This window comes from Mesorhizobium sp. M0185 (assembly GCF_040322175.1).
Taxonomy (GTDB): Bacteria; Pseudomonadota; Alphaproteobacteria; order Rhizobiales; family Rhizobiaceae; genus Mesorhizobium.
In genome coordinates this window covers 114,803-169,916 of the sequence record NZ_JAMYSY010000003.1, presented here as the reverse complement: position 1 = coordinate 169,916, position 55,114 = coordinate 114,803, and the positions used below count along the sequence as shown (strand labels likewise).

The following is a 55,114-nucleotide window of genomic DNA, read 5'->3' as shown; positions in this document are numbered from 1 at the left end:
CCTCGCCGCCTTTGTCGGCATCATCGAAATAGGCGATGTCGACCGGCCAGTATTTGTCGGTGGCGAGCTTGGCCAGCGCCGGCGCTTCCGGATCGGCATTGTCGGCATCGGCTTGCTTGCCGACGACGACGGTGGTGGTCACCACCTTGTTGGCATCCTCAGAGCCGTCGAACAGGTTGGTTTCGTAGAAACGCTCGCCCTTTTCCGCCTTGCCGATCATTTCGACCATTTGCTGGGTCGGGAACTGGGTCGGCGCGAGTTCCAGGCTGTTCTTCTCGGGCTTGTCGATATCGACCTTGAGACCGTTGGCTTCCTTCGTTGCGGTACCCTTGACCTCCTTGTCGAGGTTCTGGTCGACAAAGGATTTGTTCACGAAGGAGAAGGTCTTGCCCTCGGCATCCTCGAAGGTGGTCATCTGCTGGTCGGTCAGCCTGGTGTTGTCGCTGGTTACGATCTGGGTCACCAAACGAAACTTTACCGTATAGCCCTCGCAAGGCGAGCCGTTGAACTCGTAGACCATGCGGCCGGTGATGCCGGTAATGCCGGAACGGTCTGAAGCCTTGTCGAGTGAAATGTCGTAAACAGCACGATGCGCCTGCAGCGCAGGCACCGCAAAAGCGGGAGCCGCCCAGGAAGCCGCTGTCAAGAGAACGGCGTTGAATGCGAGGCGCGTTGCGCGCATGGGGTGCTCCGATCATCGCGGCTAATGGCAAGCCGCATGGAAAGATGGTCCAGCTTAAAAAAAGTCGTGGCGGAAGCGAGGCAAAAATAGCAATTTCGGCCCGGCCTGCGCGGCACCTTCAAGCAATAGGGAAATTGCATGAGCGAAACAATCGAAAAGCGGCTAAGCGATCTCGGCGTGACGCTGCCGGCCGCCGCCGCGCCCGCCGCCAATTACGTGCCCTATTGCCGGACCGGCAATCTGCTGTTCACCGCCGGGCAGTTGCCGCTCAAGGAGGGCAAGCTCCAGGCGAGCGGACTGCTTGGCCGCGATGTCGACACCGCGACCGGCAAGGAAGCCGCAAAATACTGTGCGATCAACATATTGGCCCAGGCTCAGGCGGCACTTGGCGATCTCGAGAAAATCCGTCGCTTGGTGAAGATCACCGTCTTCGTCGCCTCGGCACCGGATTTTGTCGAACAGCATCTGGTTGCCAACGGCGCCTCGGATTTTCTCGCCGCCGTGCTCGGCGATCGCGGCAAGCACGCTCGCTCCGCCGTCGGCACCGCCTCCCTGCCGCTTAATGCCGCAGTGGAAATCGAAGCGATCTTCGAAGTCGAATGACCGGGACTGCAACCATGACCGATCTTTCCTGGCTGACCGCCCGGCCCGTCGCCCATCGCGGCCTCCACGACATGAACAAGACGCGCTGGGAGAACACCCTTTCCGCCTTCGCTGCGGCGGCCGAGCGCGGCTACGCGATCGAATGCGACGTGCACCTATCATCCGACGGCGTCCCCGTCATCATCCACGATGGCGATCTGCGGCGGCTGACCGGCGAGGACGGCTTCGTCTGGCAGCGTACGGCTGCCGAGATCACGGCGCTGAAGGTCGGCGGCACCGCCGACCATTTGCCGACGCTGCAGCAGGCGCTTGATCTGGTCGACGGCCGTGTGCCGATGGTTGTCGAGCTGAAAGGTGCTGCCGGGCACGACGAAGGCCTGGTCGAAAGCGTCGGCAAGATGCTCAAGCATTACAAGGGCAAGACCGCGATCATGTCGTTCGACCATTGGCTGATCCGCGACTTCCCGAAATATGCACCCGGCATACCCGGCGGGTTGACCGCCTACGGCAACGACAACCACCTGATCGAGGCGCATTTCGCCATGCTGGCGCATGACATCGCCTTCACCTCCTACGCTGCCGGCGACCTGCCGAACCGGTTCGTCTCCTTCGTGCGAGAGAGACTCGGCATGCCGGTGATCACCTGGACCGTGCACGACCAGCCTGCCGTCGACCTGACCTTCAAATATGCCGACCAGATGACGTTCGAAGGATTCGAGCCCGATCTGGTACGGCTCGCCTGAGCGGGCTTGTATGGGTCCGCAGCGAGCTTAAGTAAGCCTCATGGATCAAGGGGACGACTGCGAAAGACAAACGGCGAATGCGGAGCTGTCGATCCGCATCGCCGCAGGCATCGGCGCCTTTACCAGCGCTGAATGGGACAGCCTCGGCGGCACTACACGCGGCGATGCAGAATACGGCTACAACCCACTTGTTTCATTCGCTTTTTTGAGCGCGCTGGAAGATTCCGGCTGCGCTGTTCGGCGCACCGGCTGGCAAGGCCATCACCTCAGGCTGGAAACCGCGCGAGGCAAGCTGCTCGGGGCGGTCCCCTGCTATCTGAAGTCGCACAGCCAGGGCGAATATGTCTTCGACCATGGCTGGTCGGACGCGTTCGAACGCGCCGGCGGGCGCTACTATCCGAAGCTGCAATGCGCGGTGCCGTTCACACCCGTCACCGGCCCTCGCCTGCTGGTCGGCAGGGGCGAGGACAGCCCCACCGTCAAGGCCGGTCTTGCGACCGGCCTGAAGGCGGTGACGGATAAGCTCGGCGTGTCTTCCGCGCATGTTACTTTCGCGCCGGAGGACGACGTCCAGATATTGGCGGCGGCCGGCTTCCTTCATCGCACCGACCAGCAGTTTCACTTCTTCAACGAAGGCTTTTCGAGCTACGACGATTTTCTCGCAACGTTAGCCTCGCGCAAGCGCAAGGCAATGAAGAAAGAGCGGCGCGAGGCCCTCGCCGACGGCATCTCGATCGACTGGCTGACCGGCAAGGATCTGACCGAAAAGGCCTGGGACGACTTTTTCGCGTTCTACATGGATACCGGCAGCAGGAAATGGGGCCGGCCCTACCTCAACCGGGATTTCTTCTCGCTGATCGGCGAACGCATGGCCGACGACATCCTGCTGGTCATGGCCAAACGCAACGGGCGCTACATTGCAGGTGCCATCAACTTCATCGGTTCAGACGCGCTCTACGGCCGCAATTGGGGCTGCATCGAGGACCACCCGTTCCTGCATTTCGAGGTCTGCTACCATCAGGCGATCGATTTCGCCATCTCGCGCAGCCTGAAGGTGGTGGAAGCCGGTGCGCAGGGCGAGCACAAGCTGGCGCGCGGCTACCGGCCCGTGACGATGCATTCGGCGCACTACATCGCCCATCCAGGTCTGCGCAATGCAGTGGCCGACTACCTCCAACGCGAGCGGCGCGAAGTCGAGCGGATGAGCGAATATCTGGAAGAGCACACCCCGTTCCGCAAGGACATGGCGGAGTAGAGTAGCGAGCCCCAATCGCTCAGCCGAGCGGGCCGGCACGGCCGATGTCGACCGATCGTCTTGCCCGCCCGGAACAGCTTCGCTACACGAGACAGCGAGCCAAGAACCGGAGCGCGCGCCATGGCCGAAGCAACCTACGACAGCAGCAACATCTTCGCCAAAATCCTGCGCGGAGAAATCCCTTCGCACCGCGTCTACGAGGATGACGCGGTCATCGTCTTCATGGATGTGATGCCGCAAGGACAGGGTCACACGCTGGTGGTGCCGAAAGCGCCGTCGCGCAACCTGCTTGACGCGGATCCGGCGGTGCTTGGCCCGCTCTTCGCTCACGTCCAGAAAGTTGCGCGGGCCGTAAAGAAGGCCTTCGATGCCGATGGCGTCACGGTTATGCAGTTCAACGAACCAGCTTCGGGGCAGACTATCTTTCACCTTCACGTCCATGTCATTCCGCGCTTCGAGGGCATTCCCCTGAAACCGCACAGCGGACAGATGGAAAAGCCTGAAGTCCTGGCCGAAAACGCCGGCAAGATACGGATGGCGCTGGCAAGCTGAACCGGCGCAAACCGCTCCGGCAGGCGCCGAGTGCTTAACCGGAAGGTGTCACAAAAAAAGCCCCGTTTCCGGGGCTTTTTTACTGGCTGGTTCGTCAGTTCTTACGCGGCAGTTGCGGCACAAGGCTGCGCTTGCCGCCGTCCTTACCCTTGGGCTCCGGCTTCTGCGCCACCGCCTTTTTCGCGGCGGGCTTCTTCGCCACCGCCTTCTTGGCCTTCGGCGCGTCGTCCGGCTCTTCCTTCTTCGGCTTCACCGGCGCCTCGTCGGCGAGCGATTCGAGCTTCAGGCCGGTCTCGCCGGTTTCCTTCTTCTCGACGGTGACACGTACTGTGCCGCCCTTCTTGAGCTTGCCGAACAGCACCTCGTCGGCCAGCGGCTTCTTGATGTGCTCCTGGATGACACGGCCAAGCGGCCGGGCGCCCATGCGCTCGTCATAGCCCTTGTCGGCCAGCCATGCGATCGCCTCCTGCGACAGGTCGAAGGTCACGCCGCGCTCGGAAAGCTGTGCTTCCAGCTGCATGACGAACTTCTGCACCACCTGATGGATGACCGGCACCGGCAGCGAGCCGAACGGAATGATCGCATCGAGACGGTTGCGGAACTCCGGCGTGAACAGCCGGTTGATCGCCTCGACATCGTCGCCTTCGCGCTTGGTCGAACCGAAACCAATGGCCGCGCGCTGCGCGTCGGACGCGCCCGCATTGGTGGTCATGATCAGGATGACATTGCGGAAGTCGATCTGCTTGCCGTTGTGGTCGGTCAGCTTGCCGTGATCCATGACCTGCAACAGGATGTTGAACAGATCCGGATGCGCCTTCTCCACTTCGTCCAGCAACAGCACGCAATGCGGATGCTGGTCGACGCCGTCGGTCAGAAGGCCGCCCTGGTCGAAGCCGACATAGCCGGGAGGCGCGCCGATCAGCCGTGAAACGGTGTGGCGTTCCATATATTCCGACATGTCGAAGCGGATCAGCTCCACGCCGAGCGAGGCGGCGAGCTGCTTGGCCACTTCCGTCTTGCCGACACCGGTCGGACCCGAGAACAGGTACGAGCCGATCGGCTTTTCCGGTTCGCGCAGGCCGGCCCGCGCCAGCTTGATGGCCGAGGTCAGCGCGGTGATCGCGGTGTCCTGGCCGTAGACGACGCGCTTCAACTCGATGTCGAGGCCTTGCAGCACCTTCTCGTCGTCGGCGGAAACTGTCTTCGGCGGGATGCGCGCCATCGTGGCGATCGTCGCTTCGATCTCCTTGATGCCGATGGTCTTCTTGCGCTTGGCTTCCGGCACCAGCATCTGCGAGGCGCCGGTCTCGTCGATCACGTCGATCGCCTTGTCCGGCAGCTTGCGGTCGTTGATGTAACGCGCCGAGAGTTCGACCGAAGCCTTGATCGCCTCGCTCGTGTAGCGGACCTTGTGGAACTCCTCGAAATAGGGCTTGAGGCCCTTCATGATCTCGATGGCGTCCTCGACGGTCGGCTCGTTGACGTCGATCTTCTGGAAGCGCCGCACCAGCGCGCGGTCCTTCTCGAAGAACTGCCGGAACTCCTTGTAGGTGGTCGAGCCGATGCAGCGGATCGCGCCCGAAGACAGCGCCGGCTTCAACAGGTTCGACGCATCCATGGCGCCGCCGGAGGTGGCCCCTGCCCCGATCACGGTGTGGATTTCGTCGATGAACAGCACGGCGCCGGGATAATCCTCGAGCTCCTTGACGACCTGCTTCAGCCGCTCCTCGAAATCGCCGCGATAGCGGGTGCCGGCCAGCAGCGTGCCCATGTCGAGCGCGAAGATGGTGGCATTGTGCAGCACTTCGGGAACGTCGCCCTCGACGATGCGCTTGGCGAGGCCTTCGGCGATTGCCGTCTTGCCGACGCCGGGATCACCGACATAGAGCGGGTTGTTCTTGGAGCGGCGGCACAGCACCTGGATGGTCCGGTTGATCTCGCTCTCGCGACCGATCAATGGATCGATTTTGCCGGCCTTGGCCTTGTTGTTCAGGTTGACGCAATAGGCAGTCAGCGCGTCCTGCTGCTGCTTCTTCTTGCCGCCTTCCTCTTGCGGCTCGGCCCCGCTCTGGCTGCCTTGCTCGTCGTCGGCGCCGCGCGGCGTCCGCGTCTCGGAAGCGCCGGGACGCTTGGCGATGCCATGCGAGATGTAGTTGACCGCGTCGTAGCGGGTCATCTGCTGTTCCTGCAGGAAGTAAGCGGCGTGGCTCTCGCGCTCAGCGAAGATGGCGACGAGCACGTTGGCGCCGGACACCTCCTCGCGGCCTGACGACTGCACATGGATCACCGCGCGCTGGATGACGCGCTGGAAACCGGCAGTCGGCTTGGAATCTTCATCGTAGCCGGTGACGAGGTTGTCGAGCTCGGTGTCGATATAGGTGAGGACCGTATGCTTCAACTCGTCGAGATCGACGTTGCAGGCACGCATGACGGCCGCCGCCTCGGTGTCGTCGATCAGGGCGAGCAGCAAATGTTCAAGGGTTGCATATTCATGGTGCCGCTCATTGGCGAGCGTCAGCGCTTGGTGAAGCGCCTTTTCCAGGCCTTGGGAGAAAGCCGGCATGTTACCTCACTTCTTCTCCATCACGCATTGCAGCGGATGCTGATTCTGTCGGGCGAAATCCATGACCTGAGCCACTTTGGTCTCGGCCACCTCGAATGTATAGACCCCGCACTCGCCCACCCCATGATTGTGAACATGAAGCATTATGCGTGTGGCGGCTTCGCGGTCCTTCTGGAAAAAGCGCTCCAGCACGTGGACCACGAATTCCATGGGTGTGTAGTCGTCGTTAAGAATGAGAACCCGATACAGACTGGGCTTCTTGGTCTTGGTTTTTGTGCGCGTGATGACGGCCGTGCCGCGACCGGCCTCATTGCCGTTGCTGCCGTTCTGCATTCGCACCACGTAGCTCGTGGCAGTCAAACCTGTAGTCACGTAGTCCTGCCTCTTTCGAATCCTCATGCATGCTCGACATGTAGGTGTTCGATGGACGATTTTAAGCCCTTCTGTTTAGCTGACAATATGGCTAGGTGGCCAAACTTGACCGATTTTTCAAATCGTGAAGACCGCAGGCCCCCGATTTCGAGCTGGCATGAAAAAACCCGGCCGCGCGTTCGCGACCGGGTCTGTCTTTGCGAGCCCAGGGGGCCGGCTCGGAATGTTCGTCGAATTTACTTCGCCTTGGCGACGATCGATTCGAACGGCTTGTAGGCTTCCTTGGCGAGTTCGGCATAGAGATCGCCAAGCTTGGTGGCTTCCGTGACGAAGCTCTCATAGGACTGCTTGGCATAGTCGGACTGGATCTCGATCGCCTTGTCCAGCGACTTGGCGGAAAAGAGCTTCTCGACAGCGGCGCTACCGGCTTCGAAGCTTTTCTTGGTGTACTCGCCCGCCTCGGCGGCGATAGCCTGCGCACCCTTGGACAGCGAGGCGAAGCTCTTCAATCCGGTGTCCGCAAATTCCTTGCCGTATTTGCTGAAATCTTCATAGGTCTGGGTCATTTCACGCATTCCTTGAACGGTTGCCTTGGACGATAGACGCGGCTTGTCCGGGCCGCGTTGTGCAATGCGTGTAAATATATTGTGCAGTGCACAAAAGTCAAGATTCCCGCGGCAATGCGCATCGTGAGCTGCCGGCAATCGCTAAGATTCGAATAAAGAGAAGCTCAATCACACAGAAAATGGTGAACGCGGCGGTTACCATAAACGGATTGGTAACGCTGCCCGCGTTAGCGTGGCCGGAGGTGAGGCAGGACCCTTTGCCGCCTCCAAGGCAACGGAAATTCAAAGGAACTATCAGTGCGTAAGGCGTTGTCGGGCTTCGTTTCCAAATCCGCGTCCCCCCTCAAAACGATCATGATCCTCGCTATGGCGATGAGCTTCGTCGTCGCGGACGCGGCCTCATCCATGGCGGCCAAGTCGGCGGCCATCGTCATCGATGCCAAGACCGGCAAGGTGCTTTATTCGTCGGACGCCGATGGCCGGCGCTATCCGGCGTCGCTTACCAAGATGATGACGCTCTATCTGACGTTCGAGGCGTTGGCGAAGGGCAGGATCAGCAAGAATTCCCCGGTCGTGTTCTCGGCCAATGCCGCTGCCGAACCGCCGACGAAGCTCGGCGTCAAGCGGGGCGGCTCGGTCACGGTCGAGACCGCGATCCTGTCGATGGTGACCAAATCGGCAAACGATTCCGCAACAGCGCTTGGCGAGATGCTCGGCGGCAACGAAGCCAATTTCGCCCGCATGATGACCGCCAAGGCGCGGGCGCTGGGCATGAGGGGAACCGTTTTCCGCAACGCCAACGGCTTGCCTGATCCCGGCCAGTTCACGACCGCGCGCGACATGGCGATGCTCGGCATCGCCCTGAGAGAGCATTTCCCGCAATACTACGGCTATTTCTCGCAGCGCTCCTTTCTTTACGGGCGGCAGCGCATCAACGGCCACAATCGTCTGCTCGGACGCATCAAGGGCGTCGACGGCATCAAGACCGGTTACACCCGCGCCTCCGGTTACAATCTGGTCTCCTCGGTCTCGGATGGCGATCGGCGCATCGTAGCGGTGGTCATGGGCGGCAGGTCCGGCGGCAGCCGCGACAGCCAGATGGCCGGGTTGATCAATGCCTACATGCCGCAGGCGTCGTCGCGCGGCGGCGGCGTGCTGATTGCCAAGGCCGGCGGCGGCAATCCGATTTCAGCCTTGGCCAAGGTGCTTCTACCGAAGCATGACGCGCCGACACCGGACGGTAAGCCGGACGACGATGCCGTTGCCTCTCTTGTCGAGGAAAATGCGCCCGTCGTTGAAGAGACCGCTCCGGTCGTCCAGGCCAAGAGGGTCAAGACGACGGCTGTGTCGACGGTGGACGACGTGGCGACAGCCCGGGTCGCCGCAGCCTATGCCGAACCGGCGGCAGAGGTCGATCCGGTCAGCACCGCGTCAGTGCCATCCGGCTGGGCAATACAGGTCGCCTCTTCCCCAAAACAGGCCGAAGCGAAGGCTTTCCTCGACAAGGCGACGAAGCAGGCGCCCTCCGTTCTGACCGATGCCTCCGGTTTCACCGTCGCCTTCGACAAGGACGGTGTCACCTACTACCGCGCCCGGTTCGGTGGTTTCGGTTCGAAGACCGCCGCCTGGAAGGCCTGTAACGCTTTGAAAAAGAAGAAGATCGAGTGCTACGCCGTCCAGCAGTAAGGGCGCGAAACGATATCTTTCCCGAAGGTTCTGCGTCGAAGGAGACTAGTTGTGATTGGAGAGCAAGACGTCCTTGGCTTCATTGATCCGCGCCGCCAGGAAAGACGTGCCACCGATATCGGGGTGCAGGCGCTGCATCAGGCGGCGGTGCGCCTTGCGGACATCCGCCGCGGCAGCCCCCGCTTCAAGACCAAGGATCTTGTAGGCCTCCTCCTTAGTCATGGCGCCAGAACCTGGCGCAACACCCAGCCCTTCGCCACCATTCGCATCAGCGTCTTTGCGCCAGATGGGAAATCTGCCGTCAAGATACGTCTCTAGCAATTGGCGGCTCTCCGGATCGCCGGAGAGTTCGCGATAGAGTTGCTGCAATTCGGCAAGCCCCATCGAGCCAAGCATCTTGCCTTCATGGCGCCCGGCCAGCACAAGGCCTTCGAGGCCGCCGGTATCGTGATCGAGTTCCATCTCAAGCGCCGCCGTACGAACTGTCGAACGCTTGCCTGTTGCCAGTTTGGCTGCCGGCCGATTCATGCGCATGGAGCCGTACCAGGCGAGCGCAGCCGACAGGATCAAGCCGCCGATGCCCTCGCGCCCGACCAGCAGCACGGCGACGCCGACCAGCCCGAGCAGCACAGGTCCAAGCGTCCTCATGCCGCCTGCAAGCTTCGCCGGATCGGCGCGCAGGAAGATGGTGAGCATGCCGAGAAACACCAGAAGCAATGCTACGAAAGCGATAATCGCGCCCATCAGTTTCCGCCGCCCCGCATATGCTCGATCATCAGCCGGTCCTCCGGCCTGCCCCGGGCCTCCAGTGCCTTCAGCCCGCCGGTCGCAAACACGGCGACGGACGAAAGCAGGCCGGCCAACGTCGCGGCAGCCCGCCGATCGAACCGGAACCAGGCCCCTTTCGACAGCCGCGCAATTTCCTTGAACGCCTTTTCCGCAGCGGCATCATGGCCCTCCTGAAAGACGAAGACAGGAACGCCGTGCAGACCGAGGCTGCCGGCCTTTTCGGCCAGATCATCTATGTTTTCTTCCATCGCGTCGCCGATATAGACCAGCGCGTTGACCTTGGCCGCCGCCGTCTGTTTCAGCGCGTGGGCGAGCACCTTGCCGATCTGGGTATGGCCGCTGCGGCAGTTGATGCGCGTCATCAGCTGTTTCAGAGCTGCGGTATCGGTGACGAATGCGGATGAGCGGCACTCGCCAAGGCCGCGAAAATAGACAAGTTGAACCTTGAGCGCCCCGGCCTTGCCGACGGCGTCGAACATCTCGGCCTGCAGCGCACAGGCGAGATCCCAGGTCGGCTGGCGGCTCATTGTCGCGTCGAGGGACAGGATCAGCCTGCCTGAACCGGTGGCGGATGCAGCGAGCGTCCTTGCCTGACGGAGAAACGCGTCGATCTCGCCGGTGCTCGATTGAGACTCGACCGGCGCAGGATTGGCCCTTGCAGGCACGGGCTGCTTCTTGTCGCTCATGACATTCAAGATGTGGCGTTGTTCCCCGGCTTGCAAGCCCAGATGAGGTGACCTGGAGGACCTGTGATGATGGCACCTGCGGACAACGCTTCGGCTGGTGGTCTTGGCGTTGCGTTTCTCGGCGTCAGAGCAGGCCGAGATCGGCAAGCTCACGCCTGAGCTTCGGCGGCATCTCGATCAGCCCGGCTTTGCCCTTGCCGAGATCGGCCGGCGCGTCCGCCGGCTTCAGGTAGCGCCACCCCTGGAATGCACGGCGCGGTTGCCAGTCTGTGCGCACGACCTCGGGATCGAGGATCAGATGGCAACGGCCGATGCCCTCGTCATCGGTGAAGGGCCGGATTTCGGTGATCAGCTGGCGGCATTGGACATTGCCCTTGATCACCCAGTAGAGCGAGCCGCCGTCGGTAATCTCGGCGCCACGCGTCGGCACCATGCGGGTGGTGTGGTAGTGCTCGGCCGGTTCGCCGGCGCGGCGCCGCTCGTCGAGACGGAAGGCAATCCACTCTTCCAGATCCTCGACGCTGTCACAGCCGACGCAAAGCTTTATGAGATTGAGAGACATCGTTTAAGGTTTAGTCCAGCACGCGAACGCGTCAACGGCCTGATCGACTTCTCCACAGTGGTGGTCCATGCCGCCAGATTGGCGCTCAGCACTCCACGACATTGACGGCCAATCCGCCAAGGCTGGTTTCCTTGTACTTTTCGTTCATGTCGAGGCCGGTCTGGCGCATCGTCTCGATCGCGGCATCGAGCGGCACGAAATGAACGCCGTCGCCCTTGATGGCCAGCGAAGCGGCGGTCACCGCCTTGACGGCACCAAGCGCGTTGCGCTCGATACACGGCACCTGCACCAGGCCGCCGACCGGATCGCAGGTCATGCCGAGATGATGTTCCAGCGCGATCTCGGCAGCATTCTCGACCTGCTCGGGCGTGCCGCCCATGACGGCGCACAATCCCGCCGCAGCCATTGCCGAAGCCGAACCGACCTCGCCTTGGCAGCCGACTTCCGCGCCCGAGATCGAAGCATTGGTTTTGATGATGCCGCCGACGGCCGCCGCCGTCAGCAGGAAATCGCGGATGCTGGGCTGGTCGGCTTCGGGATGGAAATGCAACCAGTAGCGCAGCACTGCGGGCAGAGTGCCGGCCGCCCCATTGGTTGGCGCGGTGACGACACGGCCGCCGGCAGCGTTCTCCTCATTGACCGCCATCGCATAGATCGACAGCCAGTCGTTGGCGAGCAGCGGGTTAGGCCGGTTCTGCTGCCATTGCTCCTGCAGCTTGTCGTGCAGCATCCGGGCACGGCGGCGCACCTTGAGTCCGCCCGGCATGATGCCGTCTTGCGACAGGCCGCGCTCGATGCAGCCCTTCATGGCGCTCCAGATGCCGTCGAGGCCGGCGTCGAGCTCCCCGCGCGACATCTGTGTCTCCTCGTTGACGCGCTTCATCTCGGCAATGGAAAGCCCGCTTTTCGCTGCCATGGACAGCATTTCGACGGCGTTCTTGAACGGATACGGAACCTTCTTGCGTTCGGTTGTCGCCGAGCCCCTTGCTTTCATCCGCTGCAGTTCTTCCTCGGACACTACGAAGCCGCCGCCGATCGAATAATAGACGCGCCTCAGCAGCAACCGGTCGCCGGCATCATGGGCAGAGAAGGCCATGCCGTTGGCGTGACCCGGCAGCGGCGTCCTGCGATCCAGCACAAGATCCGTTGCCGGGTCGAAACGGTAGGACGGATGGCCGGGCGGCGAAATCCGCTTCTCGGCGGCGATGCGAGCGACGATGCCGTCTGCTAGGTCGGGATCCACAGTCTGCGGCGTCTGGCCGGCGAGGCCGAGCACCACGGCACGATCGGAGCCATGGCCGATGCCGGTATAGGCGAGCGAGCCATGCAGGCTGGCCGCGATCCGGTCGACCTTGGCGCCGGCCGGGCGCGGCCAGTCGTCTCCCGCAATCTCGTCGAGAAACCGCCGCGCGGCCGTCATCGGCCCCATCGTGTGCGAACTCGATGGGCCGATGCCGATCTTGAACAAGTCGAAAACCGAAAGGAACACGTGGGCGTTTTCTCCTGGGACCCTGTTGAGATCTACATATAGGAATTCCCATGATGTTTTCCGCTGTTTTAAGGACCGCCGCGCTGCGCCTGCCGACCTCGTTTGCTCCGGCAGCGACATTCCAGCTTCGGCCATCGAAGCGTCCCCTCCGCCTGTGGTAAAAGCAACGCATGAGCGATTCCTTTCATCTATCGATGGCCGACCTTGCGGCGCTGGGGTTCTTCCTTGCCGCGTGGGTGCTGCATACGCTCGCCGCCGACGGAATGCTGGTCAGCCGCATGTCGCTGACGAGGGCTATGAACGCGCAGCGCGAGGCCTGGATGCGGACCATGGCCGAACGCGAGATCCGCATCGTCGACACCGCTATCATGAGCGGGCTACAACAGGGGACCGCCTTCTTTGCCTCCAGTTCGCTGATTGCGATCGGCGGCTGTTTTGCCCTGCTCGGCGCCTCCGATCAGGTTCTGACCGTGCTCAGCGACCTGCCGTTTGGCGCCACGTCCTCACGCGCGGCCTTCCAGACGAAGGTGTTCGGGCTGGTGCTGATCCTGGCCTTTTCCTTCTTCAAGTTCGGCTGGGCTTACCGGCTGTTCAACTATTGCTCGATCCTGATCGGCGCCGTGCCGATTCCACATGGCGAGGCGTCGCGCAATCCGGTCACCGAAACGGCGGTGTGGCGTGCCGCGCGCATGAACATGCTGGCCGGAAAGCATTTCAATTCGGGCCTGCGCGGCGTGTTCTTCTCGATCGGCTATCTCGGTTGGTTCGTCGATCCCACCGTCTTCGTGCTATCGACGCTGCTGCTTCTGGCGGTTCTGGTGCGCCGCCAGTTTTTCTCGGCGGCGCGGCAGGCGGTGCTCGGTCACCCGCCCGGTCCGGGGAAAGGCCGATCGATGCGGCCCGACAGCCAATAGGCGGTGAGCCCTATCCATTCGCGGATCGCAACAGTGGTGACCTCCAGCCAGTCGCCGGGATAAGGCAAGGTGCCGATGCTTTCCTTGCCGGAAGTGCGATAGTCGGCCGGCCACGGAACGGTCGAAAAGCCGGCTTTGTCGAACAGCGCCTTGGCGCGTGGCATATGGAAGGCCGAGGTCACCAGCAACCAGGTTTCGCCCGGTTTCGGCGTCACCAGTTCCCTGGTAAAGACAGCGTTCTCGTAGGTGCTGCGGGATTTGTTCTCGAGGATCAGCCGATCGGCCGCCACGCCGAAAGCGGCAAAAAGACGCGGCGCGGTATCTGCATCGCCTTCGCCGCCGCGGAACGTTTCGATGCTGCCACCGGAGATAACGACTTTCGCTGTCGGAAAGCGCCGCGCCAGCACGACCGCCTCGACCATCCGGTCGCCGCTGGAGTTCATTTCATAGCCGCCACGCACCAGATTGACGGCGCCATCCAGACTGCCGCCAAGCACTATGATACCGTCAACCTTTTCCGGCAGCGGCGGCCTGGGGAAGCGTTCCTCCAGCCGATTGAGCATCATGGGGCCGAGCGGGCTCCATGTCGAAACCGCCAGAATGAGGAAGGCAAGAGCGCTGCCGGCGGTCGCCAACCGTCGCCGCCCGAACATCGCCGCGACCAGCCCCGCCAGCAGCAGGAAGATCGCGAGATTCAACGGCTCGACGAAGAACCCGAGAACCTTGGAGACATAGAAGAACATCCCTCACCCCCCTCAGATGAGAAACGATCTTACCACCATTTTTCCGGCTGAAATGTGCCGGCCGCCTTTTCGATGACATGGGCAGTCTGGAACAGCGTTTCCTCGTCGAAGGGCCGGCCGATCAGCTGCAGGCCGAGCGGCAGCCCCTTGGCGTCGAGCCCAGCCGGAACCGCTATGCCGGGCAGGCCGGCCATGTTCACCGTCACCGTAAAAATGTCGTTGAGATACATCTTGACCGGGTCGGCGGCCATGTCCTCGTCGGCGATGCCGAAGGCGGCGGAAGGCGTTGCCGGCGTCAGGATGACGTCGACGCCTGCTGCAAACACATTTTCGAAGTCACGCTTGATCAGGGTTCGAACCTTCTGCGCCTGTAGATAGTAGGCATCGTAGTAGCCGGCGGAAAGCACATAGGTGCCGATCATGATGCGGCGCTTGACCTCCCGCCCGAAGCCGGCGGCGCGGGTCTTTTCATACATATCGACAATGTCCTTGCCGGGCACGCGCAAGCCATAGCGGACGCCGTCGTAACGGGCGAGGTTGGACGAGGCTTCGGCCGGCGCCACGATGTAATAGGCCGGCAGCGCGTATTTGGTATGCGGCAGCGAGATATCGACGATCTCGGCACCAGCATCCCGCAGCCAGGCAATGCCTTTCTGCCACAGCGCCTCAATCTCCGCGGGCATGTCGTCGACACGATATTCCTTGGGAATGCCGACCTTCATGCCCCTGATCGGGCGGCCGATCGCCGCCTCGTAGTCCGGCACCGGCAGGTCGACGGACGTCGTGTCCTTCGGGTCGACCGAAGCCATCGACTTCAACAGGATCGCGGCATCGCGCACGTCGCGCGCGATCGGCCCGGCCTGGTCGAGCGACGAGGCGAAGGCTACGATCCCCCAGCGCGAGCAGCGGCCATAGGTCGGCTTGATGCCGACTGTGCCAGTGAAGGCGGCGGGCTGGCGGATCGAGCCGCCGGTATCGGTGGCGGTGGCGCCGGCGCACAGGAAGGCCGAGACCGCTGATGCGGAGCCACCGGACGAACCGCCCGGCACCAGTTGGGCATTGTCCAACGTGCGCGCGGTCCTGGTGCCGCCCGCCGAAACGAAGCCGCCCTCGCCCTGATGCGTCGTCGGCATCACCACCGTGTCGAGGCGCGAACGCCGCCACGGGTTGATGACCGGCCCGTAATACGAGGTCTCGTTGGACGAGCCCATGGCGAACTCGTCCATGTTGAGCTTGCCGAGCATGACGGCGCCATCCGCCCACAGATTGGCGGTGACCGTCGATTCGTAGCGCGGCTTGAAGCCGTCCAGCACATGGCTGCAGGCCTGGGTGTGGACGCCTTCGGTGCCGAACAAATCCTTGATGCCGAGCGGGATACCCTCGAGCGACCCGCCCTCGCCCTTGGCCAGTTTCGCGTCGGAGGCCTTGGCCATGTCGCGCGCCTTGTCGTCGGTGACCACCACGTAGGCATTGAGCGCCGGATTGGCTCGCTCGACCGCCGATAGATAAGCCTCGGTGATTTCGGTGGCGGTGATCTCCCTGGAGCGCAATTTGGCGCGGGCCTGCGAAATCGTCAGCTGGGTAAGGTCGCTCATCAGGCAAGGCTCTTTTCGTAAAACACCGACCACTCGGAATCGGGATAATCCAGTACCGGGCCGCAGCGCGAAAAACCGGCGCGTTCGTAGACGGTCCAGGCGGCGGGATGACGGTCGCCCGTCTCCAGCACCAGACGCTTAAGCCCTTCTTGGCGCGCCAGCGCCTCGATACGCTCGACAATCTTCGCGCCGATCTTGTGGCCGCGATGCGAAGGTCGCGTATACATGCGCTTGACCTCGCCGACGACAGCATCGTGGCGCTTCAGTGCGCCGCAACCGATGGCAAGGCCGTTGTCGCGGGCGATGAAGACGGTCGTGTCGCGGTCCGCCATCTGCTCGACCGTCAAATGGTAGCAATGCTCCGGCGGCGTCAGCTCCAGCAATGTGGCGTTGAGCTCCTCGACCAGCCCACGCACATCGTCCTGCAGCGGCGTCTCAGCCGCGATGTCGATTGCCATCGGCCTGCTACTCCACGACCTTCGGCACAAGGAAGAAATTCTCTTCGGTCGCCGGCGCGTTGGCGACGATGTCGGCTGCCTTGCCGCCGTCGGTGACGACGTCCTGGCGCTTTTTCATTGCCATCGGCGTGACCGAGGTCATCGGCTCGACGCCGGAAACATCGACCTCGTTCAACTGCTCGACAAAGCCCAAAATGGCGTTCAATTCGCCGGTCATGCGCTCTGCATCCTCCTCGCTCACCGCAATACGGGCAAGATGCGCGACGCGCTTCACGGTTTTTATATCAACGGACATGTTTGTGCCTCGGGGAAAACCAGCGCTATAGCGGCGCGGCGCGTGCCGCGCAACATGCATCGTGCCTTCAACTGCCCTATGGCATCGCCACGCCGTCGCAGAGGAAATAACTGCCGCCGTTGCCGCTCTGCTCGCCTTCGTCGGCGGCAGGCCGAACCGATACCAGGTCGATCTGCTTCGGGCTCATCTGTGTCAGTGAGAGAACATCGGGAAAGACGTAGCCCGGCTCCTGGCATATAGCGGTCACCGCCCAGCTTGGTGAGCGTGTCGCTTTGGTGATCTGCAGGAATTCACAATTATATTCGATGCTTTCCAGGCCATTTGCCGACAGCACGATATTGCCGCCCTCGATCACCGTCTGCAGCGTATCCTTTTTGGCCTGCGCGCAGAGGTCCTCCGATTGCAGATAGACGCCCTCGATGAAATTTTCCGCGGCCAGCGTCGGCGACGCGGCAACCAGCATGGAAAGGCAAAGAGAATTTCTCAAGCGCATCGTATCGTTCCGGACCGGCTTTCTTTACAGCGTAATCGTCTCGCCGATCTTCGGCAACGCAACTTTCACACCCGATCCATCCAGCCCGGCCACGAATTTGTCGGCGGTCTGATCGATCATCGGAAATGTGCCGAAGTGAGCGGGAACGACCGTCTCGAACTTGAAGAAACGCTGGCAGGCAAGGGCTGCTACCGCGCCACCCATGGTGAAGCGGTCGCCGATCGGCACGATGCCGATCTTCGGTTCGTGCAACTCGTTGATCAGCGCCATGTCGGAAAAAATGTCGGTGTCGCCCATATGATAAAGCGTCTTGTCCTCGGGAAAGTGCAGGACGAGCCCACCCGGATTGCCGAGATAGGTATTCTGGCCACCCTCGCCCGGAAAGGACGATGAATGCAGAGCCTGAACGAAGGTTGTGGTGAAGCCGCCGCAATCGACTGTGCCGCCGATATTGCCGGGATTGATCTGCTTGTCACCGACGCCCTTGCCGACCAGGTACATGAAAATCTCGAAATTGGCGACCAGCATCGCGCCGCTCTTCTTGAGCACTTCGATGGCGCCGCTGATGTGGTCGCTGTGGCCATGGGTGAGCAACACGTGCGTGATCCCTTCGGCCGGCCCTTCCCAGCCGCCCGTCCATGACGGATTGCCGACCAGATAGGGGTCGATGAGGATTTTCGCGCCTTCGATTTCGATTCGGAATGCCGAATGTCCGTACCAGGTCAGTTTCATCAATGCTTTCCTCGATTTTTGCTTCGGTAGAGGATAGAACGCCGACGGCGAAATTAAAGTGCCGCGCACGCTTTGCGCGTATAGGACGTGCGGCGTCGCGGTCAAAGGAAAAGCCGTTGGGCATCATCACCACCGAGGAGTTGCCGGCCCGGCTCGGCGGCGGCAAGACCCTGGCCGGTCTCGACCTCGGCGACAAGACAATCGGCGTGGCGGTTTCCGACCGCGGCTTGTCGTTCGCGCACCCGCGCCCTGTCATCATGCGCAGGAAATTCTCGCTCGATGCCGCAGTGCTGCTCGCTCTGCTGCAGAAGGAAAATGCCGGCGCCGTGGTGATCGGCCTCCCCATCAACATGGACGGCTCCGAGGGCCCGCGCGCCCAAAAATCCCGCGCTTTCGTGCGCAACATGGCTGGATTGACCGATCTGCCCTTCCTCTTTTGGGACGAACGGCTGTCGACGGTGGCGGCCGAGCGGACGCTGATCGAGATGGATTTTTCCCGCAAGAAACGCGCCGGCAAGATCGATTCTGCGGCGGCCGCTTTTATCCTCCAAGGTGTTCTCGACCGGCTTCAGGCGCTCGGCGTCGATGCCTGGTCGAAATAGCGGTTGCGCATCGCCGTGATCCAGCCACCAATCGCCTTGCGGCGGCGAAATGCCCAGAACGCCACCAGCAGCAGCCCATCGAACACGCAAGCTTTCGCCACCATGCCCGGAATAAGCGCCGGATCAACGCCGAGCATCTGTCCATAGAGCTGGAAGACGAGATCGTGTAATTGGCGGCTCAGCATGACATAGCCGAAATTGATGTCGTTGAGCGACAGAAAGAACCAGCCCCAAAACAAGAGGAGCGGAGCCGCCCACAGCGCGAACAAGGTGCGCATCAGCGGTCATCCCTCGAATCCAGCCGGCCGGAAATGCGGGCAAGCGAGGAATTATGCGCCGCTGCCTTGGCCATCACATGCGCGGCCGCTCGGATTTCGCCGGTCCCTGGAACTGCCGCGGCAACGGTCGACCGCCGCTCCGCGAGCATCGCGACATAGGACGCCAGAAGTGCCGCCAATTGCACCGCGACAATCATGAACAGCCCATTGATGCCTTGCGCGGCGCCGCCGATGACGATCAGCGACAGCACGCCCAAGGCGGAAATGAAGGCGATTCGCATGACGCTATCGGCGGGATCCGGGTTGGTCCTGTCGCTGGTCAGTGCTTCAACAAAGGCCCAGCAGAACAGCACCGCGACGACAAGCAGTGCCACGGCGAGCGGCGCCACGACGACGGCGTTTTCGAGATCGGCAGATCGAGTGTTCTGGACGGGAACGCCCAGTACGCCAAGGGCCGTCGCCACGCCTCGATTCCCGTCGATGCAAATGAACGCCAGCAGGGCGAAAACGGCCGCCCAATGCAATGCCAGAAAAGAGCTCAGAATATGCCGCATGACGCTCCTGCTTCGCAGGGCAAAGCCGCTCAAGCTGAACAATCCTTGCCTTAACCATAACACTGGGCTTTGCCACCGGCCGCCGCAACGGAAACCATTCGTTAAGGTTAACGGCCATCCACAGGGTCGCGAGAGCGGCAGCGAATTGGGCGACGGCCCTTAGTTGATCGGCGGGTAGAGCGTATCGATGATCATGCGCGCATCATGGCGGGAATCGATCATGCCATAGGTATTGCGCCACTGGCCGGCGAGGCGCGTTTCGACGAAGGCGTCGGCGATCCGCCCTGCCCCCAGCCTGCGAAGCTCTGCTGCCGCCGCCGACAATGCCAATTGCTCGGTCAAGAGCCGCGCCGAGCCCTCGTCGGTTGCAGCGACCTGCATTGCCGCCTTGAGCACGCCGACGGTGCCGCGTCCGCCGGCGCCGAGATCGCGGTCGATGCCGGCCAGCACGTCATCGAACAGGCCGGGTGCACGCCCCAGCACACGTAGCACATCGAGCGCCATGACGTTGCCGGATCCCTCCCAGATCGCGTTGACCGGAGCTTCGCGATAGTAGCGGGCGAGCGGCCCCTCCTCGACATAGCCATTGCCGCCGAGGCACTCCATCGCTTCATAGAGCAGCGGCGGCGCAATCTTGCAGACCCAGTATTTGACGACCGGCGTCATGGCGCGCGCGAAGGCCGCCTCGCCGCGGTCGCCGGCCGCCTCGTCGAAGGAGCGCGCCAGCCGGAACGACAGCGCGGTAGCGGCGGCAACGTCGAGCGCCATATCGGCCAGCACACGCTGCATCAGCGGCTGCTCGATCAGATTGGTTCCAAACACCTTGCGGTGGCGCGTGTGGTGGACGGCCTCGGCCAGTCCGGCCCGCATGATCGCCGATGAGGCGACGGCACAGTCGAGCCGCGTCAGGGTCACCATGTCCATGATCGTCTTCACGCCCGCGCCCGGCTCGCCGACCATCTCGCCGATGGCGTTGACGAATTCCACCTCCGACGAGGCATTGGAGCGGTTGCCGAGCTTGTCCTTCAGCCGCTGAAAGCGGAAGCCGTTGCCGGATCCGTCGCCGAGCAGGCGGGGTACGAGAAAGCACGACAGTCCCTCCGGCGCCTGTCCGAGCACCAGGAAGGCATCCGACATCGGCGCCGACATGAACCATTTGTGGCCGGTCAGGCGATAAAACCTGCTGCCCGCGCGCTCCGCCCTGGTGACGTTGGCGCGGACATCGGTGCCGCCTTGCTTCTCGGTCATGCCCATGCCGAGTGTCAGCCCGGCTTTTTCGACCGGCGGCTTTTGGCTTTGATCGTATTTGCGCGTCGTCACCCGGGGCGCCCATTCGCGAAACAGCTTCGGGCTGGCCATCAGCGCCGCCAGCGAAGCGCTGGTCATGGTGATCGGGCAGAGATGCCCGGTCTCGAGCTCAGCCGTGAGGTAAAAGCGCGCGGCGCGCACCTGGTGGCGGCGGCCTATCTCGGCATCGCCATTCTCCCAGACCGACGAATGCAGCCCGTTGGCGACCGAGCGGCGCATCAGTGCGTGATAGGCGGGATGGAACTCGACCTGGTCGATGCGCCGACCCTGGCGGTCGTGGGTCCTGAGCTTCGGCGTCTCGACATTGGCAAGACGGGCCAGTTCCTGCGCCTCATGGGTCAGAACGAAACGGCCAAGCCCGTCGAGGTCCTTGCGCACCGGTTCGGAAAAGCGCTCGGCAAGCTGGATCAGCAACGGATCGCCCCGCCAGGCGTTGCCGCCGGCCAGCGGCGGCGGCTGGTTGGTCACGTCGTCAGTCACGCTTCGTCCTTATCACCTGAAGGCAGCGAATCCAAAGCCAAGGCGGTTTATAGCCTATGGCCAGCGGCGCGCGACGAAAATACCGGGGAGAACCAATCCAATCCCAAGCCGGTGCTTGCAGCCGCGGAGCCTCCCCCCTATAGCAGCGACTTGAGATGACCGACGTATCGTCCCTGCCGCTGTATCCCCACCGCCATCTTCTGGGCATCCGCGATCTTTCCCCTGCCGACATCGAGCTTCTGCTCGACCGGGCGGACAGGGCCGTTGCCATCTCGCGGCAGTCGGACAAGAAGACATCGACGCTGCGCGGCCGCACCCAGATCAATCTCTTCTACGAAGCCTCGACCCGTACGCAATCGTCATTCGAGCTGGCCGGCAAACGGCTCGGCGCCGACGTCATGAACATGTCCGTAGCGAGTTCGTCGGTGAAAAAGGGCGAGACGCTGATCGATACGGCGATGACGCTGAATGCCATGCGTCCCGACATATTGATCATCCGCCATCAATCGGCCGGCGCGGCAGCACTTCTTGCCCAAAAAGTCGGCTGTTCGGTGGTCAATGCCGGCGACGGCGCCCATGAGCACCCTACCCAGGCGCTGCTCGACGCACTGACCATCCGCCGCGTCAAGGGTCCGTTGTCGAAGCTGATCGTGGCGATCTGCGGCGACATCCTGCATTCGCGCGTGGCCCGCTCCAACATCATCCTGCTCAACGCGCTTGGTGCCCAGGTCAGGGTCGTCGCCCCTTCGACGCTTTTGCCCGCCGGCATCGAGAAAATGGGCGTCGTCGTCACCCGTTCCATGGCCGAGGGTCTGAAGGACGCCGACGTGGTGATGATGCTGCGCCTGCAGCGCGAACGCATGGAAGGCGCTTTCGTACCGTCGGTGCGCGAATATTTCCGCTATTTCGGCCTCGACGCGGAGAAGCTGAAGGCGGCCAAGGACGGTGCGCTGGTCATGCATCCCGGCCCGATGAACCGCGGCGTCGAGATCGCCTCCGAGATCGCCGACGGCCCGCAAAGCGTTATCCAGGAACAGGTTGAGATGGGCGTCGCCGTGCGCATGGCGGTAATGGAAGCGCTGCTCGACCCCCGTCGAAACCACGAGGGCCGCGCCTGATGAGCATAACGGTCTTCAGCCGGGCCCACATCGTCGACCCGTCGCGCGGCATCGATGAGGTCGGCACCGTCATCGTCGAAGGCCGCAAAATCGTTGCCGCCGGCAAGGCGGCTTTGAACCAGGGCGCGCCCGAAGGCGCCACCATCATCGACTGCGCCGGCAAGACTATCATCCCTGGATTGATCGACGCGCGCGTCTTCATCGGCGAACCCGGCGGCGAACACCGGGAGACCATTGCTTCGGCGAGCATCGCTGCGGCGGCCGGCGGCGTCACCTCAATCGTCATGATGCCCGATACCGACCCGGTGATCGACAATGTCGCACTGGTCGAGTTCGTGCTGCGCACCGCCAAGGACACCGCAATCGTCAACATCTTGCCGGCAGCAGCGATCACCAAGGGGCTGGAAGGCCGCGAGATGACCGAATTCGGCCTGCTGCGCGAGGCCGGCGCGGTCGCCTTCACCGATGGCCGGCATTCGATTGCCAGCGCGCTGGTGATGCGCCGCGCGCTGACCTATGCGCGCGATTTCGGTGGCGTCATCGCGCATGAAACCCAAGACGCCGACCTCGCTTCGGCCGGCGTGATGAACGAAGGCCTTTACGCAAGCTGGCTTGGCCTTGCCGGCATTCCGCGCGAAGCCGAATCGATCCCCCTGGAGCGCGATCTCGCGTTGGCTCGGCTGACCGGCGGCGCCTATCACGCTGCCAAGATTTCGACGGCTATGGCGGCAAGCGCGGTAGCACGCGCGAAAGCCGATGGCGCCAATGTCACATCAGGCGTGTCGATCCACAATCTGTCGCTCAACGAGAATGATGTAGGCGAGTACCGCACCTTCTTCCGGCTGACGCCGCCGCTGCGCGCGGAGGAAGACCGGCTGGCGATGATCGAAGCGATCAAGGACGGCACCATCGATCTCATCGTCTCCTCGCACGACCCGCAGGACGTCGACACCAAGCGCCTTCCCTTTGCCGATGCCGCGGCCGGCGCCATCGGCCTGGAAACGCTGCTAGGCGCAGCGCTGCGGCTCTATCACAATGGCGACGTGACGCTGCTCCGGCTGGTCGAGACACTGTCGACCGCGCCGGCAAGATTGTTCGGCCTGCCCGGCGGCACGCTGAAACCGGGGGCATTGGCCGACCTTTCGCTCGTCGATCTGGACGAGCCATGGGTCGTCAGCGAGAGCGGCATCCGCTCACGCTCGAAAAACACCTGTTTCGAAGGCGCTCGACTGCAAGGCAAGGTCTTGCAAACGATGGTGGCGGGCCGCACAGTGTTTTCGGCCTAGGACGAAAACAGGCGTCACGGCTTAAAATCCGCTCAGCCAAGGAAAGTTCGGGGGAACAATGGCTTACAGTCCCGTCTTGGCATTGGTGTTCGGCTATCTTCTCGGCTCGATCCCGTTTGGCCTGCTGATCACCCGTGCCGCCGGCCTCGGCGACGTGCGCAACATCGGCTCCGGCAACATCGGCGCCACCAATGTGCTACGCACCGGCAACAAGAGCTTGGCCGCGGCCACGCTTCTGCTCGACGCCCTTAAAGGCACCGCGGCGGTGCTGATCGCAGGCCGCTTTGCGCCCGAGCTCGGACTTTGGGCCGGCTTCGGCGCGTTTTTAGGTCATCTCTTTCCGGTCTGGCTCGGCTTCAAGGGGGGCAAGGGTGTCGCCACTTACCTTGGCGTGCTGATCGGCCTTGCCTGGCAGGCGGCGCTGATCTTCGCCGTCGTCTGGCTGGCGGTGGCTTTCCTGTTCCGCTACTCCTCGCTCGCGGCGCTGACGGCAGCAGTTGTGGTGCCCATGGCACTGTATTTCCTGAGCACGCCGCAGATTGCCGGGCTTTTCGCGGCGATGAGCCTAATCGTCATCGTAAAGCACCGCGGCAACATTGCGCGGCTGCTTGCCGGCACCGAGGGTAAGATCGGGGCCAAGGAGTGAGCGAGCCCGACGCCGGGCCGCGCCTCAGCGACCGGCAGCGGCTGAGCTGGCTTCGTCTGATCCGCACGCCGAATGTCGGCCCGGCTTCCTTTCGCGACCTGATCAACCGGTTCGGTTCGGCCGAAGCAGCGCTATCGATGCTGCCCGAGCTGATGATTTCGGGTGGCGCCAAAAAAATCGTCCGCATCCCGTCCATTGCCGAGACCGAGGCGGAGCTGGAGACCGCCCGGCGGGCTGGCGCCCGCTTCGTCGGCATCGGCGAAGCGGATTATCCGCCGCTGATGAAAAGCATGGATCATCCGCCGCCGCTGCTCGCGGTCAGGGGCAATAGCGCGGTGTTCCGCTTGCCAGCGGTCGCCATCGTCGGCGCTCGCAACGCATCGCTGGCCGGCATCAAGATGGCGCGGATGCTGGCGGCGGATCTCGGCCGCGACGGTTATGGCATCGTCTCCGGCCTGGCGCGCGGCATCGATACGGCCGCGCACCATGGCAGCCTTGCGACTGGCACAATCGGCGTGCTCGCCGGCGGCCTCGATTTGCCCTACCCGCCCGAAAATGCCGGCCTGTGCGACGAGATCGCCGAGCGCGGCGGCGCCATCATTTCCGAAATGCCGTTTGGCTGGCAGCCGCGCGCACAGGATTTTCCGCGCCGCAACCGGCTCGTCGCCGGTGCTGCATTGGGATTGGTGGTGGTCGAGGCCGCACAGCGCTCCGGCTCGCTGATCAGCGCCCGGCTTGCCGGCGAGATGGGCCGGCTGGTCTTTGCCGTTCCCGGTTCGCCGCTCGATCCACGCGCCGCCGGCGCCAATGGCCTGCTCAAGGACGGCGCAAGCCTTGTCACCGAGGCCGCCGATATCACCAGTGCGATCGCCCCGCTGGTCGGCGCCTGGGCCCCAAGGACATCGCCGCTTGAGGAGCCGCCCGACTTTTCGGCAACGCCGCCGCCGCGCGAGGACGACCGCGACCGCGTCGTCGAGGCGCTCGGCCCGACGCCGGTAGCAGTCGACGAGATCATCCGCCACACCGGCCTGCATCCCGCCCAGGTGTTCATGGTGCTGCTGGAGCTCGACCTAGCCGGACGGCTCGAGCGCCATGCTGGCGGCAATGTCTCGCTGGTGTTTGGAAATTCTTGAAATTTCTGCCGAGCGCGATGGCACACATTAACTTGGAGATTGGACAGGCCACGTCTTTGCTAGCCGCCATCTTTGTCAGGCTTGGTTACGAAGCTTCCTTTAGGCCGAACTCGACCTGCGCCAGCCTACCCGCACTGCGAACAAATCCAGCGAGTTGTCGCTGTATGCTGGGGGCGTCGCGCATGACGCGCACCCCATTCCATTCCGGCGTAAAAGTCATTCTGACGTAATCCGCAGTTGGCGATATTGAATCTGAGTTTCCAAAGTCCATCATCTTTTGCATAGAATCAAATATCTCTGTCGACAATTTGAACGCTTCCGAGATAGAGAACTCACGGGGGGCGAGTTCTCTTTCGTATCTTGGGGAAAGCCCGCGAGCATACCGCATGCCCAGCGCGATTGTGGAGTTGTCTGGCATTTTGACAGAGTCCCACTCGACATTTCCAGTGCGGTAAAATGTGGTTGCAAGGGGGAACAGAAGCACCAGATCGATAGGGATCGTACTACTCCAAATGGTGGTCACGGTTCGAACAATGTCCAGAACATGCTGCACCTCACGAAGCTCCATGCCATACCGATCGGATGCGATTACAAGGAAATCGGATGGGCTTTGTATTGGAGACCTGAGTTTCTTGACGTCTACGTCAGCTAGTAGGGTCTTAATGAACTCGTCCAGAGAGGGCCTTTCAAACACATAGGTTCTATCGAAGAATCTCTTTAGATAGCGGAACCCGTCAAAGTATTCGCCATACGCGCCCGAAATAGTGTGCTTGAGTTGCTCGCTGTTGTTAGCGAAAACGAAAACGACATTATCAACGTCGAACAGGTGTTTCACCCGCTCCAGAAGAGCGATCGCGTATGATGGTCGGCAACGGTCCAACTCGTCGATCAAGACGAACAATGGAAGCTTGACTTCCGAAAGAGCAACAAGGGCCGTTTCTAACTTGATACGAAAATCCAGGATTGCCTCGTTTTTCCGCTGAAAGATTTCGATTAGCTGTTCGGCGCTTTGATCGATTATACGTTCGATCTCGATTGAGGCAACTTCAGCTGCAGACGAGACAACATCATCTATCAGAGATCCCGCCTTTTCAGCTTTCACGATACCCTCTCTGGTCTCATCGGCTCCAGTAACGTGCTCAAGCAACGCATCCACGCTTTCGCCAGTGTATCGTTTGACTAGCGTCTTCGCCGCGCCTGCAACAACTCGTCCAATTATAGGAGTGGCGCTCTTTTTAACTGCGCTCCAAGTCACTGACGCTTTGTCGGACTTTTTCTTTGTGAACGGAGCAAGCGCAGCATCAATCGAAGTTAGTATAGCCACAAATGGATCATCCATATGATCATCCCGCCAAGCATTCACTGTTGCCACGAGGTGTCCAGATTTTTTTAATTGAGTGGCAAATCGGTCGACAAAGAACGATTTTCCAGCGCCCCACTGAGCGTCGATATCGATGACATACGACCCGGTCTTTCCTGCTGCTTGGCGTTCGGTAACTCGAGCTACCAAAAACTGCTGTAAGAATGATGCATCTTGTTTGCGGCCTAGCAGATCGTCGGCCCAAATTGCTTCAAGTTCTTCTTCATTTATCATATGTTCCCCCAACATTTCAGCGCGGACAATTGTCATCCGTGAGCAAGTGTGTCCAGCCAGAATCCCTGACCGGTGTTATTCTCGTCACCGCCTGCGGCCGCATCTGCATTGCATCGAAAGAAAAACAACGTCTCCACCGTGCTCGCCGGTGAAGGCTCGGCATCAAGGAAGTGACGACGGTCATTTGGCTCGTCTCCTTCATGCATCATGATTTGGGATACTTTGATGATAAGACATGCAGGCTCGAACCACTCCAAAACCCCTTCGGGCCAAAAGTGTTACCCATGTCTCCGGTATAAAATGTAACCTATGTGTCCAGAATAGACCATCGGATTTTGGTGAGCGCGATGGGATTCGAACCCATGACCTACTGATTAAAAGTCAGTTGCTCTACCGGCTGAGCTACGCGCTCCCGCGGGCTCAGAAAGGCCGCCCTCGAAATTGCGCGGAACATAGGGAGAGTGCCTCTGCCGGTCAACCAGAAAAAGACGGCTCGCACACCGGGCTTTCCAGCAGTGTCGTCATGCCTTGCGAAGCGCCTCGGCGTCGAGGGAACGGCCTCCCTCCCGCGCAAGGCCGAAGCTCGCGCTTTTGCGGGACAAGCACAAGCAACGAATCGGAAGAACCTTTGCGGATCAGCAACTTGGGATTTTTGGCGGAACAATTTGCGCAACCTGCCCGTTTCCCGCGATAAGGGACATGCGTTTCAAGGAGAAGACCATGAATAGGATCATGTCGGGCCTGCTGGCGACCACTCTTTCGATCTCATTCGCTGCCGCGGAGATCGTGCCAGTCAACGCTCAGCCCAGCTATGCGCCCCCGGCCCAGGGGCTCACCTCGAATATCCAGACCGTCCAGTACGAGCCGTGGCGGAGGCACCGGAACAATCGCGATTTCTCGCGTCGCGATTTCCGTCGCAATTTTGCGCGTGACGACGGCATGTACTGGCGTGGCCATCGCGGCTATCGCGAATATCGTCGCGGCTATCGCCGTCACGGCGACTTCTGGTTCCCGCTGGCTGCGTTTGCTACCGGAGCGCTGATTACCGGCGCGATCGTCAACCAGAATCGTGTCTATCGTGGCGATGCCCACGTGCAGTGGTGCTATGACCGTTATCGGAGCTATCGCGCTTCTGACAACACTTACCAGCCCAATTACGGTCCGCGCCGGCAGTGCCGGTCGCCTTACTGAGTCCCAGATTAGAGGCTGCAAGCCCGCGCCCGAAACGGCGCGGGTTTTTCATTAGTGCGAATCCCGGGCATCGGGGCATCCCTGCCTATTGCGTACTTAGCGTCCTGCGCACAGCGTGGCGCCAACCGGCCAGCTTGGCCGCACGTGTCGAAGCATCCATGTCCGGCTTGAACCGGCGCTCGAGCGCCCAACTCCTGGCGAATTCCCGCGCCTTCGGCCAGACACCGGCCTTCGAGCCGGCCAGCCATGCCGCACCAAGCGCGGTCGTCTCGAGAATTGTCGGCCGGTCTACCGGCGCATCGAGAATGTCGGCCAGCCGCTGCATGGTCCAGTCCGACGCCACCATGCCGCCATCGACCCTGAGGACGGTCTTGGCCGAGGCGGCCTTCCAGTCCTTGCGCATGGCGTCAAGCAGGTCGCGTGTTTGGAACGCAACGGATTCCAGTGCCGCGCGGGCAAATTCCGCCGGCCCCGAATTGCGGGTCAGCCCGAAGATGGCGCCGCGCGCCTCGGCATCCCAGTGCGGTGCGCCGAGCCCGACGAAAGCCGGCACCAGATAGACGTTCTGCGTTGGATCGGCTTCCGCCGCCAATTTGCCGCTCTGCTCGGCCTTGCCGATCACTTTGATGCCGTCCCGCAGCCATTGCACGGCGGCGCCGGCGATAAAGATCGAGCCCTCCAGCGCATAGGTGGTCTTGCCGTTCAGCCTGTAGGCGATGGTGGTCAAAAGCCGGTTCCTAGAACGCACCAGATCGCTTCCGGTGTTGAGCAGCGCGAAGCAACCGGTGCCGTAGGTGGATTTCATCATGCCCGGTTCGAAACAGGCCTGGCCGATCGCCGCCGCATGCTGGTCGCCGGCCACACCGAGGATTCTGATCTCTGCACCAAACAGGCTTTTGTCGGTGATTCCAAAATCATCGGCACAATCCTTCACCTGCGGCAGCATTCTTGCAGGTATGCCGAAAATGGCCAGCAGCTCGTCGTCCCAAGCGTTTTGTTCGATGTTGTAGACCAGTGTGCGTGAGGCATTGGTGGCGTCAGTGGCGTGGACCCTGCCGCCAGTCAGGCGCCAAATCAGGAAACTGTCGATGGTGCCAGCCAGCAGTTCGCCCTTCTCGGCGCGTTTTCTGGCGCCCTTCACCTTGTCCAGCATCCAGGCGATCTTGGTGCCGGAGAAATAGGGATCGAGCAGCAGGCCGGTCTTTTTCGTGAATTTCTTCTCCAGCCCCAGCTTCTTCAGTTTCTGGCATAGCGGCGCGGTGCGGCGGTCCTGCCAGACAATCGCGTTGTGGATCGGCTTGCCGGTCTCCTTGTCCCAGATGACGACGGTTTCGCGCTGGTTGGTGATGCCGATCGCGGCGACTTCCGCTGCGTTGCGGCCGGCTGTCTTCAGCGCGGCGTTCACCGTTTCCACGACGCTTGCCCATATCTCCTCGGGATTGTGCTCGACCCAGCCGGAGGCCGGATAATATTGGGTGAATTCCTTTTGCCCGCTGCCGACGACCATCATCTTGTCGTCGAACAGGATCGCCCGGCTCGATGTCGTCCCCTGGTCGATTGCAAGGATATATCCGGTCATTCTCTCTCCCGTCGAAGCGACTTCAAGGTGCAACGATGTCTCGACGCCGGATGGCGCGGAGCCGTTCACGCAAACAGGGGAGACGGCAACATGCCGCCTCCCCTGAGCATGGCGATGCGGGCGCGGACGCCCGCATCAAACGGTCCTATTGCTGCCAGCTCTTCACCAGCTCGTCGTAGTTGATGGTGACCGGCTTTTCCTTCTCGTTCTCGATCTTGAGCTGAGGAGCGAGATTGCCCTTCTTGACCGCGTCCGCATTCCAGTAGGCGAGGTCATGCTCTTCGGCCATCTTCGGGCCAATATCGCCCTGGACGCCCGACTTCTCGATGCGGCTCATCACCTTTTCCTGCTCGGCGCAGAGCGAGTCCATTGCTTCTTGCGCGCTCTTGGCGCCCGACGAAGCATCGCCGATCGCCTGCCACCAGAGCTGTGCCAGCTTCGGATAGTCCGGCACGTTGGTGCCGGTCGGCGACCACTGGACGCGTGCCGGCGAGCGGTAGAACTCGATCAAGCCGCCGAGCTTTGGCGCACGTTCGGTGAAGCTCTTGTCGTGGATCGTGCTCTCGCGGATGAAGGTCAGGCCGACATGGCTCTTCTTCACATCGACCGTCTTCGAGGTGACGAACTGCGCGTAGAGCCAGGCGGCCTTGGCGCGGTCGGTCGGCGTCGACTTCATCAGCGTCCAGGAACCGACGTCCTGATAGCCGAGCTTCATGCCGTCCTTCCAGTAGACGCCATGCGGCGACGGCGCCATGCGCCACTTCGGCGTGCCGTCGTCGTTCAGCACCGCCTTGGCGCTGGCGTCGACCATGCTGGCGGTGAAGGCGGTGTACCAGAAGATCTGCTGGGCAACCGCGCCCTGCGCCGGAACTGGCCCCGATTCGGAGAAGGTCATGCCTTGGGCTTCCGCCGGTGCATAGGCCTTCAGCCAATCGAGGTACTTCTGGATGGCATAGACGGAAGCCGGACCATTGGTGTCGCCGCCGCGCGCCGTGCAGGAACCGACCGGACGCGAATTCTCGTCGACCTTGATGCCCCATTCGTCGACGGGCAGACCGTTCGGAATGCCCTTGTCGCCATTGCCGGCCATCGACAGCCAGGCGTCGGTGAACCGCCAGCCGAGCGAGGGGTCCTTCTTGCCATAGTCCATATGGCCGTAGACCTTCTTGCCGTCGATCTCACGCCCGGTGAAGAACGCTGCAATGTCCTCATAGGCCGACCAGTTCACCGGCACGCCAAGGTCGTAGCCGTATTTGGCCTTGAAGTCCGCCTTGTTCTTCTCGTCGTTGAACCAGTCGTAACGGAACCAGTAGAGGTTGGCGAACTGCTGGTCGGGAAGTTGGTAGAGTTTCTTGTCGGGCGCGGTGGTGAACGAAGTGCCGATGAAATCCTTCAGGTCGAGATTCGGGTTGGTGACATCCTTGCCGTCGCCTGCCATCCAGTCGGTCAGGTTGCGCACCTGCTGGTAGCGCCAGTGCGTGCCGATCAGATCGGAATCGTTGACCCAGCCGTCATAGAGGTTCTGGCCGGTCTGCATCTGGGTCTGGATCTTCTCGACGACGTCGCCTTCCTGGATGACGTCATGCGTAACCTTGATGCCGGTGATGGCCGTAAAGGCCGGCGCCAGCACCTGCGATTCATACTGATGCGTGGCGATGGTTTCGGAAACCACCTTGATATCCATGCCGGCGAAAGGTTTCGCGGCATCGATGAACCATTGCATCTCGGCTTCCTGGTCGGCGCGCGAAAGCGTCGAAAGGGGCCCGATTTCCTTATCGAGGAAGGCCTTGGCCTCGTCCATTCCGGCATAGGCATTGCTTGCCCCGAGCAATAGGACAAGCGCAGTTGTTGATGTCAAGAATTGCCGTCGCATGTATTTCCTCCACTGTTAAAGTTCAAAGTGCGATCTGGATCGGCGGCCGGCACGCCGCCGTTCCAACAGTTTCCCCCTCTATACGTAGCGGAACACGCCGACGGCGTAGACCACGGAGAGAGCGAGAGCCCACCACAGATTGGGTCCGACTAGACCCAGCCAAGCGAGATGGATAAAGGCGCTGCCAAGCAGCGACAGGAACAGGCGGTCGCCACGCGTCGTTTCGAACCGCAGCACGCCGACGCGCGGATTGCCGCCCGGCGAGACGTATTCCCACACCGCCATGCCGCAAAGCAGCAGAAAGATGGTTCCAAAGAAGGCCGCGGTCGGCCACGTCCAAGCCATCCACGAAAAATCGAGGTTGGACGAGAGGTTAAATCCCCACAGGCGGATATTAGCCGGATCGCTGAAGCCTACCGTTATTGCCACGAAATCGATTTGAAGTGCCACCCAGGCCACGACGACTATGGCGAGAAGCAGCACGGCCCACCACCATGGGCTTCTGTCGACCTGCTCCATCATACCCTCCCCAGGGCAAAGCCCTTGGCGATGTAGTTGCGCACAAACCAGATGACGAGCGCGCCAGGAATCAGCGTCAGCACGCCGGCTGCGGCGAGCAGCCCCCAATCCATGCCGGCGGCCGAAACGGTGCGGGTCATGGTCGCGGCGATCGGCTTGGCATCGGTTGTCGTCAGCGTACGGGCGATCAAGAGCTCCACCCACGAGAACATGAAGCAGAAGAAGCACGCCACGCCGATGCCGCTCGCAATCAGCGGCATGAAGATCTTGATGAAGAAGCGCGGGAACGAATAGCCGTCGATATAGGCGGTCTCGTCGATCTCCTTGGGTACGCCCGACATGAAGCCTTCGAGGATCCACACCGCCAGCGGCACGTTGAACAGGCAATGCGCCAGAGCCACGGCGATGTGGGTGTCGATAAGGCCGAAGGCCGAATAAAGCTGGAAGAATGGCAGCGCGAACACCGCCGGCGGCGCCATGCGGTTGGTCAGCAGCCAGAAGAACAGATGCTTGTCGCCGAGGAAGCGATAGCGCGAAAAGGCATAGGCAGCAGGCAGTGCCGCAGCCACCGAAATCACCATGTTCATAACCACATAGGTGATCGAGTTGATGTAGCCCGAATACCAGGACGCGTCGGTGAAGATGGTGCGGTAATTCGCCAATGTCGGTGCGTGCGGGTAGAGCGTCAGCGACGAGACGATCTCGCCATTGGTCTTGAAGCTCATATTGATGAGCCAGTAGATCGGCAAAAGCAGAACGATGATGTAGAGCGTCGGCACGATCCACCACCAACGCGACTCCTCGCCGCGACGGCGCATCAGCCGTGCGATCTCGTCCTGCCGTAGCGTGCTGGCGAGCCCTTCCGAAGCTGTCGTCTCGCTCACCCTATCGGCTCTCTCTTCGGTGCGGCTCATCTCAGCGCTCCGCGTCGTAATTGGTCATCACGGTGTAGAACACCCATGACAACAACAGGACGATAAGGAAGTAGACCAGCGACATCGCCGCCGCCGGGCCGAGGTCGAACTGGCCGAGCGCGGTCTTGACGAGATCGATCGAAAGAAAGGTCGTCGAGTTGCCGGGTCCGCCGCCGGTCACCACGAACGGTTCGGTGTAGATCATGAAGCTATCCATAAAGCGCAGCAGCACGGCGATCAGCAGCACGCGGTTCATCTTCGGCAGCTGGATGTAACGGAACACCGCCCAGCGCGAGGCACCGTCGATCTTGGCCGCCTGATAAAAGGCATCCGGGATCGAGACCAGGCCGGCGTAGCAGAGCAGAACGACGAGGCTGGTCCAATGCCAGACGTCCATGATGATGACCGTGACCCAGGCGTCATATGGGTCTTGCACATAATTATAGTCGATGCCGAGCGCGTTGACGTAATAGCCGAGCAGGCCAATGTCGTTGCGCCCGAACACCTGCCAGATGGTGCCGACGACGTTCCACGGGATCAGCAGCGGCAACGCCATCAAAACAAGGCAAACAGGCACGCCCCAACCCTTCTTCGGCATATTGAGCGCAATGAAGATGCCGAGCGGCACTTCGATCGCCAGGATGATGAAGGAGAAGACAAGGTTGCGGATCATCGCCTGCCAGAAGCGGCTGGAGGAAAGCAGTTCCTCGAACCATTCCGTGCCGGCCCAGAAGAAGACGTTATTGCCGAAAGTGTCCTGCACCGAATAATTGACGACCGTCATCAGCGGTATGACCGCCGAGAACGCCACCAGCAGCAGCACCGGCAGCACCAGGAACCAGGCTCTGTTGTTCCAGGTCTTTTCCACTTCAGGCTCCCATCTCGACGCGCCAGGAATCGGCATAGATGTTGATGCCGGCCGGGTCGAACCGCACCTTCGGATCAGCCGGAACTGTCTCGTCCTCGCCGATGACGGCGGCGATCTCGCGTCCTTCGAGATTGGCACGGACCACCTTATGGCGGCCGACGTCCTCGACCTTGCTGACCCGGACGGCCATGCCCTGGCTGCCCAGGCGCACATATTCGGGACGGATGCCGAGCTCGATGGCGCCGCCGCCCGCCTTGGGCACGCCCGGCAGTTCGATCTGCTGCGAGCCCAGCTTCGCTGTCTTGCCGTCGATCGCCACCGGCATGACATTCATGCCGGGCGAGCCGATGAAATAGCCGACAAAAGTGTGGCGCGGGCGCTCGAACAGCTCCGCCGGTGTGCCGATCTGCACGATTTCGCCGTCATACATGACGACCACCCTGTCGGCGAAGGTCAAGGCCTCGGTCTGGTCGTGCGTGACGTAGACCATGGTGTAACCGAAGCGGCGGTGAAGCTGCTTCAACTGCGAGCGCAGCACCCATTTCATATGCGGGTCGATGACGGTCAAAGGCTCGTCGAACAGGATGGCATTGACGTCGGAGCGCACCAGCCCGCGTCCGAGCGAGATTTTCTGCTTCTGGTCGGCGGTCAGTCCGCGCGCCTTTCGTTTGGCCATATCGGCCAGCCCGGTCATCTCCAGCGTCTCGCGCACCTTAAGGTCGACGTCGGCCTCCGGCACGCCGCGATTGCGCAGCGGGAACGCCAGATTGTCGTAGACGGTCATCGTGTCGTAGATCACCGGGAACTGGAAGACCTGGGCAATGTTGCGCTCTTGGGTCGACAGATTGGTCACGTCCCTGCCGTTGAACAGCAGCTGGCCGTGCGAGGGATGCAGCAATCCCGAAATGATGTTGAGCAGCGTGGTCTTGCCGCAGCCGGATGGGCCGAGCAGCGCATAAGCGCCGCCATCCTCGAAGGTGTGGTGCACTTCCTTCAGCGCGAAATCGGCATCCGTGCGCGGGTTCTGCAGATAGGAGTGGCGGATATGATTGACGTCGATGCGCGCCATCGCTTCCTCCTAAGCCGCCAGCTTCGGCGCGGCCATCGCGCGGCCGTGCTCGTCGAAGACCATGATGTGGCGCGGGTCGATGAACACCTCGACCTCCTCGTCCGGCTCGAAGTCGCGAATGCCGTGGGTCAGCATGACCCAGCGCGCATCGGCAAAATCGAGATGGATGAAGCTTTCCGATCCGGTGATCTCGGTGATCGTCACCTTTGCGCGCACCGGCACTGCGGCGGCGTTGGGCCGATCGAGGGACAGATGATGCGGCTGGAAGCCGATCGTATAGATCGCATCGGCGACGCCGAAGAGTTCCGCCGGCACCGGCAATTTCACGCCGCCCTCGAGCAGGAAATCCAGGCCCTTCTTGGCAAGCACGATGGTGTTGAGCGGCGGATCGGCGAAGGTTCTCGCCGTCACCAGATCGACCGGTTTGCGGAACACTTCGATGGTCGGCCCGAACTGGGTGATGCTGCCCTCGGAAAGCGTTGCCGTGTTGCCGCCGAGCAGCAAGGCCTCGTGCGGCTCGGTCGTGGCATAAACAAAGATTGTACCGGCGGCCGCGAAGACTTTCGGCAGTTCCGCGCGTAATTCTTCACGCAGCTTATAGTCGAGATTGGCGAGCGGCTCGTCGAGCAGCACGAGGCTGGCATTCTTGACGATGGCGCGGGCCAGCGCGGTGCGCTGCTGCTGGCCGCCCGACAGACTGAGAGGCGTCCGGTCGAGATAGGGCGTTAGTTTGAGAAGGGCGGCGGCATTGCGCACCTCCCTGTCGATCGTTGCCTGATCCGTGCCGGCCACCCGCAGCGGTGAGGCGATGTTTTCGTAGACCGTCATCGCCGGATAATTGATGAATTGCTGGTAGACCATGGCGACGTTGCGCTTTTGCACCGGCATGCCGGTGACATCCTTGCCATCAAACCAGACCGAGCCCGAGGTCGGCACGTCGAGGCCCGCCATCAGCCGCATCAGGCTGGTCTTGCCGGAGAGCGTCGGCCCGAGCAGGACGTTGAGCGAGCCGTGCTGAAGCGTCAGCGAGACGTCGCGGATATGTTCCGCCGCACCCACCGTCTTCGTCACGTTTCTCAGTTCAAGCATGATGCCTCCTCCCAGGCTTTCTGCATCAGTCGGCCGTTCCTATTCGGCAGCCGCTACGTGCTGCCGGCTTATTCCGCGCATGAACTCGTCGAGCACTGCCGCCTGCTCACGGCTGAGACGCAGGCCGCGCTTGGTCCGGCGCCACAATACATCCTCGGCAGTCATCGCCCATTCGTTTTCGACGAGGTAGCGCACCTCGGCTTCGTAGAGATCGGCGCCAAAGTTGCGGCCAAGATCGACGTTCGACTTGGCGAGGCCCAGCAGCTTCCTTGCGCGGGTGCCGTAGAGCCGGGTTAACCGGCGGGCCAGCCGGGCGTCGAGGAACGGGTACGCCGTTTTCAGTTTCGCCACCTCGGCATCGAAGCCGGTGACGGGAAAGTCACCGCCGGGCAGCGGCGCGTTTGCCGTCCATGGTTTGCCGCGCTTGCCGAGAAAACCCTCGATCTTCTCAAGCATCGATTCCGACAATCGGCGGTAGGTCGTGATCTTGCCGCCAAAGGCGTTGACAATCGGGGCGGCACCCTCGCCTCCATCGGCCTTCAGCACATAGTCTCGGGTGGCTTCCTGCGCCTTTGAGGCGCCATCGTCGTAGAGCGGTCGCACCGCGGAATAGGTCCAGACGATATCCGACGGCTTGACCGGCTGCGCGAAATATTCGCTTGCCGCAGCGCAGAGATAGTCGATCTCGGCGTCATTGATCCTGACGTTGTGCGGATCGCCGGGATAGTCACGGTCGGTGGTGCCGATGAGCGTGAACTCGTCCTCGTAAGGGATGGCGAAAATGATGCGCCCGTCCTTGTTCTGAAAGAAATAGGCGCGTGGGTCGTCGAATTTCTTGCCCACGACGATGTGGCTGCCTTGTACGAGGCGGACATTGTGCACGTCGTTCAAGCCGACGGTGGCCGACAGCACCTGATCGACCCACGGGCCGGCGGCATTGACCAGCAGCCGCGCCTTGACCTCCTCGGTATCGCCGGTCCGCACATTTTCAAGCCTGACCGTCCAGAGATTGCCTTCGCGGCGTGCGCTGACGACCTTTGTTCGGGTTCGAATGGTTGCGCCGCGCTCGGCAGCGTCGCGGGCGTTCAACACAACCAGCCGGGCATCGTTGACCCAACCGTCCGAATATTCGAACGCCTTTCGAAACAGCGGCTTCAGCGGCTTGCCGGCCGGATCCTTGGCCATGTCCAGCGTTTTCGTCGGCGGCAGCAATTTGCGCCCGCCAATATGGTCGTAGAGGAAAAGCCCGAGCCGGATCAGCCAGGCCGGACGCAGTCCCTTGGCGTATGGCAGCACGAAGCGCATCGGCCAGATGATGTGCGGCGCGTTCCTCCACAGGACCTCGCGTTCCATCAGCGCTTCGCGCACCAGACGGAATTCGTAGAATTCGAGATAGCGCAAGCCGCCGTGGATCAGTTTGGTCGAGCCGGAAGAGGTCCCGCTGGCCAGATCGTTCATCTCGGCAAGAAAAACCGAAAAGCCACGTCCAACGGCATCGCGGGCGATGCCGCAGCCATTGATGCCGCCACCGATGACGAAAATGTCATGAATCGGTGATGCGCTCAAAGAATCCTCCCTCGACTTCGCATTGCAGCATTTTTGGGTTCTTGCGAAACCGTAGCGGAATTATTTCGAAATGATAACGAATGTCAAACGAAATATGATGAGCGGAAGATGCCGCTACGGCATCTCTAGGAGAGCGACGTTTCGATCAGCTGAACTTCTGCCTCCTGGCAGATCTTACGCACCGACGGGATGTCGCAACGATCGGTGATAAAGGTGTTGACCTGCGACAGATGGCCGATGCGGACGGGCGCGGTGCGCTCGAATTTGGTCTGGTCCGACACCAGGATCACATGTCGGGCGTTGGCGATGATCGCCTGAGCCACCTTCACCTCGCGAAAATCGAAGTCGAGCAGTGCGCCGTCATGGTCGATGGCCGAGGCGCCGATCACCGCAAAATCGACCTTGAACTGCCTGATGAAATCGACCGCGGCCTCGCCGACCACACCGCCGTCGGAACCGCGCACGACACCGCCGGCGATCACCACCTCGATCGAAGGATATATGCGCATCCTGTTGGCAACATTGATGTTATTGGTGATGACCATCAGGCCGCTGTGATCGAGCAGCGACTTGCTGACAGCTTCCGTCGTTGTCCCGATATTGATGAACAGAGACGCGTTATCGGGGATCAGCCGGGCTGCTGCGCGGCCGATCGCCTCCTTCTCCTCGGCGGCGATCTTGCGCCGAGCCTCATATTCCATGTTCTCGATGCCGGAGGGGAACAATGCCCCGCCATGGATGCGGGACAAAAGCCGCTGGTCGCAGAGATCGTTGAGATCCTTGCGGATCGTCTGCGGCGTCACGTTGAAATGCGTCGCCAGTTCCTCGACCAGTACGCGGCCATGGTCCTTGGCCATCTGGATGATTTCGGAATGACGCGGCGACAGATACATCTAGCAACCTCTCATTTTCGTTTTTCTCGTCTATAGCTGAAAACGAAAGCCATGAACAGGTATGGGCCGGCTAATGAAAATCGGGCGACTGCAGCGAGAAAAGCTCCGGCGCAATCTCGACGAGGCTATCAACTCAGCCCCCGCGCGATCTCAGTGATGACCTCGAAAGCAGTATCGACGTCCGCCGCAGTCGTTTCGAACTGCCCGACCTGAAAGCGGATCGCCACCTGCCCGTCCACCCGGGTCTGCGTCAGGTAAATGCGGCCGTCATCGTTGATCGCGCTGACCAACCGCAAATTGTGCTCGTCAGAGTCGATGGCCGCAGCCGCGAGATGGCGGAATGAGAATAGCGACAGCATCGGTTCCGTGACGATCTCGAAATCCGGTTCCCGAGCCAGCCGCGCGGCGAGGCTCTCGCTCCAGGCGACATGGTTGCGGATCATGTTCCGCAGATTTTCCAACCCATGCGCACGCAGCAGGAACCAAAGTTTCAGAGCGCGGAACCTCCGTCCGAGCGGCACCGACCATTCGGAGTAGTTGATGACCCCGTCGCGGCCATGCGTTTTCAGGAATTCGGGCTTGATCGCCAGCGTGCGGACCAGGTCTTCCGGCTGGCGGATGAACTGCATCGAGCAATCGAACTGTGCCCCCAACCATTTATGCGGGTTGAAGACGATGGAATCGGCATTTTCGGCGCCGGCCCAGAAATGCCGGAACTCGTGGCAGATCATGGCGGAGCCGGCCCATGCGGCATCAACATGCAGGTAGAGCCCGTGCCGCTTCGCCACCTCGGCAACAGCCGCCACATTGTCGGTGCCGCCGGTACTTGTGCCGCCGACGCTGGCGATGATGCCCGCCGGCAGCATGCCGTTTTCGCGGTCGGTAACGATCGCGGCTTCCAGAGCCGCCGTCTGCATGGCGCGGAAGCGTCCGGCGACCGGAATGCGCACGAGGTTCGCCTCGCCGATGCCCGACACCCAGATCGCCCGGTCGATAGAAGTATGGACTTGGTCGGAAGAATAGATCCGCACGACCGGCTGCCCTTGCAAGCCGTTCTTGTTGCCTTGCCAGTCGAGCGCGCGCTCGCGCATGGTCAGTACGGCGGCAAGCGTCGCCGATGAAGCCGAATCCTGCATGACGCCGGAAAATCCCTCCGGCAAACCAAGCGCCTGCCGCATCCAATCGACGACCCGCGTCTCGAGCTCGGTTGCCGCCGGCGAGGTCTGCCAGAGCATGCATTGCGCGGCCATCGCGGAAACCAGATACTCGGCCACGACGGAGACCGGTGCCGCATTGGCCGGGAAATAGGCGAAGAAACGCGGATGCTGCCAGTGCGTCATGCCAGGCAGGATCTTTTGTTCGAAATCGGCGAAGATTGCCTGCATCGTTTCACCGTCTTCCGGCGGCGCGGCATCGACGCTTTTGAAGATTTCGCCCGGCTCGACAAGCGGCCGCACCGGTCTCTCGCGAAGGCTGTTTCTGTAGTCGACGCCCCATTCAGCCGCTCGCAGCGACCACTCGCGGAATTCGTTGCTATTCATCTTCTTCGCCTCCGTGGCGCCTCATCGAGCCGCGATCAAAGAGCACGAAAAACGAAGGTTTTCATTCGGGAAAATCAGGCAGACTGGCAAAGGCGGTCTTCAGCGCGTTCGACCAGCTATCCGAGATCGTACGATAATATTGATCGTCCTGGGTTATTCGCTTTTTGAGCCCGACCTTGAAAGTGTCCTTTTCATAGAACAGCAGGTCGAGCGGCAGGCCGACCGACAGGTTCGACTTCAGCGTCGAGTCGAACGACACCAGCAGCAATTTCACCGTCTCGGCGAAACTCATCGTCCTTTCATAAGCGCGGATAATGATCGGCTTGCCGTATTTGGTCTCACCAATCTGGAAGAACGGCGTGTCGTCGGTGGATTCGATGAAATTGCCTTCCGGATAGATCATGAACAGGCGCGGCGGACTGCCCTTGATCTGACCGCCGAGGATGAAGGAGGCGTTGAAGTAGGAATCCGCCTTTTCGCCAGCCGGCGACGAACTGGCGATGACCTCCTTGACGGTGTCTCCGACCAACCGGACTGTCTGGTACATGGAGGGCGTTTCGAGCAGCGTGGCACGACGCTCCGCCACTGCCTTGGTGCGTTCGTCGAGCAGGCTGACCACGGCCTGCGTCGTCGCCAGATTGCCGGCCGACATCAAAACGATGACGCGCTCGCCCGGCTCTTCCCAGACATGCATCTTCCTGAAGGTCGAGATCGAATCCATGCCGGCGTTGGTGCGCGTGTCCGACATGAACACGAGCCCGCGATCGATCTTCAGGCCGACGCAATAGGTCATCGAATCTCTTTGGCAATAATCTTGCCGGGGATTACTGCTCCACGGTGACAGTGACCGCAAGCTGTTCTTCCGCCTGTCCCAGCCGAATTCCAGATACCGGCGTGGCGTCGCGATAATCGCGGCCGGTCGCCACCTTCACATAACGCTCGTCCGGAGAAATGCCGTTGGCGACATCGAAGGCGACCCAGCCGAGGCCCGAGACATGCGCCTCGGCCCAGGCGTGGCTTGCCGCCTGCTCGATGGCCGCATCCATCATCAGGTAGCCGCTGATATAGCGGGCCGGAAAATCCATGGCACGCGCCGCGGCAACGAAGATGTGGCTGTGGTCCTGGCAAACGCCGGTCTTGAGCGCCAGGGCCTCTTCGGCCGGCGTCGTCACGTTGGTGGTGTCCGGCGTATAAGCGACGCGCTCGCCGATCACCGCCATCAACCGGTGCAGCCTTTCGATGTCGGTACCCTTGCCGACCGAGGCAGCAAGCTCGCGAATGCCGCTGCCGATCGTCGTCAGCGGCGTTTCCTGGCCGAACAGCCAGAGCGGCGCGAAACCCTGGTGCGGTCCGCAGACGCCAGCGGTGTCGCGCGTCACCACTTCGCCGGCTGCTTCGACGGTGATGAAGTCGCGCTCGCCCTCGACGCTCAACAGCCGGGTATCATTGCCGAAATGGTCGGTAAAGCGCACTTCCTCGCGTGCGCCTTCGATCTTCAGCCCCCAGGACAGTACCGTCTGGGTGCGCCCGTTCACCGGGAGCAGCCGCAAACGCTGCAACAAATAATGCACCGGCGCATCGTAGCGGTATTCCGTCCGGTGGGTGATCTTCAGCCGCATCGCTCTCGTCCCTGGAGCATGAGCTTTTCCGAAAACCGGTCTCCGCTTTTTGGGGTCATGCTCAATAGAACCTGTAATCCTGCGCGATCTCGTCGCCGAGCCTGGTGTTGTCGCGGATGAAATTGGCCAGAAATTCGTGCAGGCCGGCGTCGAAAATATCCTTGATCGACCCGGCGGTCAGCATGGCCTGGGTCTTGGCAGCCGTCGCATGACAGGCGTGGCGCTCCCCATAGTCGTCACCCAGGAATTTGAGATGCTCCGTCAGGAAGCGGTAGCAAAAGGTCAGCGAGCGCGGCATGCGGACGTTGAGGATCAGATAATCGGCGATGTTGCTCGGCTTGTAGTCGGCATCATAGACCCAGCGATAGGAACGGTGCGCCGACACCGAGCGCAGGATCGATTCCCACTGGTAGTTGTCGAGCGTCGAGCCGACCCAGGAGATCGACGGCAACAGCACGTAGTATTTCACATCCAGGATGCGCGCGGTGTTGTCGGCGCGTTCGACATACGTGCCGAGCTGCGAAAAATCGAAAATCTCGTTGCGCAGCATCGTGCCGTAGAACGAGCCGCGGATCAGCGCCGTCTCGCGTTTGATTGCGTCGAGCGCGTTGGGCAGGTCGCGCTCGTCGATCGGCTTGGCCAGCATCCGCTTCAGCGACATCCAGGCTTCGTTGATGCTTTCCCAGGTTTCACGCGTCAATGCCGTGCGCACCATGCGGGCATTGTTACGGGCCGTTTCGATAGACGACATCGTGCTCGACGGGTTCGATGTGTCGCGCAGCAGATAGTCGGCGACATTGGCGGCGGTGTAGTCGGAATATTTCTGCGTGAAGCTGGCGTCTGAACCGGCGCTGAGCAGCACCGAATTCCACTCCTCCGAAGCGTTCTGGGTACGAGTCAGCGCCATGCGCAAGCCGGCATCCACCAGCCGCGCCATGTTTTCCGCCCGCTCGATATAGCGGTTCATCCAGTAGAGCCCGTTGGCGGTGCGGCCGAGAAGCATGTCAGGCGGTCCTGTGGTGAATAGTGAATGCTGAATGGTGAATGGTGACTGTCCAGATTCTAGGGCACGATGCCGCGCGTTTCACTTCAGGGCATTTCACCAACATTAACGACGCATATCCTTATCTATTCACTATTCACTATTCACTACTCGCTACTTCCACTCTAATCATCCAACACCCACGTATCCTTCGTGCCCCCGCCTTGCGAGGAATTGACGACCAGCGAGCCTTCCTTGAGCGCTACTCGGGTCAGCCCGCCGGGCACGATCTGGATACGGTCGGAAACCAGCACATAGGGGCGCAGATCGACATGGCGCGGCGCCAGCCCCTTGTCCGTCAGGATCGGGCAGGTCGACAGCGCCAGCGTCGGTTGAGCAATGTAGTTCGACGGTTTTGCCGCGAGCTTTTTGGAAAAATCCTCGCACTCCTTCTTGGTCGCCGCCGGACCGACCAGCATGCCGTAACCGCCGGACCCGTGGACCTCTTTGATAACCAATTCATCGATGTGCTCGAGCACGTATTTCAGGCTGTCCGGCTCCGAGCAGCGCCAGGTCGGGATGTTGCCGAGCATCGCCTTGCGGCCGGTGTAGAATTCGACGATCTCGGGCATGTACGAATAGATCGCCTTGTCGTCGGCGATGCCGGTTCCCGGCGCATTGGCGATCGTGATGTTGCCGGCGCGGTAGACGTCCATAATGCCCGGCACGCCAAGTGCCGAGTCGGGGCGGAAGGTCAGCGGATCGAGGAACGAGTCGTCGACACGCCGGTAAAGCACGTCGATCTGCTTGTAGCCCTCGGTGGTGCGCATCGCGACATGGCCATCGACGACGCGCAGATCCTGCCCCTCGACAAGCTGCACGCCCATCTGGTCGGCAAGGAAAGCATGTTCGAAATACGCCGAGTTGAAGCTACCCGGCGTCAGCACGGCAATGGTCGGCGCGCCCTTGGTGCTTTGCGGCCGCACTGCCGCCAGCGACTGGCGCAAGAGCTGCGGGTAATTCTCAACCGGCCGCACCTTGATCTGCTGGAACAGCTCGGGAAAGAGCTGCATCATCGTCTCGCGGTTCTCCAGCATGTAGGAGACGCCGGACGGCGTGCGCGCGTTGTCCTCCAGCACGTAGAACTCGTTCTCGCTAATGCGTACGATGTCGACGCCGATGATGTGGGTATAGACGCCGGCCGGCGGCCGCACCCCGATCATCTCGGGCAGGAACGCCTCGTTCTTGGCGATCAACTCCTTCGGCACCCGGCCGGCGCGCAAGATCTCCTGGCGATGGTAGATGTCGTCGAGAAAGGCGTTCAGCGCCTGGACGCGCTGCTCGATGCCTTGCGTCAGCCGTCGCCATTCATTGCCCGAAATGATGCGCGGAACGATATCGAAGGGTATCAGCCGCTCCGATGCTTCCTGCTCGCCGTAGACGGCGAAAGTGATGCCTGTCTTGCGAAAGACGCGTTCGGCGTCCTGCATCTTCTCGGTAAGTCTGGCCGGGTCCTGTTCCTTCAGCCAGCGATCGTAAGCCGAATACGGTTTTCTCAGCCCGGAAACTTCCGGAAGCATTTCATCGAACGCTGCCAATCGCATACTCCCCTGTGGCGCCATTTCACTGGCCTCGCTGGAGAAAATCAAGCGCAATCGGTGATTTGTTGGGCGCCGGCGATCAGTATATCGCACTTGCCTAAAATTAAGGCAGCACCAATAGGGCCTTGATCAGGCTTTGCCTGGTGTCCGGGCAGATGCCGGATGGGGATCAAAACGCGCGAAAGGTGACGACCGTGAACGTGTCCTTGATGCCGGGAAGAATCTGCACTTTCTCGTTGACGAAGTGGCCGATGTCTTCCTCGTCGTCGACATAGAATTTGGCGAGCAGGTCGTAGTTTCCGGCTGTCGAGTAGATTTCCGAAGCAATCTCGGCATCGGCCAGGGCGCTGGCAACGTCGTAGGCCTTGCCCAGATCGCACTTTATCTGCACGAAAAATGCCTTCATTGCCTGGTCCTGCTCACATCGCACGCTCTAGGTATAATCGAGCGGCCCTTGTGGCAGACTGCCGTTCGCCTTTCAAGCATCGGCAATCGCTCAGGCTGTTCTCGCCTCGACAATGCATCTCGGTCTGGACACGGACTGCCACGCCGAATGTTTGCGCTCGGCTGAAACCCTGAAGCACTGCAAAGCGTATGGTATCATGTACCTTCAGGCAGCGATTTCTCAGGGACAACGGAGACAGGCCATGCGCCGCGCGTTTTTCGCATTCGCAGTCGTTCCATTCATTTTCGCATCCCAGGCCTTTGCTGGCGACGCCGAAGTCAAAGCGGCGCAGACGGTCATCGATGGGCAGTTGAGGGCCTTCATCGCCAATGACGGAATGACGGCCTACAGCTTTGCCGCACCGAATGTGAAACGCGTCTTTCCGACCGTCGATACCTTCATGAACATGGTGACAAAAGGCTATCCGCCGGTGCGCCAACCGCAGACCTACTCCTTCGGCAAGGTTCGCGAGACGAGCCCGACCTCGATCATCCAGCAAGTGCTGATCGTCGGCCCGGATGGCAAGGACTACGAGGCGGTCTACACGCTCGAACTACAGCCTGACGGCAGCTTTCGGATCACCGGCTGCAGCCTGCGTGCGTCCACGTCGCTCAGCACCTAAAGGGTTGTTTCAATCCTGTCGCCGATAGAGCGTCCAACTCAGGCCTGAAAACCCCCAATGCCTCGACGCATCGGCCCGTTCATACGCCAGAGCGCATGCGGCCGTCGGTTGGACATGTTCGGCTTGTTTGTCCACGTCCCCCTCGAGGACCAGCCAGGCGGGCCGTTCGGTGCACATCCCGTCGTCTGGAACCAGCAATGCCCGACGATCCATTCGCGCCGCAAAATAGTCGACGACAATGGGGGTGCGGAAATTGCCGTCGCTGGCATAGGTGGTTGCGCCGTTCCTGGTCATTTCATCGACGATAGCGGCGTAGGAGCCGCGTCCATATTGATAGAGCTGGAGCAGCGACGAAATGCTTCCACTCACCACGATCGCAAGCGCTCCCATCGCAAGTAGCCTTGCAGTCCCGCGAGCATCCAGGCCGCGGCCAATCATCTCGCCGGCCCAGAGCAGCAGCAATGTTCCGCTGATGATGAAATAGCGTGGGAACTCGAGGTTGGGCAGATGCGCCGCCGCCATGAGCAAAGGCAGTCCGATAATCCCGATCGCATGAAGGCTGGCTCGGCGACCGCGCCAGACACCGGCGGAGAGGCCGACAAGACAGCAGGCGGCAACGATGTAGGGCCCGTCGCCGAACCAGGGTGGCAGCCCGAACAGAGAGCGGATCATCCCGCCATAGCCCTGCGCGAAGGCGGCAATCGAGAACGGCGAAACACCACCGACACTGAAGCCGAACAGCCTGCAGCCGACAAACACGCCGACAGCCAGCGGCAGCACGGCAAGCAAGCCCGGCAGGAAGATCGACGCCAGGTCCGCAACGACACGGCCGACCTTCGCCGTACGCTGCCAGGCGAGCCAAGCGGTCCAGATTGCGAGGACCGCCACCATTCCGATCATGGTGAGATGGCACAGGAAGCCGAAAAGGATCGCCGCTGCCAAGGCCGCGCCAGACCACCGTCTATTGTCGAGCCGGCGCTCCAGAAAAACCACCGAAAGCAGCGTGAACAGCACAAGGCCGGCATAGCCGCGCGCCTCCGAGCCGTAATGGACCATTGGGTAGCTCACGGCAAACAACAGGCTTGTGGCGATCATCGCCTGTCGTCCGCGCGATGCGGCGCTCGCTGCCGCCGCAGCGATCGTGGCAACACCTAATGCTATCGACAGACCTCGCTGCATCAGCGGCGAAGCATCGGGGCCAATGAGATAGAGATAGACCGAGTTGAGGAAATGATTGTTGTCGTGATTGACGCGCCAGAATATCTGGTCGATCGAGGTCAGCGGCTCGATCAGCGCAAAGCTCCAGATCTCGTCCAGCCAAAGGTCGCCGCGCGCGCCAAGCGAGCGCAAGACCAGGCCGGTCACGGCGATCATCAGAGCGGCAAGCAACGACCCCGCCGTCCATTGCTGGACAGCCACGGAGGGCGAAGGTGCAGCGATGCCGTTCGTCCGCACCGGCGTGCCAGGAACTGAAACTTGCCCCGAAACGAACAGGTTCTTGATCCTCGCCCGATGTCGTCCGGCAATGCTTATTAGGCAGTCGTTTCAAAACAGTTCATGGCAGGGGCAACTCCTCCCTGGAGCCGGATTCCTGGCGGGCATGCCTACCGGACGGCGAGGTCACCGTTTGCCCATTGCTGCGCGATGATCTCGGCTTGTTCGGCGAACCTGCCAGCCTCGATCGCTTCACGAATGTCGCGCATCAGCTGCTGGTAATAGGACAGATTGTTCCAGGTCAGGAGCATCGCCCCAAGCGCCTCTTGCGAGCGCACCAGATGGTGCAAATAGGCCCGCGAATAGTCGCGTGCGGCCGGGCAGTCGCTTTCTTCATCGAGCGGACGCGGATCGTCGGCATGGCGGGCGTTGCGCAGATTGACCTTGCCGCGCCGTGTGTAGGCAAGGCCGTGGCGCCCTGCCCGCGTCGGCATCACGCAGTCGAACATGTCGATGCCGCGCGCCACCGACTTCAAAATGTCGTCCGGGGTGCCGACGCCCATCAGGTAGCGCGGCCGGTCAGCCGGCAGCTCCGGGCAAGTGATGTCGAGCATCTCCAGCATCACCGCTTGCGGCTCGCCGACAGCCAGCCCGCCGATCGCGTAGCCCTTCAGCTCCATTGCCTTCAGTGCCTGTGCCGAGCGCAGCCGCAGATCCGGCACGTCGCCGCCTTGCACAATGCCGAACATCGCCTTGCCGGGCTGCTCGCCGAATGCCGTCTTGCAACGCTCGGCCCAGCGCAACGACAACTCCATGGCACGCTCGATCTCGTTCTGCTTGGCCGGCAGAGCCGTGCATTCGTCGAGCTGCATCTGGATGTCGGAATCGAGCAGCCCCTGGATCTCTATCGAACGCTCCGGCGACATCTCGTAGGCGCCGCCGTCGATATGCGAACGGAAGGTAACGCCGTTCTCGGTCAGTTTCCGCAGCTTCGACAGCGACATCACCTGGAAGCCGCCGCTGTCGGTCAGGATTGGATGCGGCCAGCGGGCGAATTCATGCAGGCCGCCGAGCCGCGCCACGCGCTCGGCGCCGGGTCTTAGCATCAGGTGGTAGGTGTTGCCGAGGATAATGTCCGAGCCGACGCCGCGCACCTGATCCATATACATGGCCTTCACCGTGCCGCCGGTACCGACCGGCATGAAGGCAGGCGTGCGGATTTCCCCGCGCGGCATGGTGATTGCACCACGCCGCGCCCTGCCGTCGGTCGCCAGCACCTTGAAGGTGAATGCGTCAGTCATTGAATTCCCTAGCCATCGAACTCCTTGTCGAATACCGGCGCGTCCGGGGCCTGCTTGTCGAGTGATTGCCGGTAGCGGATGCAGCCGCGCATGAATTTCGGCCACGGCGGCACGGCAATCGCCGGCTCGGTCTTTTCGGGCAAAAGTGACCAGAGGTCGGGATGATGCCAGCACAGATCATGGCCGGTGGCGTCGCGGTGTTGGCGGATGCCAGCCCGCAGTTTCCTGACCTCGGCGATCAAGGCTTCCCGGTCGAAGGTTTCCAGGTCATCGTCCATCGGTATCCTCCCTGAACAGAAGACTTGCGTCTCCATAGGAATAAAACCTGTAGCGATTCTCGATGGCATGCGCATAGGCCGCCCGCATTGTCTGCAAACCGCAGAAGGCCGAAACCAGCATGAACAGCGTCGAACGCGGCAGATGGAAATTGGTCATCAGCATGTCTGCGGTCTTGAAACGATAGCCGGGCGTGATGAAGATGTCTGTCGGGCCTGACCATGCGGCCAGCCTGCCGTCCTCGCCGGCCGCGCTCTCCAATAAGCGCAGCGATGTCGTGCCGACAGCGATAATGCGCCCTCCTTTTGCTTTCGCCGCATTCAGCGCCTCGGCGGTTTCCGGGCTGACCGAACCGGTTTCGGCGTGCATCTTGTGGTCGGCGGTGTCGTCCGCCTTCACCGGCAGGAACGTACCGGCGCCGACATGCAGCGTGACGAAACGGCGCTCTATGCCCTTGGCGTCGAGCGTCGCAAACAGCTCCGGCGTGAAATGCAGCCCTGCCGTCGGCGCGGCGACCGCGCCCTCCTCCCTCGCATAAATGGTCTGATAATCGCTGCGGTCGCGTTCGTCGTCGTCACGCTTGGAGGCGATGTAGGGCGGCAGCGGGATGTGGCCGACAGCGTGCAGCGCCTCGTCGAGGAACGGACCTGACAGGTCGAAGCCGAGCAGCACCTCGCCGCCTTCCCCCTTCTCGATCACGGTCGCATCGAGTTGGCCGAGAAAGCAGGAATTGGCGTCATGACCGAAATGGATGCGATCGCCGGCGGCGATGCGCTTGCCCGGACGCATGAAGGCGAGCCACCGGTCGGGCGCCATCCGCATATGCAGCGTGGCTTCGACCTGCGCTGCTGCTTCGCCGCGCCGCCTGATGCCCTTCAATTGTGCCGGAATGACCTTGGTGTCGTTGAAGACCAGCACATCACCGGCCTTGAGCAGGGCCGGCAGGTCGCGCACCGTCCGGTCTTCGAGCCCCTCACCCGGCCTGACCACCAGCATCCTGGCACTGTCGCGCGGCTCGGCTGGGCGAAGCGCGATGCGCTCCTCCGGCAGATCGAAGTCGAAAAGGTCGACGCGCAAGAAATCCCCGCCTCAAGGTTCCGGGCAGGTCACCGCCCAGGCGCCGACACTGTCTATGCTCAGCGTACCGCCCATTGCGAAGCTGGACTGCTCGCTGGCCTTGACCAGCCGCAATCTGGCGACGATCGAGCTGAGGCCCTCATCAGTCAGATCGATCAGCATGCGCTCGTCGTCTTCGAATGCCTGTCCAACGATGACTTTCGTTGAGCCTGGCTGTCCGTCCGTGGTCCATGTCTTGCCACCGGCATCCAGCCACACACGCGCCACCGCAATGACGGCCGTGTGTCCCATCAAAACGTCAATCGATGCCGCGCCGCCGTCGGCGCTGCAGACGATCGATTCCGTCGCCAGCGCCGGAGTGGCCGCCGCGACGAGCACAAATGCGATGGCCGCGACAGCCCGGCCGGTCATTTCACGTCGGCCGCGACCTTGAGCGACACGATCTTGTCAGGATCCTGCACCGGTTCGCCGCGCTTGATCTTGTCGACGTTGTCCATGCCTTCGATGACCTGGCCCCATACCGTGTACTGGCGGTTGAGGAAGGCGGCATCGTCGAAGCAGATGAAGAACTGCGAATTGGCCGAGTTCGGGTTCTGCGAGCGCGCCATCGAGCAGGTGCCGCGGCCGTGGTTGGCGTTGGAGAACTCGGCCTTCAGGTCGGGTTTGTCGGAACCGCCAGTGCCGGCGCGCGATGGCGCGAAAGACGGCTTGTTGGAATTGCCGAACTTCACGTCGCCGGTCTGCGCCATGAAGCCGTCGATGACGCGGTGGAAGACCACGCCGTCATAGGCGCCTTCGCGCGCCAGCTCCTTGATACGGCCGACATGGCCGGGCGCCAGATCTGGAAACAATTCGATGACGACCTTGCCCTTGGTCGTGTCCATGATAAGCGCGTTCTCGCGGTCCTTGATTTCGGCCATGTCAGAAATATCCTTTTGAACAATTGGGGTTACTTGCCGTCCGCGGCGATGCGCACCTTGATCATGCGATCGGGGTCGGTCACCGTCCCGTTCTGCGCCTCGTCGCCTTTCTTGATGTGGTCCACCAGCTCCATGCCGCTGACGACATTGCCAACGATGGTGTACTGGCCATCGAGCGGCGGTGCCGGCGCGAACATGATGAAGAATTGCGAATTGGCGGAATTCGGATCGTCGGAGCGGGCCATGCCGACCACGCCGCGCTGGTAGTGCTCGGTGCTGGAGAATTCGGCCGGCAGGTCAGGAAGATCGGAGCCGCCGGTGCCGACAGCGTCGGCATTGAAGCCGCTCTTCATGTTGCCGAACCTGACGTCGCCGGTCTGCGCCATGAAGCCGTCAATGACGCGGTGAAAGGCGACGTTGTCGTAGGCGCCCTGGCGCACCAGCGTTTTGATCTGCGCGACGTGCTTCGGCGCAAGGTCGGGCCTCAGCGCGATGGTCACGTCGCCGTCCTTCAGCGTTACGATCATGGTGTTTTCCGGATCGGCGGCAAAGGCCGACACGGATGCGGTCACAAGACCGGCAAGCACGGCAAGCAAGAAGGCAAGCTTTTTCAGCTGCATGGGATCTTTCTCCGAATATCTTCGTTCATGCATGTCGTTACCCGAAGCCGGGTTCCACTTTTGGGTGACATGCATTTATTTCGCGAATTTGGCGGTGAGCGCGCCGGCCACGGCCGCCGGCACGAAGGGGCGGATGTCGCCTCCCATCGAAGCTATCTGGCGCACAAGTGTGGCGGTAATGGTGCGCACTGAAGGGCTGGCGGGCAGGAACACCGTCTGCAGCTCCGGCGCCATGGTCTCGTTCATGCCGGCCATCTGCATCTCATAGTCAAGATCGGTGCCGTCGCGCAGGCCGCGGATCATGATCGAGGCGCCATGCTTCCTGGCCGCATCGATGACCAACCCGTCGAAGGCGACTACTTTGATACGCGCACCGTCGCTGCCGAATTCCGCCTTCGCGGCCGTTTCGATCAGGCCAACCCGTTCCTCGAAGGAAAACAACGGCTTCTTGCCGGGATGGATGCCGATCGCCGCATAGATTGTATCCGCCACGGCCAGCGACGCCTTCAGCACGTCGAGATGGCCGTTGGTCAGCGGGTCGAAAGAGCCGGCATAAAGGGCGATGCGTTCGGTCATGGCAGGTGCTTCTAGCGAGCCTCTCCCCTAAAGGCAAATCCGATCGCCAGCCCGCCCCATGAACCTTTTGGCCGACGTGAACGACAGATGAATGTGCCGCTCGCAACAGCTTCACGCAGTGTTCACTAAGTTGCAGCTGCAGAAGATGAAACCAAACACCCATCTAATCGTTGTTAGGCGCAGGAGAACACGCACATGCTGATCTACATGCTCGCCACCGCAATGACCGTCGCCATGCTGATCGCTACCGCATTCGGGTTGCATCAGGAAGCACAGCGCGTCCGCGCCAAGGCCAATACCAAGCGGTTCGAAGGCTTCGGCAACCGCAAGCCTTATCGCCACTTCTAGATTGCGGGTGTCTTCACACGCCGGCCCATAGGGCTGGCGTCGTCGTGGCAAACTCACTCGAGGGATGTATCGGGCTCCCTACCTTCGGCATCGGCAACAGCGCCGCTTTCAGCATCGACACTCTCTTCGATCTCTTCATCCGCTTGCGGTTCTGAAATCCGCTCCACCGAAACGACCTTCTCGCCCTCTGCGGTATTGAAGATGGTAACGCCCTTGGTGGCGCGGCTGGCGAAACGAATGCCGTTGACCGGGACGCGGATGACGGTGCCGCCATCCGAAACCAGCATGATCTGATCGTCATTGCCGACCGGGAAGGTCGCCACCAAGCGGCCGATTTCGGCCGTTTTCGAGACGTCGGTGGCGCGAATACCCTTGCCGCCACGGCCAGTCAGGCGGAAATCGTAGGACGATGAACGCTTGCCGTAGCCATATTCCGTCACTGTCAACACGAACTGCTCGTGCGCCTTGAGGAACTCATAGCGGTCGTCGGAAAGCTCCGCCTCTTCGCCGACCTCTTCATTGGTGAGCTGGATTTCTTCCTCCTCGCCGGCCGCGATGTCAGCAGCGAGCCGGCGTTCGGCCACCACCCGCTTGAGGTAGGCGGCACGTTCCGCCGGCGGCGCATCGACATGCTCGATCACCGCCATCGAGATCACCCGGTCGCCATCGGCCATCGCAATGCCGCGCACGCCGACCGAATTGCGGCTCTGGAAGACGCGTACGTCGCTGACCGGAAAGCGGATGCACTGGCCGGAACTTGCCGTCAAAAGCACGTCGTCATTGTCGGTGCAGGTCTCGACGCCGAGGATCTCGTCGCCCTCCTCGTCCAGCTTCATGGCGATCTTGCCGTTGCGGTTGACCTGGACGAAGTCCGACAGCTTGTTGCGACGCACGGTGCCGCGCGTGGTGGCAAACATGACGTCGAGCTCGCCCCAACTCGTCTCATCCTCCGGCAGCGGCATGATCGTGGTGATGCGCTCGCCCTGTTCGAGCGGCAGCATATTGATCAGCGCCTTGCCGCGCGATTGCGGGTTGCCGATCGGCAGGCGCCAGACCTTTTCCTTGTAGACGATGCCGCGCGAGGAGAAGAACAGCACCGGCGTGTGCGTGTTGGCGACGAACAGCCGGGTGACGAAATCCTCTTCCTTGGTCGACATGCCGGAGCGGCCCTTGCCGCCGCGGCGCTGCGCCCGGTAGAGCGACAGCGGCACGCGCTTGATGTAGCCGGAATGGCTGACCGTGACGACCATGTCCTCGCGCTGGATCAGGTCCTCGTCTTCCATGTCCGCCCCGCCCTCGGCGAGCTCGGTGCGGCGCGGCGTGCCGAACTCGTCGCGCACGGCGATGAGCTCGTCCTTGACGATCTGCTGGACGCGGGCGCGGGACGAGAGGATGTCCAGGTAGTCCTTGATCTCGTCGCCGATCGTGTTCAGCTCGTCGGCGATCTCGTCGCGGCCGAGCGCGGTCAGGCGCTGCAGGCGCAGTTCGAGGATGGCGCGCGCCTGCTCCTCGGAGAGATTGTAGGTACCGTCCTCGTTGATGCGATGGCGCGGGTCGTCGATCAGAAGAATCAGCGATTCCACGTCGCCCGAAGGCCAGCGCCGCTCCATCAACTGCTCGCGCGCCGTCTGCGGGTCCGGAGCGCTGCGGATCAGCTTGATGACTTCATCGATGTTGGCAACAGCGATGGCAAGGCCGACCAGCACATGGGCGCGGTCGCGCGCCTTGCGCAGCAGGAATTTCGTGCGCCGGCTGATCACCTCCTCACGGAAGGCGACGAACGCCTTCAGCATGTCGGTCAGAGTCAGCAATTCCGGCTTGCCGCCGTTCAGTGCCACCATGTTGGCGCCGAAGGACGTCTGCAGCGGGGTGAAGCGGTAAAGCTGGTTGAGGATGACATCGGCGACCGCGTCGCGCTTCAGTTCGATGACGACGCGGTAGCCCTGGCGGTCGCTCTCGTCGCGAATGTCGGAAATGCCTTCGATGCGCTTGTCGCGCACCAGCTCGGCCATCTTCTCGATCATCGACGCCTTGTTCACCTGATAGGGAACCTCGGTGATGACGATCGATTCACGATCGTTGCCGCGCGCCTCGACGTTGACGCGGCCGCGCATGACGATGGAGCCGCGGCCGGTCGAATAGGCGCTGTAGATACCGGAGCGGCCGAGCACGATGCCGCCGGTCGGGAAATCCGGCCCCGGAATGATCTCCATCAGCGCCGGAAGGTCGATGGCCGGATTATCGATGAGGGCAATGGCGCCGTTGCAGACCTCGCCCAGATTGTGCGGCGGGATGTTGGTGGCCATGCCGACGGCGATACCGCCGGAGCCGTTGACCAACAGGTTCGGGAAGCGCGCCGGAAGGACTTTCGGTTCGCTGCCCGACGCATCGTAAGTGTCCTGGAAATCGACGGTGTCCTTGTCGATGTCTTCCAGCAACTCATGCGCGACCTTGGTCAGCCGCGATTCCGTGTAGCGCATCGCCGCCGGCGGATCGCCGTCGATCGAGCCGAAATTGCCCTGCCCGTCGATCAGCGGCACGCGCAGCGACCAATCCTGCGCCATGCGCACCAAAGCGTCGTAGATCGAGGCGTCGCCATGCGGATGGTATTTACCCATCACGTCGGCGACCGGGCGTGCCGATTTCACATATTTGCGGTTCCAGTGATAGCCGCTCTCATAGGCGGCGTAGAGGATGCGGCGATGCACCGGCTTGAGGCCATCGCGCACGTCCGGCAGCGCGCGGCTGACGATCACGCTCATGGCGTAATCGAGATAGGAGCGCTGCATCTCCTCGATGATGGATATCGGCTCGATGCCGGTGGGGCCGCCGTCGGCGCCGCGCGGTGTCTTTTGGTCGGTCAAATCGGATCACAATCTAATCAGGAATCACTTGGTGCTTATATAGGAAGCCGGCCCGAAACTCCAACAATCGTGGCAGTTTTCCAGTGTGGTTTTTAGCGGCAAATTCAAAAGGATAAACCAATTGCGACGATATGGCCGTCGCACCCTTTCACGGGCGTCGCCGGCGGGCGCGATAAGTACCCGGCGCCTCGCCCATCAGCCGCCGGAAACGGCGATTGAAGGTTGATAGATCGTTGAACCCCGCCGAAAAGGCAATCGCCGAAATCGCCTGATCCGACGTCCGCAGCCGCACGGCTGCCCTGTGCAGCCGCGCTCTCAGCAGGAACTGGTAGGGCGTCATGCCGGCAACGTGCCGGAAGGTGCGCAGGAAATGGTAAGGGCTGGTGGCGGTCTCGTCGGCGAGTTCGGCAAGCGAGATCGGCCGGTCGGCATCGACTTCGATGCGCCGCACCGCTTCGGCGACACGCTTCTGGTCACGGCGGCTCGGCGTCCGTCCCCGATCCGTAGCGCTGCAAGCCGCTGTTACCGCGGCACCGGCAATGCGCAGGGC

Annotated in this window: 57 protein-coding genes, 1 tRNA gene and 1 pseudogene (2 of these 59 cut by a window edge); 15 read left to right on the top strand and 44 right to left on the bottom strand. The window is 61.7% G+C overall.

Going from position 1 to position 55,114, the window contains the following annotated elements:
• Positions 1-682: the 5' portion of a cell envelope integrity EipB family protein gene (locus NKJ20_RS03985; protein WP_023674927.1), read on the bottom strand. Its footprint begins 146 nt before the window's first position; 682 of the gene's 828 nt are visible here — the first part of the coding sequence; its start codon is at positions 680-682; the stop codon falls past the left edge of the window.
• A 138-nt stretch (positions 683-820) separates the two neighbouring features.
• Here NKJ20_RS03985 and NKJ20_RS03980 point away from each other — a divergent pair, with 138 nt between their 5' ends.
• The 4 genes from NKJ20_RS03980 to NKJ20_RS03965 all read left to right on the top strand — a co-directional run bounded on the left by NKJ20_RS03980 (position 821) and on the right by NKJ20_RS03965 (position 3,835).
• Positions 821-1,285 (top strand): RidA family protein, encoded by a 465-nt coding sequence (locus NKJ20_RS03980; RefSeq protein WP_352448812.1) that lies wholly within the window; start codon positions 821-823, stop codon positions 1,283-1,285.
• Positions 1,286-1,299: 14 nt separating this feature from the next.
• Positions 1,300-2,028, top strand: a complete 729-nt coding sequence (locus NKJ20_RS03975) for a glycerophosphodiester phosphodiesterase (RefSeq protein WP_352742689.1) — start codon at positions 1,300-1,302, stop codon at positions 2,026-2,028.
• A gap of 40 nt (positions 2,029-2,068) precedes the next feature.
• Positions 2,069-3,283, top strand: a complete 1,215-nt coding sequence (locus NKJ20_RS03970; protein WP_352742687.1) for a GNAT family N-acetyltransferase — start codon at positions 2,069-2,071, stop codon at positions 3,281-3,283.
• A gap of 120 nt (positions 3,284-3,403) precedes the next feature.
• The gene (locus NKJ20_RS03965; RefSeq protein WP_352502384.1) at positions 3,404-3,835 is read left to right on the top strand and encodes an HIT family protein; all 432 of its coding nucleotides are present in this window, start codon (positions 3,404-3,406) and stop codon (positions 3,833-3,835) included.
• A 94-nt stretch (positions 3,836-3,929) separates the two neighbouring features.
• Here the strand turns inward: NKJ20_RS03965 and clpA are convergent, their stop codons facing one another.
• The 3 genes from clpA to NKJ20_RS03950 all read right to left on the bottom strand — a co-directional run bounded on the left by clpA (position 3,930) and on the right by NKJ20_RS03950 (position 7,336).
• The gene (clpA, locus tag NKJ20_RS03960; RefSeq protein WP_352742685.1) at positions 3,930-6,398 is read right to left on the bottom strand and encodes an ATP-dependent Clp protease ATP-binding subunit ClpA; all 2,469 of its coding nucleotides are present in this window, start codon (positions 6,396-6,398) and stop codon (positions 3,930-3,932) included.
• Positions 6,399-6,404: 6 nt separating this feature from the next.
• Positions 6,405-6,731 (bottom strand): ATP-dependent Clp protease adapter ClpS, encoded by a 327-nt coding sequence (gene clpS / locus NKJ20_RS03955; protein WP_023674921.1) that lies wholly within the window; start codon positions 6,729-6,731, stop codon positions 6,405-6,407.
• Positions 6,732-7,006: 275 nt separating this feature from the next.
• Positions 7,007-7,336 carry a phasin family protein gene (locus NKJ20_RS03950; RefSeq protein ID WP_023674920.1) on the bottom strand — a complete coding sequence of 110 codons (330 nt, stop codon included), beginning with the start codon at positions 7,334-7,336 and terminating at the stop codon, positions 7,007-7,009.
• A 297-nt stretch (positions 7,337-7,633) separates the two neighbouring features.
• On the opposite strand from NKJ20_RS03950, the gene NKJ20_RS03945 reads away from it, so the two are divergent.
• Positions 7,634-9,022 carry an SPOR domain-containing protein gene (locus tag NKJ20_RS03945; protein WP_352742683.1) on the top strand — a complete coding sequence of 463 codons (1,389 nt, stop codon included), beginning with the start codon at positions 7,634-7,636 and terminating at the stop codon, positions 9,020-9,022.
• Between the two features lie 45 nt (positions 9,023-9,067).
• Here the strand turns inward: NKJ20_RS03945 and NKJ20_RS03940 are convergent, their stop codons facing one another.
• The 4 genes from NKJ20_RS03940 to NKJ20_RS03925 all read right to left on the bottom strand — a co-directional run bounded on the left by NKJ20_RS03940 (position 9,068) and on the right by NKJ20_RS03925 (position 12,548).
• The gene (locus tag NKJ20_RS03940; RefSeq protein ID WP_352742681.1) at positions 9,068-9,766 is read right to left on the bottom strand and encodes a DnaJ domain-containing protein; all 699 of its coding nucleotides are present in this window, start codon (positions 9,764-9,766) and stop codon (positions 9,068-9,070) included.
• Positions 9,766-10,497, bottom strand: a complete 732-nt coding sequence (locus NKJ20_RS03935; RefSeq protein ID WP_352471664.1) for a vWA domain-containing protein — start codon at positions 10,495-10,497, stop codon at positions 9,766-9,768. The genes NKJ20_RS03940 and NKJ20_RS03935 overlap by 1 nt, the downstream gene beginning before the upstream one ends.
• Positions 10,498-10,621: 124 nt before the next feature.
• A complete protein-coding gene (locus NKJ20_RS03930; protein ID WP_352466463.1) occupies positions 10,622-11,059 on the bottom strand; it encodes a DUF1489 family protein in 438 nt (145 codons plus the stop codon).
• A gap of 85 nt (positions 11,060-11,144) precedes the next feature.
• Positions 11,145-12,548: an L-serine ammonia-lyase gene (locus tag NKJ20_RS03925; RefSeq protein ID WP_352742679.1), complete on the bottom strand. Its 1,404-nt coding sequence runs from the start codon at positions 12,546-12,548 to the stop codon at positions 11,145-11,147.
• Positions 12,549-12,718: 170 nt separating this feature from the next.
• Between NKJ20_RS03925 and NKJ20_RS03920 the strand changes: the two genes are divergently transcribed.
• Positions 12,719-13,462 carry a DUF599 domain-containing protein gene (locus tag NKJ20_RS03920; RefSeq protein ID WP_352742677.1) on the top strand — a complete coding sequence of 248 codons (744 nt, stop codon included), beginning with the start codon at positions 12,719-12,721 and terminating at the stop codon, positions 13,460-13,462.
• Here NKJ20_RS03920 and NKJ20_RS03915 read toward each other — a convergent pair.
• The 6 genes from NKJ20_RS03915 to NKJ20_RS03890 form a co-directional block, all read right to left on the bottom strand.
• The gene (locus NKJ20_RS03915) at positions 13,411-14,205 is read right to left on the bottom strand and encodes a YdcF family protein (RefSeq protein WP_352742675.1); all 795 of its coding nucleotides are present in this window, start codon (positions 14,203-14,205) and stop codon (positions 13,411-13,413) included. The genes NKJ20_RS03920 and NKJ20_RS03915 overlap by 52 nt on opposite strands.
• Positions 14,206-14,234: 29 nt before the next feature.
• Positions 14,235-15,800, bottom strand: coding sequence for an amidase (locus tag NKJ20_RS03910; RefSeq protein ID WP_352593462.1), 1,566 nt, complete (start codon positions 15,798-15,800; stop codon positions 14,235-14,237).
• The gene (locus NKJ20_RS03905) at positions 15,800-16,258 is read right to left on the bottom strand and encodes a GNAT family N-acetyltransferase (protein WP_352448798.1); all 459 of its coding nucleotides are present in this window, start codon (positions 16,256-16,258) and stop codon (positions 15,800-15,802) included. The genes NKJ20_RS03910 and NKJ20_RS03905 overlap by 1 nt, the downstream gene beginning before the upstream one ends.
• Positions 16,259-16,265: 7 nt before the next feature.
• The gene (gene gatC / locus NKJ20_RS03900) at positions 16,266-16,553 is read right to left on the bottom strand and encodes an Asp-tRNA(Asn)/Glu-tRNA(Gln) amidotransferase subunit GatC (RefSeq protein ID WP_023674910.1); all 288 of its coding nucleotides are present in this window, start codon (positions 16,551-16,553) and stop codon (positions 16,266-16,268) included.
• Between the two features lie 76 nt (positions 16,554-16,629).
• Entirely contained in the window at positions 16,630-17,046 is a 417-nt protein-coding gene (locus tag NKJ20_RS03895) for a hypothetical protein (RefSeq protein ID WP_352636760.1), read from the bottom strand.
• 24 nt (positions 17,047-17,070) lie between these two features.
• Positions 17,071-17,778, bottom strand: a complete 708-nt coding sequence (locus NKJ20_RS03890; protein WP_352742673.1) for a metal-dependent hydrolase — start codon at positions 17,776-17,778, stop codon at positions 17,071-17,073.
• 116 nt (positions 17,779-17,894) lie between these two features.
• On the opposite strand from NKJ20_RS03890, the gene ruvX reads away from it, so the two are divergent.
• A complete protein-coding gene (gene ruvX / locus NKJ20_RS03885; protein WP_352742671.1) occupies positions 17,895-18,380 on the top strand; it encodes a Holliday junction resolvase RuvX in 486 nt (161 codons plus the stop codon).
• Here ruvX and NKJ20_RS03880 read toward each other — a convergent pair.
• The 3 genes from NKJ20_RS03880 to NKJ20_RS03870 all read right to left on the bottom strand — a co-directional run bounded on the left by NKJ20_RS03880 (position 18,347) and on the right by NKJ20_RS03870 (position 21,000).
• Positions 18,347-18,658: a DUF6105 family protein gene (locus NKJ20_RS03880; RefSeq protein ID WP_352455732.1), complete on the bottom strand. Its 312-nt coding sequence runs from the start codon at positions 18,656-18,658 to the stop codon at positions 18,347-18,349. The two genes, ruvX and NKJ20_RS03880, sit on opposite strands and share 34 nt — an antisense overlap.
• A complete protein-coding gene (locus NKJ20_RS03875; protein WP_352742669.1) occupies positions 18,658-19,212 on the bottom strand; it encodes a hypothetical protein in 555 nt (184 codons plus the stop codon). The genes NKJ20_RS03880 and NKJ20_RS03875 overlap by 1 nt, the downstream gene beginning before the upstream one ends.
• A gap of 159 nt (positions 19,213-19,371) precedes the next feature.
• Positions 19,372-21,000: a DNA alkylation response protein gene (locus NKJ20_RS03870; protein WP_352742668.1), complete on the bottom strand. Its 1,629-nt coding sequence runs from the start codon at positions 20,998-21,000 to the stop codon at positions 19,372-19,374.
• A 155-nt stretch (positions 21,001-21,155) separates the two neighbouring features.
• On the opposite strand from NKJ20_RS03870, the gene NKJ20_RS03865 reads away from it, so the two are divergent.
• Genes NKJ20_RS03865 through dprA form a run of 4 tightly spaced genes read left to right on the top strand, consistent with a single transcriptional unit; the run spans position 21,156 to position 25,183 of the window.
• Positions 21,156-22,118: an aspartate carbamoyltransferase catalytic subunit gene (locus tag NKJ20_RS03865; protein ID WP_352742666.1), complete on the top strand. Its 963-nt coding sequence runs from the start codon at positions 21,156-21,158 to the stop codon at positions 22,116-22,118.
• Positions 22,118-23,404 (top strand): dihydroorotase, encoded by a 1,287-nt coding sequence (locus tag NKJ20_RS03860; protein WP_352742664.1) that lies wholly within the window; start codon positions 22,118-22,120, stop codon positions 23,402-23,404. Before NKJ20_RS03865 ends, NKJ20_RS03860 begins: the two co-directional genes overlap by 1 nt.
• A gap of 58 nt (positions 23,405-23,462) precedes the next feature.
• The gene (plsY, locus tag NKJ20_RS03855; protein WP_352448789.1) at positions 23,463-24,050 is read left to right on the top strand and encodes a glycerol-3-phosphate 1-O-acyltransferase PlsY; all 588 of its coding nucleotides are present in this window, start codon (positions 23,463-23,465) and stop codon (positions 24,048-24,050) included.
• Positions 24,047-25,183, top strand: a complete 1,137-nt coding sequence (gene dprA / locus NKJ20_RS03850; protein WP_352742662.1) for a DNA-processing protein DprA — start codon at positions 24,047-24,049, stop codon at positions 25,181-25,183. The genes plsY and dprA overlap by 4 nt, the downstream gene beginning before the upstream one ends.
• Positions 25,184-25,268: 85 nt before the next feature.
• Here dprA and NKJ20_RS03845 read toward each other — a convergent pair whose 3' ends face one another.
• Entirely contained in the window at positions 25,269-26,777 is a 1,509-nt protein-coding gene (locus NKJ20_RS03845; protein ID WP_352742660.1) for a KAP family P-loop NTPase fold protein, read from the bottom strand.
• A gap of 77 nt (positions 26,778-26,854) precedes the next feature.
• Here NKJ20_RS03845 and NKJ20_RS34125 point away from each other — a divergent pair.
• Positions 26,855-27,076, top strand: a pseudogene (locus NKJ20_RS34125) (IS481 family transposase); the annotation flags it as partial.
• A 37-nt stretch (positions 27,077-27,113) separates the two neighbouring features.
• Here the strand turns inward: NKJ20_RS34125 and NKJ20_RS03840 are convergent.
• Positions 27,114-27,189, bottom strand: a tRNA-Lys gene (locus tag NKJ20_RS03840).
• Between the two features lie 308 nt (positions 27,190-27,497).
• Between NKJ20_RS03840 and NKJ20_RS03835 the strand changes: the two genes are divergently transcribed.
• The gene (locus tag NKJ20_RS03835; protein WP_352742803.1) at positions 27,498-27,968 is read left to right on the top strand and encodes a BA14K family protein; all 471 of its coding nucleotides are present in this window, start codon (positions 27,498-27,500) and stop codon (positions 27,966-27,968) included.
• A gap of 85 nt (positions 27,969-28,053) precedes the next feature.
• Here the strand turns inward: NKJ20_RS03835 and glpK are convergent, their stop codons facing one another.
• The 15 genes from glpK to NKJ20_RS03760 all read right to left on the bottom strand — a co-directional run bounded on the left by glpK (position 28,054) and on the right by NKJ20_RS03760 (position 44,487).
• Positions 28,054-29,547, bottom strand: coding sequence for a glycerol kinase GlpK (glpK, locus tag NKJ20_RS03830; protein ID WP_352742658.1), 1,494 nt, complete (start codon positions 29,545-29,547; stop codon positions 28,054-28,056).
• A gap of 145 nt (positions 29,548-29,692) precedes the next feature.
• Entirely contained in the window at positions 29,693-31,420 is a 1,728-nt protein-coding gene (locus NKJ20_RS03825; protein ID WP_352682868.1) for an ABC transporter substrate-binding protein, read from the bottom strand.
• Between the two features lie 78 nt (positions 31,421-31,498).
• Positions 31,499-31,765 carry a DUF2160 domain-containing protein gene (locus NKJ20_RS03820; RefSeq protein WP_031193610.1) on the bottom strand — a complete coding sequence of 89 codons (267 nt, stop codon included), beginning with the start codon at positions 31,763-31,765 and terminating at the stop codon, positions 31,499-31,501.
• A 173-nt stretch (positions 31,766-31,938) separates the two neighbouring features.
• Positions 31,939-32,853: a carbohydrate ABC transporter permease gene (locus NKJ20_RS03815; protein WP_352448784.1), complete on the bottom strand. Its 915-nt coding sequence runs from the start codon at positions 32,851-32,853 to the stop codon at positions 31,939-31,941.
• A 1-nt stretch (position 32,854) separates the two neighbouring features.
• Entirely contained in the window at positions 32,855-33,721 is an 867-nt protein-coding gene (locus NKJ20_RS03810; protein WP_023674893.1) for a carbohydrate ABC transporter permease, read from the bottom strand.
• A 1-nt stretch (position 33,722) separates the two neighbouring features.
• Positions 33,723-34,790 (bottom strand): ABC transporter ATP-binding protein, encoded by a 1,068-nt coding sequence (locus NKJ20_RS03805; RefSeq protein WP_352742655.1) that lies wholly within the window; start codon positions 34,788-34,790, stop codon positions 33,723-33,725.
• Positions 34,791-34,799: 9 nt separating this feature from the next.
• On the bottom strand, positions 34,800-35,879 hold the full coding sequence (locus NKJ20_RS03800; RefSeq protein ID WP_352448782.1) for an ABC transporter ATP-binding protein: 1,080 nt from the start codon (positions 35,877-35,879) through the stop codon (positions 34,800-34,802).
• Positions 35,880-35,918: 39 nt separating this feature from the next.
• Positions 35,919-37,445, bottom strand: a complete 1,527-nt coding sequence (gene glpD, locus NKJ20_RS03795; protein ID WP_023674890.1) for a glycerol-3-phosphate dehydrogenase — start codon at positions 37,443-37,445, stop codon at positions 35,919-35,921.
• Positions 37,446-37,570: 125 nt separating this feature from the next.
• The gene (locus NKJ20_RS03790; protein WP_023674889.1) at positions 37,571-38,338 is read right to left on the bottom strand and encodes a DeoR/GlpR family DNA-binding transcription regulator; all 768 of its coding nucleotides are present in this window, start codon (positions 38,336-38,338) and stop codon (positions 37,571-37,573) included.
• Positions 38,339-38,466: 128 nt separating this feature from the next.
• On the bottom strand, positions 38,467-39,879 hold the full coding sequence (locus NKJ20_RS03785) for a pyridoxal phosphate-dependent decarboxylase family protein (protein WP_352742653.1): 1,413 nt from the start codon (positions 39,877-39,879) through the stop codon (positions 38,467-38,469).
• Between the two features lie 61 nt (positions 39,880-39,940).
• Complete coding sequence (locus NKJ20_RS03780) at positions 39,941-40,672, bottom strand: proteasome-type protease (RefSeq protein ID WP_352742651.1); 732 nt, start codon at positions 40,670-40,672, stop codon at positions 39,941-39,943.
• 31 nt (positions 40,673-40,703) lie between these two features.
• The gene (locus NKJ20_RS03775; RefSeq protein WP_352742649.1) at positions 40,704-41,498 is read right to left on the bottom strand and encodes a transglutaminase family protein; all 795 of its coding nucleotides are present in this window, start codon (positions 41,496-41,498) and stop codon (positions 40,704-40,706) included.
• Positions 41,499-41,559: 61 nt separating this feature from the next.
• Positions 41,560-42,501, bottom strand: a complete 942-nt coding sequence (locus NKJ20_RS03770) for an alpha-E domain-containing protein (RefSeq protein WP_023674885.1) — start codon at positions 42,499-42,501, stop codon at positions 41,560-41,562.
• A gap of 164 nt (positions 42,502-42,665) precedes the next feature.
• Positions 42,666-44,078: a circularly permuted type 2 ATP-grasp protein gene (locus NKJ20_RS03765; protein WP_352448777.1), complete on the bottom strand. Its 1,413-nt coding sequence runs from the start codon at positions 44,076-44,078 to the stop codon at positions 42,666-42,668.
• A gap of 172 nt (positions 44,079-44,250) precedes the next feature.
• Positions 44,251-44,487, bottom strand: coding sequence for an Lrp/AsnC ligand binding domain-containing protein (locus tag NKJ20_RS03760; RefSeq protein ID WP_023674883.1), 237 nt, complete (start codon positions 44,485-44,487; stop codon positions 44,251-44,253).
• A gap of 241 nt (positions 44,488-44,728) precedes the next feature.
• Between NKJ20_RS03760 and NKJ20_RS03755 the strand changes: the two genes are divergently transcribed.
• A complete protein-coding gene (locus NKJ20_RS03755) occupies positions 44,729-45,148 on the top strand; it encodes a DUF4864 domain-containing protein (RefSeq protein ID WP_352448776.1) in 420 nt (139 codons plus the stop codon).
• Between the two features lie 9 nt (positions 45,149-45,157).
• Here the strand turns inward: NKJ20_RS03755 and NKJ20_RS03750 are convergent, their stop codons facing one another.
• From NKJ20_RS03750 to coaD, 8 genes are all read right to left on the bottom strand, one after another.
• On the bottom strand, positions 45,158-46,537 hold the full coding sequence (locus NKJ20_RS03750) for a glycosyltransferase family protein (protein WP_352448775.1): 1,380 nt from the start codon (positions 46,535-46,537) through the stop codon (positions 45,158-45,160).
• Between the two features lie 215 nt (positions 46,538-46,752).
• Complete coding sequence (gene tgt, locus NKJ20_RS03745; RefSeq protein WP_352742647.1) at positions 46,753-47,883, bottom strand: tRNA guanosine(34) transglycosylase Tgt; 1,131 nt, start codon at positions 47,881-47,883, stop codon at positions 46,753-46,755.
• A gap of 8 nt (positions 47,884-47,891) precedes the next feature.
• A complete protein-coding gene (locus NKJ20_RS03740; RefSeq protein ID WP_352448773.1) occupies positions 47,892-48,161 on the bottom strand; it encodes a hypothetical protein in 270 nt (89 codons plus the stop codon).
• Positions 48,151-49,236 (bottom strand): tRNA preQ1(34) S-adenosylmethionine ribosyltransferase-isomerase QueA, encoded by a 1,086-nt coding sequence (queA, locus tag NKJ20_RS03735; protein ID WP_352742645.1) that lies wholly within the window; start codon positions 49,234-49,236, stop codon positions 48,151-48,153. Before queA ends, NKJ20_RS03740 begins: the two co-directional genes overlap by 11 nt.
• A 12-nt stretch (positions 49,237-49,248) precedes the next feature.
• The gene (locus NKJ20_RS03730; protein WP_352742644.1) at positions 49,249-49,647 is read right to left on the bottom strand and encodes a hypothetical protein; all 399 of its coding nucleotides are present in this window, start codon (positions 49,645-49,647) and stop codon (positions 49,249-49,251) included.
• Positions 49,644-50,156 carry a peptidylprolyl isomerase gene (locus tag NKJ20_RS03725; RefSeq protein ID WP_254817363.1) on the bottom strand — a complete coding sequence of 171 codons (513 nt, stop codon included), beginning with the start codon at positions 50,154-50,156 and terminating at the stop codon, positions 49,644-49,646. Before NKJ20_RS03725 ends, NKJ20_RS03730 begins: the two co-directional genes overlap by 4 nt.
• Before the next feature lie 29 nt (positions 50,157-50,185).
• Entirely contained in the window at positions 50,186-50,776 is a 591-nt protein-coding gene (locus NKJ20_RS03720) for a peptidylprolyl isomerase (protein WP_502894862.1), read from the bottom strand.
• A gap of 75 nt (positions 50,777-50,851) precedes the next feature.
• On the bottom strand, positions 50,852-51,352 hold the full coding sequence (coaD, locus tag NKJ20_RS03715) for a pantetheine-phosphate adenylyltransferase (protein WP_352448768.1): 501 nt from the start codon (positions 51,350-51,352) through the stop codon (positions 50,852-50,854).
• Positions 51,353-51,547: 195 nt separating this feature from the next.
• Between coaD and NKJ20_RS03710 the strand changes: the two genes are divergently transcribed.
• Positions 51,548-51,700, top strand: a complete 153-nt coding sequence (locus NKJ20_RS03710) for a hypothetical protein (RefSeq protein ID WP_352742642.1) — start codon at positions 51,548-51,550, stop codon at positions 51,698-51,700.
• 53 nt (positions 51,701-51,753) lie between these two features.
• Here NKJ20_RS03710 and gyrA read toward each other — a convergent pair whose 3' ends face one another.
• Both gyrA and NKJ20_RS03700 read right to left on the bottom strand, forming a co-directional pair.
• Entirely contained in the window at positions 51,754-54,564 is a 2,811-nt protein-coding gene (gene gyrA / locus NKJ20_RS03705) for a DNA gyrase subunit A (protein WP_352742640.1), read from the bottom strand.
• Between the two features lie 148 nt (positions 54,565-54,712).
• Positions 54,713-55,114 carry the 3' portion of a helix-turn-helix transcriptional regulator gene (locus NKJ20_RS03700; RefSeq protein WP_352742638.1) on the bottom strand. 426 nt of this gene lie beyond the right edge of the window, so the window shows 402 of its 828 coding nt (coding positions 427-828); the start codon falls outside the window, past its right edge — the gene reads right to left on this strand; it ends in the stop codon at positions 54,713-54,715.

Excerpts from the sequence above, each read along its gene's own strand:
- NKJ20_RS03880 (WP_352455732.1), bottom strand. The coding sequence starts at position 18,658 with ATGCGCACCTTGTTCGCGCTGTGGGCGGCTCCGCTCCTCTTGTTTTGG.
- NKJ20_RS03805 (WP_352742655.1), bottom strand. The coding sequence starts at position 34,790 with ATGGCGCGCATCGACGTCAATCATATCCGCCACTCCTATCTGCAGAAC.
- NKJ20_RS03775 (WP_352742649.1), bottom strand. The coding sequence starts at position 41,498 with ATGCGGCTGAAGATCACCCACCGGACGGAATACCGCTACGATGCGCCG.
- NKJ20_RS03950 (WP_023674920.1), bottom strand. The coding sequence starts at position 7,336 with ATGACCCAGACCTATGAAGATTTCAGCAAATACGGCAAGGAATTTGCG.
- NKJ20_RS03835 (WP_352742803.1), top strand. The coding sequence starts at position 27,498 with ATGAATAGGATCATGTCGGGCCTGCTGGCGACCACTCTTTCGATCTCA.
- NKJ20_RS03820 (WP_031193610.1), bottom strand. The coding sequence starts at position 31,765 with ATGGCTTGGACGTGGCCGACCGCGGCCTTCTTTGGAACCATCTTTCTG.
- NKJ20_RS03730 (WP_352742644.1), bottom strand. The coding sequence starts at position 49,647 with ATGACCGGCCGGGCTGTCGCGGCCATCGCATTTGTGCTCGTCGCGGCG.
- NKJ20_RS03725 (WP_254817363.1), bottom strand. The coding sequence starts at position 50,156 with ATGGCCGAAATCAAGGACCGCGAGAACGCGCTTATCATGGACACGACC.
- NKJ20_RS03770 (WP_023674885.1), bottom strand. The coding sequence starts at position 42,501 with ATGCTTCTCGGCCGCACCGCCAACGGGCTCTACTGGATGAACCGCTAT.
- NKJ20_RS03780 (WP_352742651.1), bottom strand. The coding sequence starts at position 40,672 with ATGACCTATTGCGTCGGCCTGAAGATCGATCGCGGGCTCGTGTTCATG.
- NKJ20_RS03760 (WP_023674883.1), bottom strand. The coding sequence starts at position 44,487 with ATGAAGGCATTTTTCGTGCAGATAAAGTGCGATCTGGGCAAGGCCTAC.
- plsY (WP_352448789.1), top strand. The coding sequence starts at position 23,463 with ATGGCTTACAGTCCCGTCTTGGCATTGGTGTTCGGCTATCTTCTCGGC.
- NKJ20_RS03790 (WP_023674889.1), bottom strand. The coding sequence starts at position 38,338 with ATGTATCTGTCGCCGCGTCATTCCGAAATCATCCAGATGGCCAAGGAC.
- NKJ20_RS03930 (WP_352466463.1), bottom strand. The coding sequence starts at position 11,059 with ATGTCTCTCAATCTCATAAAGCTTTGCGTCGGCTGTGACAGCGTCGAG.
- NKJ20_RS03785 (WP_352742653.1), bottom strand. The coding sequence starts at position 39,879 with ATGAATAGCAACGAATTCCGCGAGTGGTCGCTGCGAGCGGCTGAATGG.
- NKJ20_RS03815 (WP_352448784.1), bottom strand. The coding sequence starts at position 32,853 with ATGAGCCGCACCGAAGAGAGAGCCGATAGGGTGAGCGAGACGACAGCT.
- NKJ20_RS03905 (WP_352448798.1), bottom strand. The coding sequence starts at position 16,258 with ATGGCAATCGACATCGCGGCTGAGACGCCGCTGCAGGACGATGTGCGT.
- gatC (WP_023674910.1), bottom strand. The coding sequence starts at position 16,553 with ATGTCCGTTGATATAAAAACCGTGAAGCGCGTCGCGCATCTTGCCCGT.
- NKJ20_RS03940 (WP_352742681.1), bottom strand. The coding sequence starts at position 9,766 with ATGGGCGCGATTATCGCTTTCGTAGCATTGCTTCTGGTGTTTCTCGGC.
- NKJ20_RS03825 (WP_352682868.1), bottom strand. The coding sequence starts at position 31,420 with ATGCGACGGCAATTCTTGACATCAACAACTGCGCTTGTCCTATTGCTC.
- clpS (WP_023674921.1), bottom strand. The coding sequence starts at position 6,731 with ATGCAGAACGGCAGCAACGGCAATGAGGCCGGTCGCGGCACGGCCGTC.
- NKJ20_RS03710 (WP_352742642.1), top strand. The coding sequence starts at position 51,548 with ATGCTGATCTACATGCTCGCCACCGCAATGACCGTCGCCATGCTGATC.
- coaD (WP_352448768.1), bottom strand. The coding sequence starts at position 51,352 with ATGACCGAACGCATCGCCCTTTATGCCGGCTCTTTCGACCCGCTGACC.
- NKJ20_RS03875 (WP_352742669.1), bottom strand. The coding sequence starts at position 19,212 with ATGCGGCATATTCTGAGCTCTTTTCTGGCATTGCATTGGGCGGCCGTT.
- NKJ20_RS03860 (WP_352742664.1), top strand. The coding sequence starts at position 22,118 with ATGAGCATAACGGTCTTCAGCCGGGCCCACATCGTCGACCCGTCGCGC.
- NKJ20_RS03845 (WP_352742660.1), bottom strand. The coding sequence starts at position 26,777 with ATGATAAATGAAGAAGAACTTGAAGCAATTTGGGCCGACGATCTGCTA.
- NKJ20_RS03915 (WP_352742675.1), bottom strand. The coding sequence starts at position 14,205 with ATGTTCTTCTATGTCTCCAAGGTTCTCGGGTTCTTCGTCGAGCCGTTG.
- tgt (WP_352742647.1), bottom strand. The coding sequence starts at position 47,883 with ATGACTGACGCATTCACCTTCAAGGTGCTGGCGACCGACGGCAGGGCG.
- NKJ20_RS03965 (WP_352502384.1), top strand. The coding sequence starts at position 3,404 with ATGGCCGAAGCAACCTACGACAGCAGCAACATCTTCGCCAAAATCCTG.
- glpK (WP_352742658.1), bottom strand. The coding sequence starts at position 29,547 with ATGACCGGATATATCCTTGCAATCGACCAGGGGACGACATCGAGCCGG.
- clpA (WP_352742685.1), bottom strand. The coding sequence starts at position 6,398 with ATGCCGGCTTTCTCCCAAGGCCTGGAAAAGGCGCTTCACCAAGCGCTG.
- NKJ20_RS03920 (WP_352742677.1), top strand. The coding sequence starts at position 12,719 with ATGAGCGATTCCTTTCATCTATCGATGGCCGACCTTGCGGCGCTGGGG.
- NKJ20_RS03980 (WP_352448812.1), top strand. The coding sequence starts at position 821 with ATGAGCGAAACAATCGAAAAGCGGCTAAGCGATCTCGGCGTGACGCTG.
- NKJ20_RS03865 (WP_352742666.1), top strand. The coding sequence starts at position 21,156 with ATGACCGACGTATCGTCCCTGCCGCTGTATCCCCACCGCCATCTTCTG.
- NKJ20_RS03910 (WP_352593462.1), bottom strand. The coding sequence starts at position 15,800 with ATGAGCGACCTTACCCAGCTGACGATTTCGCAGGCCCGCGCCAAATTG.
- NKJ20_RS03890 (WP_352742673.1), bottom strand. The coding sequence starts at position 17,778 with ATGAAACTGACCTGGTACGGACATTCGGCATTCCGAATCGAAATCGAA.
- NKJ20_RS03970 (WP_352742687.1), top strand. The coding sequence starts at position 2,069 with ATGGATCAAGGGGACGACTGCGAAAGACAAACGGCGAATGCGGAGCTG.
- NKJ20_RS03935 (WP_352471664.1), bottom strand. The coding sequence starts at position 10,497 with ATGAGCGACAAGAAGCAGCCCGTGCCTGCAAGGGCCAATCCTGCGCCG.
- NKJ20_RS03895 (WP_352636760.1), bottom strand. The coding sequence starts at position 17,046 with ATGCGCTTGAGAAATTCTCTTTGCCTTTCCATGCTGGTTGCCGCGTCG.
- NKJ20_RS03740 (WP_352448773.1), bottom strand. The coding sequence starts at position 48,161 with ATGGACGATGACCTGGAAACCTTCGACCGGGAAGCCTTGATCGCCGAG.
- NKJ20_RS03720 (WP_502894862.1), bottom strand. The coding sequence starts at position 50,776 with ATGCAGCTGAAAAAGCTTGCCTTCTTGCTTGCCGTGCTTGCCGGTCTT.
- NKJ20_RS03800 (WP_352448782.1), bottom strand. The coding sequence starts at position 35,879 with ATGCTTGAACTGAGAAACGTGACGAAGACGGTGGGTGCGGCGGAACAT.
- NKJ20_RS03975 (WP_352742689.1), top strand. The coding sequence starts at position 1,300 with ATGACCGATCTTTCCTGGCTGACCGCCCGGCCCGTCGCCCATCGCGGC.
- NKJ20_RS03755 (WP_352448776.1), top strand. The coding sequence starts at position 44,729 with ATGCGCCGCGCGTTTTTCGCATTCGCAGTCGTTCCATTCATTTTCGCA.